The following is a 57126-nucleotide window of genomic DNA, read 5'->3' as shown; positions in this document are numbered from 1 at the left end:
GCCCAATCCGAACTGGACACGGCTGTACCCGCTGCAGCCCGAGATAGAGCAGTACCTCGACGACTGCACCGACCGGTTCGGAATCCGTGATCGAATCCGGTTCGATCACGACGTGCTCGACGCAACGTGGGAGAACGAGCGAGCGCAGTGGGTGATACGCACGAGCGGCGGGACATGGACTTCTCGGATCCTGATCGGAGCTCTCGGCCCGTTCAGTGAACCGGCGACTCCCACTATCACAGGACTGGATTCTTTCTCGGGCACAGTGTTTCATTCCGCGAACTGGGACCACGATTTTTCGGTGCAGGGGCGACGCCTCGCCGTCATCGGCACCGGTGCATCGGCGGTGCAGTTCGTCCCGCGGCTGGCCCCCGAGGCCGGGCACCTCACGCTGTTTCAGCGGACACCGACGTGGATTCTTCCGCACCCCGACCGGCCCATCTCCGAATCCGGCAGATCCCTGTTCGAGAACTTCCCACCGGCTCAGCGCGCCCTGCGTCGCATGTTCGATCTGTTCCAGGAAGCGTTGGTACCGGGATTGATTCGGCATCGTTCTCTGTTGGCCCCACTGACCGCACTCGGGCGCGCGCACCTGCGCCGTCAGGTGAAGGATCCGGTTCTTCGAGAGAAGCTCACGCCTTCCTATGCATTCGGCTGTAAACGGCCCACGTTCTCCAACAAGTTCTACCCGGCTCTGTGCCGAAAGAACGTCACGGTCGAGACCAGCGGCATCCAAGCGATCGTGCCCGAGGGAATCGTCACGACCGACGGCACGGTGCACGAGGTGGATGCCATCGTGCTCGGAACCGGATTCACCGTCGCCGGCCACTCGGGCTTTCGACGCATCGTCGGGCGAGGCGGAATCTCGCTGGCGGACACGTGGCCGGGCGGCGAGATGTCGTCGTATCGAGGGACCACGGTGCACGGCTTTCCGAACTTCTTCATGGTGCTCGGCCCCAATTCAGTGGTGTACACCTCGCAGGTCGTCACCATCGAAGCACAGGTGAACTACGTGCTCGCTGCGCTGCGCGCGATGGACGACAAGTCCCTGGCTGCAATCGAAGTCACTCGCACTGCACAAACCCAATTCGCGGACTACACGGACGAACGCTTGGCCGGTTCGGTGTGGAACTCGGGCGGGTGCAGCAGCTACTACCTGAGCCCGTCGGGCCGCAACGTGACCTACTGGCCGGGCTCGGTCCGCAATTTCACTCGTCGCATGGCCACCATCGAGCTCGACCATTATCACTGCCGCAGTGCGACGGTAGACTCCACGAAGGAGCTCGTATGAACAACCGCAGGGACCTCACCGGCAAGGTCGCATTGGTCACGGGTGGCGCACGCGGCATCGGAGCTGCAACCGTAGCGGCGCTGGTGACCGCGGGGGCGTCCGTGGCCGTGGTGGATCGAGACTTTCCGACCGAAGCAGGAGAGTCGGCACGAGTGTTGATGCTGACCGGGGACGTCACCGACCCCGACGCCATGGCGGAGTGCGTACAAGCCGCTGTGCGAGCCTTCGGCGGTCTCGACATCGTGATCGCCAATGCCGGTATCACCCCGCCGCCCGGCACGATTCGGTCGATCGACCGCGCCGTCTTCGACTCGGTGATGGCAGTGAACTTCGGCGGCGTGCTCAACATCGTGCGGGCTGCAGCCGACGAGATCGTCGCGAGCGGTGGCCATATTCTGCTCGTATCGTCCTGTGCTGCATTCACTCCCGGCATGGGCGGGTCTGCATATATGGTGAGCAAGGCGGCGGTGGAACAGCTGGGACGTGCTCTGCGTATCGAACTCGCAGCCGTCGGCGCATCGGCCGGTCTTGCGTACTTCGGAGTGGTGGACACCGACCTGGCGCGTCACACCCTCGACGACGACCCGATCGGTCAGCGAATCGGCGGATTGCTTCCGTGGCCACTGAGCCGACGTCTGCCATCTCGGCGCGCCGCGGAGTTGCTCGTACGCGCGGTCCGCACCCGCCGGGCACGAGTCATCGCCCCTGCTGTGTGGATGCCGTACTTCTGGTTCCGCGGGGTATTGAACCCGATCGTGGAACGTCGACTCGTCCACGACCGCGCGATCGCTCGGATCATTCGCGATCTGGAAGAGGTTCGTGCACTGTGACATTCGTGCGATCGTGAGCTACTCGGTCTCGTTACCCACGCTGGGAACGTCACTCATCGGCGGCAGCGGCAGCGCACACAGGTCCTGGGCGTCGCCGTCGGACACTCCCAGTGCGAGCAGCACTGTGTACGCCATCCGGTCCACGGCCTCGGCGTCGTCACGATCGGGTTGCTCGAGCAGAAGCTGGCCCAAACCGAGCAAAGCCCCCGCCACCAACGCCAGGGCCAGCTGGATGTCCTCGACACGGAAATAACCTGCACCGATTCCGGCCACGATATCTCTCGCCGCACGTGGACCCAGGCCGTGCTGCGACGTGATCAACTCGGGACCGGAGTGGATGAGCACCTGGCTCAGTTCCGGTTGCAAACGAAAAATTCTTCCGGAAATGCGGAACGACCGAGTGAACGCTTCGGCAGGATCCGCGTCTTCGTCGGTCAACGAGTCCAGGTATCGCCCCAGCTGTTCCAAGGCACCGTCGACCGCCGACTGGAACAACTGCTCGCGGCTGACGAAGTGGTTGTAGAAAGAACCCATCCCCACGTCGGCTGCCTGAGTGATCTCCGCGATCGGAGCATTCAGCTCGCCCCGAGCGATGAAGCCTTGCGCGGCCGCAATCAGTGCGCCACGGGTGCGAGCCTTCCGTCGCTCGAGGCGATTCTGCGTCTCCACCATGTTCCACACCTCTGTCTACGCCGGTCTATTCACTGACCCTTCCTCACCGCTGACGAATTTGTCAATACCCTTGACTGACTTAGTAGTCATAGGTGACGATAGTGTCAACAACAAGGGAGGGCTGATGGGACACGACGTCGACGGCCACAAGAACATGCATGTGGATCAGGGCGCGCTACCAGGCGAACACCCGGGGAAAGCCACCGACCCGATCATCAAGGTGCGCGACATCGCCTGGCTCGAGTTCCGCAAACCCGATCTGGCCAAGGCCGAGGCGTTCGCCGTGGCGTTCGGATTCACCGTCGCACTGCGCACGTCCGAGGAGATTCACCTTCGCGGTACTCACGTCGGCTCACCGTGCGTGATCATCCGACGCGGAAAGCGAACACGTTTCGTCGGTGCAGCGTTCGCCGCCGCCGAGGATGCAGACGTCGTCCGACTCGCCGAGGCCACCGGGCAGCGCGTCCACCGACTGCCCGACACCCTCGGCGGTATCGCCGTCACTCTGACCGATCCGGGCGGCCAGCCCGTTCAGGTCGTCTCGGGATACACCGAGCACCCGGAGCTTCCGGGCCAGGACACACACACCTACAACTTCGGCGATCCCCGCAACCGAGTGAACGCCACACAGCGTCCACCGCATCAGCCGGCACGAGTGCAACGACTCGGGCACGTAGTGCTGCAGCGCGTCGACTACCTGGAGAACCTCAACTGGTATCTGCATCATCTGGGACTGATCGTCAGCGATTTCCTCTACTACGACGGCCAACGCGACCGAGGACCGGTGATGAGCTTCATCCGATGCGACCGCGGCAGCATCCCGTCCGATCATCACACGCTCGCCATGACTCTCGGCCCGTCAGATCGGTACGTGCACTCGGCGTATCAGGTGACCGACATCGACGCCATCGCCGCCGGTGGCGAATTCCTCACCGCGCATGGGTACAAGCATTCCTGGGGTATCGGCAGGCATATTCAGGGCAGCCAGATCTTCGACTACTGGCGCGATCCCGACGGCTTCCTAGTGGAACATTTCAGCGACGGCGACATGTTCGACAGTTCACTCGAACCCGGCTGGGCACCGATGACGGCGTCGGGCCTGGCCCAGTGGGGGCCGCCCGCGTCCAAGGACTTTCTCGGAATCGCGCCGAGCAAATCGTCTCTGCACGAGCTCAAATCGATCCTCTCCTCGCTCCGCAACGACAACGAATTCGACACCGAACGCCTTCGCGGCCTGATGAAAGTGGCTTCCTCATGAGCATCGCTGTACTACGCACCGCCGACGCCTGGTGGGTCGAGACCCCGGCCGGAGCGTCCCGCATCGACACGACGGCAACCACCACCGCCGAGCTTCTCGCCGATCGCGCGGCCGTGGACGCAGCGCGCACCGGTACCGATGTCGTTGCGGTGGAGACACTCTCGCTCGTTTCCCCGGTCACCGCACCGTGCCGCGTGATGGCGAACATGACCAATTTCGTCTCCCACGTCAAGGATTCGGGCATGAACCCCGAGACGGTGCCGCTGACGTTCTTCCGGAAGACCTCGGGTTCGATCAGCGGCCCTACCGACGACGTCGTCAAGCCGCCGCACGTGAAACTGCTCGACTACGAGATCGAGATCGGGCTGGTGTTCGGCAAGACGCTGACCGTCGGCACCAAGATCGATGCCACCAACGTGGCCGAGTACGTTGCCGGACTCGTGCTCACCAACGACGTCTCCGCGCGCGATGTCCAGCTGCCCAAAACTCAGTTCTACGAGGGTAAGTCGTACCCCACCTTCACGCCGGTCGGACCCCGTCTCGTACTGCTCGAAGCTGGTGAGTTCGATCGATTCGGCGATTTGGCCATGACGCTCCGAGTGAACGGCACTGTCCGACAGGACAGTACGGTCGCAGACATGATCTTCCGGCCGGTCGAATCACTGAAGGCGCTGAGCAAGTTCCAGCGGATCGATCCCGGCGACCTGCTGCTCACCGGCACACCCGGCGGTACCGCCCTCAAGGCTCCCGCCAAGCCGATCGAGATGATCGGATCGCTGATCCCGCCGGCGCTCAAGTGGAAGGTCTTCTTCAAGAAGCAGGCCAAGAATCCCGACTTCCTGCAGGACGGCGACGTGCTCGAACTGACGAGCTCGACTCCCGACGGAGCCCTGGATCTGGGGGTTCAGCGCACCCGGGTCTCCTACCGATGAGCGAACACGAGCCCGATGGCACGCACCATCGGGTAGTGATCGTCGGTGCAGGCCCGACCGGAATGACCGCCGCGTTGCTGCTAGCGCAGTACGGCGTCCCCTGCCTCGTCCTGGACAGGTGGGAAGACGTCTACCCCCAACCGCGCGCGGTCCACCTCGACGACGAGGTGTACCGCATTCTCGGCGACCTGGGACTGGGCGAGGACTTTGCAGCCATATCCCGTCCCGGACGCGGATTGCGGTTGTGCACCAAGGACATCAGGACCCTTGCCGAGTTCGAGCGCGATCCGGATGCTCGACCACACGGCTATCCGCAGGCGAACATGTTCGATCAACCCGAACTCGAACGTCTGATGCGTTCTCATGTCGCTCGCTACGACGGCATTGCGATGCGCGGCGGCTGCGAGATCACCGATGTGCAGAATCTGAGGGACAGCGTCCGGGTCTCGTACACGTCCACCGAGGACGGAACGCCGCATTGGGTGACCGCGGACTACGTTCTCGGGTGCGACGGTGCCAACAGTGTGGTGCGCAGGTCCATCGGCTCGAAGATGGAGGATCTCGGTTTCGAGCAGCGCTGGCTGGTCGTCGATATCGAGGCCGATGTCGACCTCGATCAGTGGGACGGTGTGCACCAGGTGTGCGATTCCGTGAGATCGGCGACGTACATGCGCATCGGAACCACGCGCTACCGCTGGGAGTTCCAGATGCTCGATGGCGAAACCCTCGACGAGTTCACCGATCTCTCGGCCATTCACCCACTGATCGCACCGTGGTTCGTTGCGGCGGAGATCCCTGAGATGAAGCTGATTCGCAGCGCCGAGTACACCTTCAAGGCACAGATTGCCGATCAGTGGCGTGATCGCCGGGTCTTCGTCCTGGGCGACGCCGCGCATCTGACGCCGCCGTTCATCGGTCAGGGAATGGGAGCGGGCTTGCGCGACGCCCGCAACCTGGTGTGGAAGGTGGTCGGCGCACTCGACGGACACGTGGTCCAGTCCGCGCTGGACAGCTACGAGATCGAACGAAAGACGCACGCCAAGGCCATGATCAGGCTGGCCGTGACGATGGGGCGGGCCATGACCGGCGGGAGCAAGCTCACCGGCATCATGCGGGCCAACATCGCGCCCGTCCTCGGACATCTTCCGATCATCGGCGAGAAGGTCACCGCGAGCACCACGCCCTCGCTCGTCGGATCGCAGTACGTCCTGCGATCGCCGATGCAGCCTCGCTCACTCGCCGGACAACTCTGCCCGAACAGCCTGTTGGACAATGGGATGCGACTCGATGATCGGGCACCTGGGCAGTTCCTGTTTCTCGCATCGACACCCCTGACCGTCGAGCAGCGACGCGAGGTCCAACGGCGTGGTGCCGCAGTGGTGGAGGTGGCGGCCTCGTCCGATCTCGGCCTGTGGCTGAAGCGCGGTCGCGCTGTTGCAGCGATCGTTCGTCCGGACCGCACCGTCATGGCAGCGGGCAAGTCGGTACCGGCCTTGCACACCCGAGTTCCGACCACGACGCTCCGACGCGCCGACCGACCGACACCCACGGCTCAGGTCACTGCACCGAAGACCAGAAGCACTGCATCGAAGAGGCGTAGATGAAAACTGCAATTGTCACCGGAGCGACGTCGGGAATCGGCGAGGCCATCGCCGAAACTCTCATCGCCCGCGGCTTTCGCGTTATCGGGACGAGCCGCAACAGCTCTGCGGTGGTCGACCCGATTCCAGGCGTCGACTACCGCGATCTGGACCTGACGGATCCGGCTTCCATCCGGGCCTTCGTCGATGGGCTCGGCGACGTGGAGGTCGATGTACTGATCAACAACGCAGGCGAGAGCCAGTGCGGACCGATCGAAGAACTCCCTATCGAGGCGATCACCCGACTGTTCCAGCTCAACGTCTTCGGCGCGATCGAGCTGACCCAGGCCGTAGTACCGGCCATGCGTGAGCGTGGTCGCGGACGAATCATCAACATCGGGTCGATGCTCGCCAGCTTCCCCCTCGCCTACCGTTCCTCGTATGCCGCGACCAAAGCGGCGATCAAGGGGTTCGCGACCGCGGCGCGGTACGAGCTCGAGCCGTACGGAATCGATATCACCACAGTCGAACCCGGGTCGATCGCCACCGGACTCTCCGCTCGCCGAACCAAGTACTGCGGACCGCATTCACCGTATCTGCGCGATTTCACCACGGTCATCTCACGGCTCGACGCCAAAGAGGCACAAGGCATTTCGGCCGAGACGGTCGCCAAGACCGTGCTTCGAGCGGTCGAGGACAAGAAGACCCTGCCGATCTACGCCGTCGGCAGCAATGCGCCTGCCGTGTTCCTCGCCCAACGATTGCTGCCACGCACCGTGCTCGAGAAGTTCACGGCTCGGGCATACGGACTGCCCAGCAAGCGACCGGTGACCTAACGGAAGAGCGCTGCGACGAACGGAATCGTGTCGGCCTGTGATTGAACGAGCGCTCCGCTGTGGTCGGCGTCGTACGTCCGAAACGTCAACGGCTGACCGTTCGCGGTGAGTGCGGCGACGTACGCGGCGGTGGTCGGGAACGGGACATCGGTGTCGCGCAGACCGTGGCCCATGAAGAACGGCTTGTCGAAACCTGACTCGGGCATGGCCATGTAGTCGTCGAGCACTGCGGTAAAATTCGGCAGGCTGGTCAGCGGCGCGGTGAAGAAGTCGCCGATCTTCACTCCGTCGAGTTGTTCCTCGAGGTCCGCTACGCACGCCGTCTCGGCCAGAGCTGCGTACTTCTGTCCGGTGGGGGTGAGGATGCCGTCCAAGCCCAGCTCGGGATGCGAATAGCGAAGAGCAGCACCGATGTACGCAACGTATGCGGTCAGACCGGCCGGCAGTGCAATCGGCGGCATGCCCGGTCCACCGATCGAGACGAGCTTCTCGATGTACGCGGGGGTTCCGGTGCCGACAGCGCCCCTGTAGTCGAGATCCGGTCCACCGAATTCGGTTGCATACCGAGCGGTGTAGATCGCTGCGCCGCCGCCCTGCGATTGACCTACCGTCACCCACTTGCGCGAGAGTTGATCACTGTAGTTGCGGCCGGCTTTCACCATGTCGACCACGTTGTGTGCCGTGGTCCTGCCGTCCAGATATGCCTGCAGACCGGGCGTTCCGAGGCCGGCGTAGTCGCTGGCCACAACGGCGTATCCCTGCGCCAGCCAGTTACCGAGGTACGGCAGATCTCGTTCGGCCAACGCCGGCCCCGCGACCGACGGCGCGCACGAGTCACCGAGTCCGGAGGTGCCGTGGGCCCACGAGATCACCGGCCAACCGCCATCGGGGGCCGTGCCCTGCGGGAGAAAAACCGTGCCGGTGCTGAGTGCCTTCTCACCGAACGTATCGGTGGTGACATAGGTGAGCACTTCGGCCGAGGACGAACCGGGAATCCAGAAGTCTTGTGGCAGCGGACGACTGGAGACAACGTCACCGATGTTCTGAGTGATCACCGGCGCCGCGGAGGCCGGGGCGGCCAGCAGGCCGGAAGCCATGCTCGACGCCAGCGCTGCGACTACTGCAAGGGCACCGATCCGACGACGAGCGATCACTGGGTCTCCGTTGCATTCGAGTGGCCGAGCGCGCCACCGCGTTCGTCGATGCGCGCCACCTTGTAATACACGACCGCACCGATCCAGACAACGAAGAACGTGCCGACGACGAGCTGGCCGGCGAGGTTCAGATCGATGACGGCCACTGCGTCCCACAGTCCACCGGTCAGCTCGAACTGCTCGGCGAGCAGCGTCAGCAGCTGCACCGTCCCGATCACCAGGGCCACGAAGACCGACAGACCCGTCATCGTCATGTTGTAGTAGATCTTGCGGACCGGGGTGACGAACGCCCAGCCGTATGCCTTCGACATGAAGATGCCGTCGATCGTGTCCATCGTGGTCATACCCGCGGCGAACAGGACCGGCAACGCGATGATCGCCATCGGTGGGAGTCCGCCGGCGATCGCGGTCGTGCCGGCGATGGCGAGCAGACCGACCTGTGTGGCGGTATCGAAACCGAGACCGAACAGAAGTCCCAGCGGGTACATCTGCCACGAGTGGTTGATCATCTTGTCGTAGCGGCCCCGGAACAGTCGATTCATCAGGCCGCGCTTGGCCAGCAACTCGTCGAGCCCGGCCTCGGTGAACTCACCGCGCTTCGCCCGCCGCCAGACCCCGACGATGCCTGCGAGTACCGCGATGTTCAGCGCGGCAATGAGATACAGGAACGTTCCGGACACCAGCGTGCCGATGATGCCGCCGACCCCGGCGAAGGCATCTTGGAACGCCGTCGCCTGCGACGCGACGAAGGCAATCGCGGCAACGAACACGAATACGACGGTCGAGTGACCGAGAGAGAAGAACAGCCCGACGGCCAACGGCCGCTTGCCCTTCTGCAACAGGAAGCGGGTGGTGTCGTCGATGGCGGCGATGTGATCCGCGTCGAACGCGTGCCGCAGACCGAGGGTGTACGCCAGCACGCCGGCTCCGGCGTAGACGAGGGTGCCGTCGGCTCCGGTGAGGCCATGAATACTCGGAATGGAGTCGTAGTGGGTGAACAGCCCCCACCCGATCACATGCAACGCGGCAATGAAGCCGGCCATCGCGAGCAGCCGAGGAACCTCGTCGAGAGTGAATCGACTCTGCCGTCTGCCGAGTTCGACACGCGATAGTTGGGTCGTCATGTCGATCATTGTCTCCGATAACGACGGTTTGCTCTTCCTATGGAGCGCAGGTGCGCTGAGTGTCCACTATTTGCGTCCGCAGACGGGATCGCGATCCTCGACTCGAATTGTGGGCGCTCAGGTCAGTGCTTTCAACGCCCCCAGTGCCATTGCCCGCAGCACCGGCCGAGCGCTGCGTGACGGCGTGCGCCCTGCGCTGTAGGGCGTCGAGTTGATCAGGCCGAAGACCGCATGCGCCGTGGTGCGCGCATCGGACTCGTTCAATTCCGAGTCGACGGCGCACAGCACCTCGACCCACAGTTCCACGTATTCGCGCTGCATCCGGCGCACCTTGCGTCGCGCACCCTCGGGGAGGCTCTGCAGGTCGCGATCCTGAATGCGAATGAATGCCGGGGTCTCGAAGGCGAAATCGAGGTGGAAGTCGACCAGAGCCGACACCGTGTCTGCATCGACCTTCCGCGAACCGATCACCTCGCGGCCGCCGTCGAGCAGATACTCCGAGATTCCGACCATCAGCTCGACGAGCACCGCCTCCTTGTTCGGGAAGTGGCGGTAGACGGCGGGACCACTGATGCCGACTGCCGCACCCAAGTCCTCCAGCCGCACGGAGGTGAACCCACGATCGGCGAACAACGATGCGGCGGCGTCGAGCAATTGCTGTCGACGCTCGGCCTTACGTTGCTCGCGCACGGTCGTCGGCTTTGCTTTCAACTCTCACACCCCCTCGACCCTGGACACTCAGTTAATCGTAGTTTACTATCATGTCAGTTATCAACCATTAACTGAACTTCTTCGACACCGACGTCCGACCCCTAAGGCGTGCATCTCATGGCGATCGATACCGCGGCCAACCGCGCAGATCACGAGCATCTCACCAGCGAACTCTCCGAACGGCTCGCCGTCGCCGCTCGCGGCGGTAGCGAGAAGTCACGGGAGCGGCACATCGCCCGCGGCAAACTGCTCCCCCGCGATCGCGTCGACGAGCTCCTGGATCCCGGCAGCCCCTTCCTCGAAATCGCACCGCTGGCCGCCAACGGTCTGTACGACGACGAATGCCCCGGCGCCGGTGTCATCGCCGGCATCGGCCGAGTCTCCGGACGCGAGTGCGTGATCATCGCCAACGACGCCACCGTCAAGGGCGGCACCTACTACCCGATGACGGTGAAGAAGCACCTCCGCGCTCAAGAGATCGCCCTGCAGAACACCCTGCCGTGCATCTACCTCGTCGACTCGGGCGGCGCATTCCTGCCGCGTCAGGACGAGGTGTTCCCCGACCGTGACCACTTCGGGCGCATCTTCTTCAACCAGGCCACCATGAGCGCCAAAGGAATTGCTCAGATCGCTGCCGTCATGGGCTCCTGCACCGCGGGCGGTGCCTACGTACCTGCGATGAGCGACGAGGCGATCATCGTCAAGAACCAGGGCACGATCTTCCTCGGTGGCCCGCCACTGGTGAAGGCCGCGACCGGCGAGGTCGTCACGGCCGAAGAACTCGGCGGCGGTGATCTGCACTCGAAGATCTCCGGTGTCACCGACCATCTCGCCGACGACGATCGAGACGCATTGCGACGAGTGCGCCGCATCGTCTCCACCCTCGGGCCCCGCACCACGCGGCCGTGGGACGTCGTCACCACCCGTGCACCGATCGCCGATCAGAGCGAAATCTACGACGTCGTCCCCACCGATCCGCGCACCCCGTACGACGTGCGTGAAGTGATCACTCGCGTGGTCGACGCAGGCGAATTCGACGAGTTCAAAGCCGAATACGGCAAGACACTCGTCACCGGATTCGCCCACCTCCACGGCCACCCCGTCGGAATCATCGCCAACAACGGCGTCCTGTTCGCCGAATCTGCCATGAAGGGCGCACATTTCATCGAACTGTGCGACAAGCGCAGCATCCCATTGGTCTTCCTGCAGAACATCACCGGCTTCATGGTCGGCCGAGACTACGAGGCAGGCGGCATCGCCAAGCACGGCGCGAAGATGGTGACGGCAGTGGCCTGCGCCCGCGTCCCGAAGATCACCGTTGTCATCGGCGGCTCGTACGGTGCGGGCAACTACTCCATGTGCGGCAGAGCGTATTCGCCTCGCTTCCTGTTCATGTGGCCGAACGCGCGTATCTCGGTGATGGGCGGTGAACAGGCCGCATCGGTGCTCGCTACGGTGCGGAGCGACCAACTCGACGCCGCAGGCAAACCGTGGGGTGAGCAAGACCAGGAGGCGTTCAAAGCTCCGATTCGTGACCAGTACGAAAGCCAGGGCAACCCGTACTACTCGACGGCCCGCCTGTGGGACGACGGCATCATCGACCCGGCCGATACCAGGCAGGTACTCGGACTGGCCCTCGCGGCGTGCGCCAATGCACCGCTCGAGCCGGTCTCCTACGGCGTTTTCAGGATGTGAGAGAGATGACCACGATGTTGGACACCATTCTGATCGCCAACCGCGGCGAGATCGCCGTCCGAGTCGCGCGCACATTGCGCCGCATGGGAATTCGGACCGTCGCCGTCTACAGTGATGCCGACGCCGATACCCGGCACGTCCACGAAGCCGACACCGCCGTGCGGCTCGGCCCCGCCAACGCTCGCGAGAGCTACCTCGACATCGGCAAGGTGATCGCGGCCGCGCAGGCCACCGGCGCACAGGGAATTCATCCCGGCTACGGGTTCCTGTCCGAGAACTCGGAGTTCGCAACCGCCTGTGCTGCAGCGGGAATCGCATTCCTCGGACCACCGGCCAAGGCCATCGAAGTGATGGGCGACAAGATCGCCGCCAAGGCCGCCGTCAGCGCCTTCGGCGTCCCCGTCGTACCCGGAATCTCCCGACCGGGCCTGACCGACGACGACCTCATCGCCGGCGCACCCGACGTCGGCTTCCCAGTCCTGGTCAAGCCGTCCGCAGGTGGCGGCGGAAAGGGAATGCGCCTGGTCGAGCATGCCGAGGACCTTCCCGCGGCACTGACCAGCGCTCGCCGTGAAGCGGCCTCCTCGTTCGGTGACGACACCCTCTTTCTCGAACGATTCGTGTTGCGGCCCCGGCACATCGAGGTACAGATCCTCGCCGACGGACACGGCAACGTCATCCATCTCGGCGAACGCGAATGCAGTCTGCAGCGACGCCATCAGAAGGTCATCGAGGAAGCACCGTCGCCCTTGCTGGACGAAGCAACCCGGGCCCGCATCGGCGAGGCCGCATGCAACACCGCCCGCAGCGTCGACTACTCCGGTGCCGGCACAGTCGAATTCATCGTCTCGGCCGACAGCCCGGACGAGTTCTTCTTCATGGAGATGAACACCCGCCTGCAGGTGGAGCACCCGGTCACCGAGATGGTCACCGGACTCGACCTCGTCGAATGGCAGGTCCGGGTAGCTTCCGGTGAAGAGCTCACTTTGAGCCAGAACGACATTCAGCTGACCGGACACGCCATCGAGGCCCGCGTGTACGCCGAGGATCCCGGCCGCGGATTCCTCCCCACCGGCGGCACCGTCGTCGGACTACGCGAACCCACCGGACCGGGCATCCGCGTCGACTCCGGCCTCGCCGTGGGCACCGAGGTCGGCAGCAACTACGACCCCATGCTCTCCAAAGTCATTGCCTACGGCCCCGATCGCAGCACCGCGCTGCGTAGCCTGGACCGCGCACTGGCCGACACCGCCGTACTCGGAGTCGTCACGAACATCGAGTTCGCGCGATTCCTACTCGCCGACGACGACGTCCGCGCCGGCAATCTCGACACCGGACTGCTCGACCGCCGGGTCGAAGATTTCGCAGCCGCCGAGGTTACCGACGAGGCACTGATCGCCGCAGCAGCCATCGCCTGGCTCGATGTGTGGCACTCGGCCGGCCAGGACATCTGGGGTACGCCGTCGGGATGGCGGGTGGGAACCCACGCACCGTTCCACTGCCGTCTTGCATCCGGAGGGCGCACCGCTCACGTGTCCATCACCGGGACCCTCGATGCGGCCACGGTCGTCGTCGACGACGCAGTGCCGCGCGCTCTCCGAGCAACCGCCACGAAGGATTCCGTGAATCTGGTGCTCGAGGATCGACGCGAGACGATGACGTTCGCCCGAAGTGACTCCTCCACTTGGGTTTCCAGCTCTCGCGGCACGTGGCGAATCGATCGAATCGCCGAGCCCAGCGTCCGCGAGAACGAAGCGCACTCCGGTGACGCCGAGATCCTCTCACCGATGCCGGGTTCGATCATCGCGATCGGAACCACCACTGGCAGCGCCGTCACCGCAGGCTCGGCCATCGTCGTCGTCGAGGCGATGAAGATGGAACACACCCTGACCACACCCATCGACGGCACCGTCGAACTCACTGTTGCAGTGGGGGATCAGGTCCGCGTGGACCAGATCCTCGCCCGCATCGTTCCCACCGACACAGAACAGGACCAGCCATGACCGATCACCTGTCATCCGCGAATCTGCCCGACGAGTACCAGCAACTGGTCAAGTCCGTTGCCGACTTCACCCGGACGGTCGTCGCACCGGTCTCGGCGAAACACGATGCCGAGCACTCGTTTCCGTACGAAGTCGTCGCCGGAATGGCCGAGATGGGACTGTTCGGTCTGCCGTTCCCCGAGGAGTACGGCGGTATGGGCGGCGACTACTTCGCTCTGTGCCTGGCGCTCGAGGAGCTCGGCAAGGTCGACCAGAGTGTCGCGATGACACTCGAAGCCGGCGTCTCCCTCGGTGCCATGCCCGTCTATCGATTCGGCAACGACGCACAGAAGCAGCAGTGGTTACCCAAGCTCACCGCAGGCAAAGCCTTGGCCGCGTTCGGTCTGACCGAGCCCGGTGCCGGTAGCGACGCGGGCGGCACCAAGACCACTGCCAAGCGCGACGGCGGCGACTGGATCATCAACGGCAGCAAGCAGTTCATCACCAACTCCGGCACCGACATCACCGAACTCGTCACCGTGACCGCGGTCACCGGTGTCGACGAGGCAACCGGCCGTAAGCAGATTTCCTCGATCCTCGTCCCCACCGACACCCCCGGCTTTGTTGCCGAGCCGGCCTACAACAAGGTCGGCTGGAACGCGTCGGACACCCACCCGCTCAGCTTCACCGACGTCCGCGTACCCCAGGAGAACCTGCTCGGGCAGGAGGGCCGCGGGTACGCGAACTTCCTGCACATTCTCGACGAGGGCCGCATCGCGATCGCGGCGGTGTCTGTCGGTGCCGCGCAGGGCTGCGTCGACGAGAGCGTCAAATACGCCAAAGAGCGCGAGGCCTTCGGCACTCCGATCGGTCGGAACCAAGCGATCTCGTTCAAGATCGCGCGGATGGAAGCCCGCGCCCACACCGCGCGGACGGCCTACTACGACGCGGCGGCATTGATGTTGGCGGGCAAGCCGTTCAAGAAGGCAGCCTCGATCGCCAAGCTCGTCGCCTCCGAAGCGGCAATGGACAACGCGCGCGATGCCACGCAGATCCACGGCGGCTACGGTTTCATGAACGAGTACGTCGTCGCGCGTCACTACCGCGACAGCAAGATCCTCGAAATCGGTGAGGGTACAACCGAGGTTCAGCTGATGCTCATCGCCCGGAGCCTGGGACTGTGAGCGACAAGCGCATTCGGCAACGCGGTCTGTGGTTCGAGGAGATGGAGCTGGGCACCGTCTACGAACACCGCCCGGGACGGACCATCACCGAGGCCGACAACACACTGTTCACCACGCAGACGATGAACACCCAAGCCTTACACCTCGACGCCGCCTACAGCGAGACAACACCTTTCGGCCAGCGCCTGGTGAACTCGATGTTCACCGTGTCCACGCTCGTCGGGTTGTCGGTGACGCAGTTGACCCAGGGCACCATCGTCGCGAACCTGGGCTTCTCCGAGGTCTCCTTTCCCAAACCGCTGTTCCACGGCGACACGCTGTACGCGGAGACCGTGATCTCGGACAAGCGAGAATCCAAGTCTCGCCCCGGTGAGGGCATCGTGACGTTCACCCATACCGGTCGGAATCAGCACGGAGACATTGTCGCGGTCGCCGTCCGCAAGACGCTGGTCCGAATGCGACCCGAGGACGACGCGTCGTGAGCTGGGTCCCGCCCGGTCCGGCATGGCTGTTCTGCCCGGCAGACCGGCCCGAGCGTTACGAAAAAGCCGCCGCGCGAGCCGATGTGGTCATCCTCGATCTCGAAGACGCTGTCGGTGCCGCGGACAAAGCCGGAGCTCGCGAGTCCGTGGTGTCCACCGCTCTGGACCCGTCGCGCACCATCGTCCGCATCAATGCGCACGGTACCGACGATCAGGCCGCCGACCTCGAGGCGTTGCAGCGCACCGAGTACACGACCGTCATGCTGCCCAAGTGTGAATCTGCCGCTGAGATCGAGGCTCTGGCTCCGCTGAATGTCGTCGCGCTGATCGAGTCCCCGCTCGGCGCGATGACGGTGTTCGACGCGCTCGCGGCCGACAACGCCGTCGGGGCCATGTGGGGTGCCGAGGACCTGGTGGCCGCCATGGGCGGCAATTCGAGTAGGCACGCCGGCGGCTCGTACCGCGATGTGGCACAGCATGTTCGATCGCAGACGCTACTGGCGGCGAAGGCGCGCGGAGTGTTCGCGCTCGATTCGGTGTTCCTCGACATCCCCGATCTCGACGGGGTGCGTGCCGAGGCCGATGACGCCGTGGCCGTCGGTTTCGATGGCAAAGTGGCCATTCACCCGAGCCACATCCCCGTCATTCGCGAGGCCTACGCGCCGACCCCCGAGGCGATCGAGTGGGCCACCGCAGTGCTCGACGCAGTGGCCCACAACCGCGGCGTCTTCACCTTCCGCGGTCAGATGGTCGACGCACCCGTTCTCGCGCATGCTCGACGCATCATCGCGCGTCGACCCTCGTAGTTCTCTCGCGCTCGGTCAGCCCGCCCCAGATTCCGTACGGCTCGTCGCATCGCTCGGCGTGGGCCAGGCAGGACTCGACTACCGGACATTGCCGACAGATGGCCTTTGCCTCGGCCTCGAGGCGACGGAGGGTGGGGCCACGCAATCCTCTGTCCGGGTAGAACATCGAGATCGGCATCGTTCTGCACCGGGCTCGGAGTTGCCATTCCCACACGCCGGCGATGGGCGCGGGCAGCTGCACGTCGAGTGACTTGTACTTCATGGTGTTCCGTCCTGGGGTTCTCAGTGCATGTGGCTTCCACCGTTGATGTCGATCGTGGTGCCGGTGAGGTACGCGGCGTCTTCGGACGACAGGAACGTGATGACGGAGGCGACTTCTCTGGTGGTGGCGGTGCGTCCGAGCGGAATGCCCTGGGCGATGGCCTTTTCCTGTTCGTCGGTGCTGCCGACGCGGATGTTGGTGTCCACAGCTCCCGGGGTGACCGCGTTGATCGTCACGCCCGTATCTTCCAGCTCACGGGCAAGGGATTTGGTGAAGCCGAGCAGAGCGGCCTTGGCCGAGGAGTAGGGGACTTTGCCGAACACTCCGCCGCCGCGTTGCGCCGAGACCGAGGACATGGTGATGATGCGACCCCACCGCTGCTCGATCATGTCCGGCAGGAATGCTTTGGTGACCAGGTAGGTTCCGGTGGCGTTGACCGCAAAGACCTTGTTCCACAGCTCGACCGTGGTCTCGAGGAACGGGACCGGGGACGTGATGCCGGCGATGTTCGCCACGGCTCCGACCGGTGGCAAGTTCCCTGCGTCGACCTCTGATTTCGTTGCTGCATAAGCTTTCTGGACGGAGTCCTCGTCCGATACGTCGATGGCGTGCCCGAACGCAGCGACGTTGTAGGCCGCGGCGATCTCGGCGGCGACCTTTTCGGACTTCTCGCCGTCGAGGTCGAGAATGACGACGCCCCAACCGTCCTCGGCGTAGCGCTCCGCGGTGGCGCGGCCGATTCCCTTGTCGGAGGTAGCCCCGGTGATCACTGCGGTGCGGGTGGTGGTGGTCATGATGTCTCCTGGTGTGTGTCGAGTAGCAGTTCGGTGATCAGGTCACCGGCGGCAGTGGTCGCCGCCGGACGTTGTTCGTCGGAGATGTCTCTCGTTTCGAGTTCGAGCGCGAAATGGCCGTTGAATCCCACGTATCGGAGCGCATCGATGCCGCCGCGGAAGTCGACCTCGCCGCGACCCACGCTGATGTTGATGTTGCCCGGGTCGTCGACGGCGTGGGCTCCATCGAGCCGGACGTCGCCGCGGGTCGCATCGCGAACATGGACGTGCGAGATTCGGGTGCCCGTCGACCGCGCGAAGTGAATCGGGTCGCTTCCGGACGCGACGATATGGCTGAAGTCCATGACGATGCCGATCGCCGGATCGATGCGCTCGGCCAACGCGGCTGCACGGTCGGTGGTGCAGCAGAGCCGGAACACATGCAGCGACTCGGTCCAGACGTTCACGCCGTGCCGATGGGCCCGTGTCGACGCATAGTTCAGGTTGGCCGCGACCCGATCGAGATCGGCGTCGAGCGACTCGATGGGCTCATGCCCGAGGGCACCGTTCGGTAGCACGAGCGCGTGCGCCCCCACCCGGGAGGCCAACTCCAGCAGTCGTTCGAGATGCGCGGACGCCTCGAGGTCGGTAGCAGGGTCGTTCAGATCGCCGACATCGCAATTGATCGACCGGACGGCCAGGCCTGAGCGCTGCACGACCTCCACAACCTCGCTGACGCCACGATCGTCCAGGTCGAGGGGTACGTGGTCGCACACCCCCGGTAGCGATCCCAGGTCGATTTCCGCGAATCCGAGCTCGCCGATCACGTCGAGTGTGCTGCGCAGGGGTAGGTGCCGAAACGAGATCGTCGAGCAACCGAGCCGTGAATCGAACATCCGAGCTTCCCTCCCGTCGTCGTGATGCGGACCACAGTAAGCACCTCTAGACCTCTTCGTCAACCGTCGCCGGTTGACTGTTGACAGTAACAGTGGAATGGGTCACACTCGTGGTGTTGACAGTCGACGGTCACTTGGACGAGTTTGAAACCAACACCTCAGCAGGAGAGTCCCCATGAGCACAGATGCTCTGCAGATGCGCGGACCGGTCCACGGCACAAAAGACGCCAAACGCGTCGCCGTCGGATCTTCGGTCGGTGCCGTCATCGAAACGTACGACTTCATCGGCTTCGGTACCGCCGCCGCCCTGTACTTCGGAACCGCATTCTTCCCCGGCTCCAACTCCGTCACCGGCACACTGGCCGCCTTCGCCACACTCGGTGTCGGCTTCGCAGCACGACCCATCGGCGGCATCGTCGGAGGACATCTCGGCGATCGCGTCGGCCGCAAGCCGGTACTGGTCGGCTCCCTGATCCTCATGGGTATCGCCACCTTCGCCATCGGCTTGCTGCCCACCTACGCCCAAGCCGGCATCATCGCGCCGATGCTGCTCGTGGTGGTGCGCATCATCCAGGGCCTCGCCTTCGGCGCGGAATGGGGAGGCGCGATCCTGATGAGCTACGAGCACGCTCCGTGGCGCAAGAAAGGCAAATTCACCGGCATCGTGCAAGCCGGCTTCCCCGTCGGGCTACTGCTCGCCAACCTCGTCTTCCTCGGAAGCGTGCACCTCGGCGGCGACTGGGCGTGGCGGGTTCCCTTCTTGTTCAGCATCGTCCTGGTCGCAGTGGGCCTGATAATCCGCTCGAAGGTTCCCGAGTCGCCGGTCTTCGACGACGTCAAGGAAGCGGGTGTCTCCAAGTCTCCGATCAAGGAGGCCATCAAGCACGACTGGCGAAACATTCTGCGCGGCATCGGTCTTCGCATCGCCGAGACGGCAGGATACGCAGTGTCCGTCACCTACATGATCTCCTACCTGCACACGCAGGAGTTGGCGACCACGTCCGAGACCATCACCGCACTCTGCATCGCCTCGTTCATCGGCATCTTCGCCACTACCGGCTGGGCCGCTCTCACCGACAGGATCGGGCGACGCCCCCTCTACATCGCGGTGTGCTCCTTCGCCGCACTGTTCGGAATACCGATGTTCCTGCTCGTCAACACCGGTCTGTTCCTGTTCGTCATCGCGACCATCGTGCTCGCCTACGCCGTCTGCCAGAATGCCCTCGCCGGCTCACAGGGTGCCTGGTTCCCCGAACTGTTCGACGCCTCCCGCCGCGCCTCGGGAGCTTCACTGGCGTACCAGATCTCGGCCATGGTCTCCGGCTTCACTCCGTTCATCACGACGTTGCTGTTCGTGTGGCTCGGGTGGCTCGGACCGGCCCTGCTGTTCATCGCCTACGCCCTGATCGGGCTCGGCTCCGCTCTCGCCACCAAAGGAAACCTGGGGCCCCACCGAGCGACGCCTCGCGGCACAGGCAGAACTCGACACCCCGGCGGATTTTCCGGCCTCCACTCGCGCAAAGGAACTACTGTGAGCACGATAACCGAAGCAGCACAGCATGACTCGAAGAGCAGCATCGAACGCGCAGCCGAGTTCGCGTACGCCATGCGCCACCACGTCATCGATATGGGCGAGGCTCAGGGACAGGGCTACGTAGGGCAGGCCCTGGGCGCGGCAGACATCTTCGCCGCTGTCTACGCCGACCGGTTGAAGTACCGCGCAGACGACCCGGAATGGGCCGAACGTGATCGCTTTCTACTCTCTACGGGCCATTACGCCATCGGCCTCTACGCTGCCCTCGCCGCGGCAGACATCGTGCCGGTCGCCGAGCTCGAGACGTACGGCTCGGATGAGTCCCGACTGCCCATGTCCGGAATGGCTACCTACACACCGGGAATGGAGATCTCCGGCGGATCGCTCGGCCACGGTCTCACAGTCGCAGTGGGGATGGCCCTCGGACTCCGTCATCAGAATTCCGCGTCGCGAGTATTCAACTTTCTCTCCGACGGCGAACTGGACGAAGGTTCCACCTGGGAGGCCGCGATGGGTGCCCATCACCACCGACTCGGCAACCTCATCGCCATGGTCGACATGAACGCGCTCCAAGCGGACGGCCCGACAGCCGGTGTGCTCGGTATCGAGCCCGTCCACGAGAAGTGGGCGGCGATGGGGTGGAACGTCTACCGCGTCAACGGCAACGATCCCGCTGCTCTCTCGGAAGCCTTCGATTCTGCCTGTGCCGCAGCCGAGCCCGTCGGAACTCCGTCGATCGTCATCTGCGACACCAAGATCGGCTACGGAGTCACCTTGCTCGAAAATCGAGAGAAGGCGCACTTCATGCGCATCGACGAGAGCGAGTGGAGCATCTGCCGCGACCAGCTGACCGAGCGTTTCACCGACCCGACCTACCTGCAGGAAAACGAGGTTCAGGCATGACCACCACCACCACTCCGAAACTCAAGACATCGGCGATGATCGCCTCGTTCGTCGACCCCGGCCAACGCACCGCCGACGCACCGTTCGGTCACGCTCTCGTCGAAGCCGCGCAGAACAACGACAAGATAGTCGGTCTCAGCGCCGACCTTGCCAAGTACACCGACATGCACATCTTCGCTCAGGCGTTTCCCGATCGCTTCTTCCAGATGGGCATGGCCGAGCAGCTACTCCTCGGGGCCTCGGCCGGCATGGCCGAGACCGGACTGATCCCGTTCGCATCGACGTACTCGGTGTTCGCAGCCCGTCGGGCATACGACTTCCTGTGCCTCGATATCGCCGAGCCCAATCTGAACGTCAACATCATCGGCGGCCTGCCCGGCCTCACCACGGGATACGGACCGAGCCATCAGGCCACCGAGGACATCGCCATCTTTCGTGGGATGCCGAACCTGACGATCGTCGATCCGTGCGACTCGGTCGACATCAGCCAGGCCGTGCCCCAACTCGCTGCCTCCGACGGGCCGACGTACCTGCGCTTGCTTCGTGGCAAGGTGGCGACCGTGCTCGACGAGTACGACTACACCTTCGAGCTCGGTAAGGCCAAGGTCATCCGTCCGGGTAACGACGTGGTGCTGGTGTCGAGCGGACTGATGACGATGCGCGCGCTGCAGGCAGCGAAGAATCTGGAGAAACACAACATCGACGTCTCGGTGGTGCACACCCCCACGATCAAGCCGTTCGACGCCGATACTGTTCTCGCAGAATTGGCTACACCTCGGTTGGCGTTCACCTGCGAGAACCACACCAAGATCGGCGGGCTGTTCGAGACCGTCGCCTCCGCCGTCGTCGAGCGCGGACTCGGTAAGAAGATGGGTGCCATCTCCTTGCCCGACGAGTTTCTTGCGGCAGGTGCCCTGCCGACGTTGCACGATCGCTACGGACTGTCGACGTCGAGTATCGAAGCTCGGATCATGGCAGAACTCTGACTCGATGCGGCTTTGCAGTCCGAGGGGTCGTCGACGCCGGACGTACACTTACTGTCGACAGCTGTCAGTCGACTGTTTGCAGTGAGATGTACTCGACGAAAGGAGCCCCCGCCATGGGGCAACCCGGCGCACTCCTCGGACTGCAGAAAACCAACCTGCGTCAGCAGGCGGTCACCGCTCTGCGATCTGCCATCACCAGCGGTGAGCTTCGTCCCCGCAGTGCCCTGGTCGAGACCGAACTGTCCGAGCGGCTGCAGATCAGTCGCGGAACTCTGCGGGAGGCCCTGCGCCAGTTGCAGCAGGAAGGCCTCGTGGTCACCGGCGCTCGCGGACGACTGCACGTACGCCACCTCGACACCAAGGAGATTCAGGACATCTTCTCGGTGCGAGGCGCACTCGAAGGCTTGGCCGCGGCCGAGATCGCTAGGCATCCCGAACGGCCCCGCATCGTCGCGGAGCTGCGGGCTGCGCTCGAGCTGCTGAACCAGGCACCGAAAGACGAGACCCTCGACGACCGCATCGAGGCAGACCTCGACTTTCATCGCCTGCTGTGTCGATCCGCCGACAACGAAACCCTGCTGCACTCGTGGACCAGTCTCGAAGGTTCGATCCGTATGTCGATCATGTACGCCGGGCGCGATCGCGCCCTCGGCAACATGGACGCCGACCGTCACCACGACATGGTCGACGCCATCGAGGCTGGTATTGCCGACGATGCAACCGCTGCGGTGCGTGAGCACATGATGTGGGCCGTCGGCAATCTCGTCGCGTAACTGCTGACGGGCTCAGCCGCGGACGGGACCGTTCAGTAGGCGATCCATCGCGGCGAGATCGCTGGCTCGGGTGCGACGAGACAGTGCCGTGTCGAACATAGTGAAGCCATGGAATGCGCCGGGCCAGCAATGGAATTCGACTCTGTTTCCCGCTGCCAGAAGTCTGCGGGCGTAATCGATACCCTGATCGCGCAAGGGATCCAGCTCGTTCACCGTGAGATAAGTCGGCGGCAACCCCGAAAGGTCTTGTCGACGCGCCGGGGACGTGTGTTCGTCCGGAACTCGCCCTCCGAGATAGTGCTGCCAGCTCAGGACCGCATTGTCGGTGTTCCAGAACACGGCGTCGACGCCTTGTTCCATCGACGGCGAGTCGGCTCTGTCGTCGAGTGCGGGTTCGATCAGTGCCTGCATCACCAGTCTCGGACCGCCGCTGTCACGAAGTTCCAAGGCAGTGCACGCGGCCAGACACGCTCCGGCACTGGTTCCCAAGAGACCGATCCGCCCCGGGTCACCGCCGATGCTGTCGGCAGCATCGACCGCCCACTGCACCGCGGTGACACAGTCGTCAACGGCTGCGGGATAGGGGAATTCGGGGGCCAACCGGTAGTCGACGGCAACGACGACGCACTGCAGCGCAGCCGCGAGACCAGCGTTTCCTTCATCGTTCGAGGCAGCCGAGCCCAATACGAAACCGCCGCCGTGCATTTCGACCACGATGGGCACAGGGCCACGCGTCGCTCCCGTCGGACCAGTGATGCGAACACCGACACTGTGCCCGTCGAACTCGGCAACCGATTCCGTGACAACAACATCCGCGGACATCCTGACCGGACCGTTCGTCCTCGCAGCCCGAGCAGCAGCGACATTGCGAAAATCAACGGCCGGAACGTCGGAGACCACAGCCTGCAGTTCGGGATCGAGGTCGTCGATGCGCATACATTCCACAGTAGGTGTTCTGCCCGCCATTGATTGCAGACGCCGTTAATTGTCGGCGCGGTATGGTGGGTGGCGACTGGTACAGGTATCGAGAGGCACGACCATGAGCGCACACGACCCCGCCCTGACTGCCCTTGCGGAGAATTGGCTTGCGCTTGCCGTCTTGCACGGACGTATCGAAAGCCGCATCGAGCGTGCGCTGCAGACCAACCACAACCTCAGTGCGCGTGAGTACTGGCTACTCGACGTCCTGGGCAGACAGCACGACGGGGTCGGCGGGCACCTGCAGATGAAGCAGGTGGCCGACGCCGTCGTGCTGAGCCAGAGCGCCACGACCCGCCTGGTCACTCGCCTCGAGGATCGGGGGCTGCTCACGCGGTACCTGTGCCCCACCGATCGACGAGGTATCTACACGGACGTCAGCGAAGAAGGCCTGGCCCTGCTCGAGGCGGCGCGGCCCACCAACGACGCGGCGCTGCGCGAGGCTCTCGACGACGCATCCGACGAGCCGGATCTCGTTCCCTTGGTCGACGCCGTTCGTCGCGCCGAAGACTGAATCACTGCACCTGTTCCACGGCTGTTCTGGTCGCGTCTGCCACCAACGGGTTCATTGCTGACGAATCTTCCACTCCCGACGTAGTCGCACTGAGCACGACCAGCAGGATTCTCTGCCCGTCCGGTCCGAGCAACAGCCCGGCATCGTTGGAGACGCCGTAGCTTCCGGTGCCGGTCTTGTCGGCCGAAGTCCATTGCGGCGCAATGCCCGCCCGGAACCGGGCGGTGGACGTCTCAGTGTCGCCCATCCACTCCAGTAGCTGTGCGCGCGAGGCCTGAGTCAGAACGTCGCCGTCGAGCAGGGTCCGATAGCCGGCGGCCAGCGAGTTCGGTGTCGTCGTGTCCCGCGGATCGCCGGGGATTGCCGTGTTCAATTCCGGCTCGGTGCGATCGAGTCTGAATTCGGTGTCCCCGAGCGACCGGGCGAAGTCGGTGAGCGCCGCAGTGCCACCCGCTTCGCGAATCAGCAGATTGCCGGATGTGTTGTCGCTCTTGGTCAATGCGGCCGCTGCTAAATCTGCAATCGTGACAACAGATCCTGGTTCCCAGTCGACCGCAGACTCGGGCACCTTGTCTTCCGCTGCGATCGTTCTGGTGTCGCTCAGCTGTAGCCTGCCTGCATCAACGGCGGCGAGAACGGCACCGACGGCATACACCTTGAAGGTGGAGCAGAATGCGAAACGTTCGTCGCCGCGGTAACTCTGGGTGGAACCGGTCGCGAGATCGAGCGCACTGACTCCGAGCCGTGCACTATCCCTGGCCTCGAGCTCGAGATACGCCTGCTCGGCACTGGGCTGTTCGCCCGTGGACTGGGTGCTGTTCGTGTCGGATCGCGGCGGTTCGGTGGTGGCTGTCGAGGAACAGGCGACGCCCGCGGTCAGCGTCGCCGCTGCAATCACGGTGAGTAGTCGGGTGGATGTCGAGGTACGCATGGGCTCATGCGATCACACCCGCTCGCCTCCGGGCCAAGTCCTGAGACGTGGAAGCGTCATTCCTCTTCGGTATCGCGGCAGGTGAACGTGTTTCAATAGGTCGGTGGATCTTGTTCGCCATCTCGAGTATTTCGTCGCCGTCGCCGAGGAACGCCACTTCGGTCGCGCAGCGGCCACTCTCGGCGTGACGCAGCCGCCCGTGTCTCGGGCGATCAAGACCCTGGAGAAGCACCTCGGCCTCACACTGGTGGAGCGGACTCCCGACGGTGCGGCCGTCACCGCACACGGGGCTGCGCTGTTGCCCCGGGCTCGCTTGATCGTCGACGACGCGCGCCGATTGACCACGACGGCAGAGTCACTGACCGCGTCCAAGACGGTCCGCATCGGCCTCATCCCTCAACTGGACGATGCATTGGCCGCACGCATCGCTGCGTCCGTCGGAGTCCGAGCGCGAGTGGAGACAGCCGGAGCCGTGTCATTGCTGGACAGCGTGCGCTCACACGAGCTCGACGTGGCGGTGGTCGACCACCCGGTTGTGCTCGATCGACTGACGGCCGGACCGGTCATCACGTTGCCCCGACGAGTCTGCGTTCCGACAACTCACAGGTCGGCCCAAGCAGAGCGGCCACGGTTGACCATGTTGTCCGACCTGACCTTCGCCACCACGCCGAGGACTGCGAATCCACCCGCGCACGATCTGTTGCTCGACGTATTCAGACGCCACGCTCTCGACCCAGAACTGTTCATCGCGAACACCTTTCGCGACGTCTCCATCGGTGTCGCATCGGGTCGTTGTTTCGGTCTCGTTCCGGCCGCGAGCCCGGTCCTACCCGGCACAGAGCATCTCGACCTCGCTTCCGAGGACGTTGCCCTACGAGTGCGGATAGTGCGCCGCGTCGACGAAGCAGACTCTCTCGCGAACCTCGTCGACCGAATACTGTTGCAGGCCAACAAGTGAGCACGACGGACGAGCAACTCCGCGCAGCATTCGCCGACGCCGGCTGCCGCGGTTGGGTACGCGCCGAACGAATCGACGGCACCGGCACGGTCGTCGACTACGAGGGCGACGATCCCGTCGTCGCTGCGTCGGTCTGGAAAATCGTGCTGCTGGTTGCCGCGGCACGGGCGTTCGACGACGGATCACTGACTGCCACCGATTCGGTACGCCTCGTTCCGGCCCAGTGCAGTCCCGGTCCGACGGGCATCGCAAGTCTCGCGGATCCGGTGACCATGAGTTGGCGGGACATCGCACGGTCGATGATCACCGTCTCCGACAACGCCGCTGCCGACGCGCTTCTCGGCGCCCTCGGGCTCGATGCACTCACCGCTGTGATCGAGGATCTCCGGCTGGATCAGACTCGCATCGTCGGTGGCACGAAAACTCTGGGTGAGCAGATCGTCCGCGATACGGGCCGGTTGAGCGCGAACGAAGCACTGGGCTTGCTGGCCAGCAACTACACGGTGGTGGACAGCTCGGGCTTCGATCCGGCGTACACCTCGTGCACGACGCCCCGTGACAGCAATACCGTCCTGCGTTCCATTTGGCTGGGCACCGCGGCATCACCGACACAGTGCCGGTACATGAAACAGGTTCTGTCTCAGCAGGTGTGGCCGCACAGGATTCGAAGCGGGATCCCGTACCCGGATGTGCAGGTCGCGGGGAAGACGGGCACCATCGGTCCCATTCGCAACGAGGTTGCCGTGGTGTCGTTTCCAGGCGAGGAGCCGGTCGCGGTGTCGGTGTTCACCAGGGCGGCGCGGATGGACCTGTATCTCCCCTTGGTCGATCGAGCCATCGGTCATGCGGCCAGAATCGCGGTGACTGCGGTACGTCAGGCACCGCATTCGGGAACGCCGTGACCGGATCGACACCACGTGTTCACCCCGGGAGCATCGCCCAGATCGTAGGTCATCAACACGCGGGTGTCGTTGTATCCCAGGCTCGGCGAGGCCTCGAATCGCTTGCCCTCGTACAGAACTCCACCCAACCCGTCACCGGCCACGAATGTGCGCTGTAGCAGCGTGACGACAACGCCGTCTTCCTTGTCGTCCCCGATCGGCGTGTACGTGGCCGTCCAGGTCTCGACGTCGCAACAACTCGATCCGGTGGTGAACGTGCTGCTCGCCGGGTCGGGATCGAGATGCAGGATGCTCGCGTGCCGTTGCCAGTCGCCCATGATGGTCGACGCGAGGTCGTCGCCATCAGGGTTCGAGGCAGGGGGAACCTCCGGCTGCACCGGATCCTGAACGGGCGGATCGACCACCACAGGCCGATCAGTGGTCGGCGGCGTTACCGACGCCTCGACAGGCCCCGATCCATCGCCGGTATCCGGCTCATCCACCACCGGACTCTCCGATGGCGCGTTCTCGACCGGAGCAGCTGGTAGAGCACCGGCCACCTGGGTGGACGTCGCAGCTGCCTGCGGCGCGGGCCGAGGGTCATCAGTGCCGCATCCCGTCAGCGCGGCGATGGCCGTCACTGTCAACAGGGCGGATCCGATCGAAGAACGCACTCTCATGACGACTCCCCACTCGCGACGAATATCGTGCCCGGTCTATCGCCCCGGGCACGACTCCGTTACTTGCGCTAAGCAGGTCACGCTTCGGTAACAGCGGTTCTCACTAATGAGCGCTCACTGTGCGGTCCATATCGGATCGCGTTTCTGCAGAAATGCGGTGATTCCTTCGACGACGTCCTTCGTCGTGGTGAGTCGATCCAATTCCTGACGGTTCTGCTGCCACGAATCTTCCTCGTGCGCGATGGTGCCGTCGGTGATGCGTCGGGCGAGTCGCTTGGATGCGCGCACCGCGAGTGGCGCACCCTCCGCACACAGATGAGCGAGACCGAGTGCCGTATCGAAAAGGTCGTTGGGCGCGACCACCCTGTTGACCAACCCCCATCGTGCGGCTTCCTGCGCGGAGATCGGCTGACCCGTCAGGATCATCTCCAACGCAATGTGTTCCGGCACCGCAGTCATGAGTCTGAAGGCTCCCCCAGCACCGGCGATGAGTCCGCGACGAATCTCGGGCAGGCCGAATACAGCCGTGTCCGAGGCGACGACCATATCCGAGACCAGAGCAATCTCGGTTCCACCTCCCATCGCCGACCCGTTCACGGCCGCGATGATCGGAACCGAAATCGGGTGTTGGACAATCCCGGCGAACCCCCAATGCTCGGTCTCGGACGGGGTCACCGCTGCGGGGCCTCCGGTGCCGAGGGCTTTCAGATCGGCACCCCCGCAGAAGGTCGCGGACCCGGCGCCGGTCAGGACGATGGCCCGGATGTCTCGATCTGCCTCGGCCGACTCCCAGGCCTCCCCGAGCAATGTGTGTACGCGAGCGTCGATGCTGTTGGCCGCTTTCGGCCGATTGATCGTGACGACGAGTACATGACCTTCCCGTCTCGTCAGGACGACAGGTTCGGAACTAGCTGCTTCGGACACGGATGTTCCCCTCGATGATGTCGACAGTGACTGTGCTGCCGATGATGTCGCGTGCAGACTTGCTTCGATAGAGGGACAACGCATGCGCACTGGCAGTATCGCCGGAGGCCGTCTGTGCGGCGACCCGTCGTCCGCGCTCGTCTCTGCCGACGAGAAAAGCCTGGTTCGGTTCCTGCTGCCGGGAATGCTCGACCGACACGGCCTCCACCACGAGATCCCCGTCCTCGACAGGTGCTCGAGGCGGCGGATCCGACGTCAGCACTGCGGGTTCAGGATTTCCGATGTAGCCGAGCGGATGCCGATTTCCGCCCAACAGCACGGAGTGGTGGTACGTCAGATAGCCACCGTTCGCGTGCACCAGCGCACAGCTCTTGCCGCCGCGAATCTCCCGAACCGATGCGGTGATCGAGTGCAGCGAATGACTACTGAGAGGTCCACCGAAAGAAGAGTGCCCGCCGGTCACGCTGGGAATCAACGACTTAGGCGTTCCGAGGTGATGTGTGGCCAGGGTCGGGACGATCGGAAAGCAGCTGTAGACATCCAACACGTCCAAATGCTCGACCCCGATTTCGGCTCCGTGCAGCGCTCGATCCATCGCATCTTCCATCGCTGGGGACCGGCCGAAACTGGTGCGGTCGAGAATATCCACCGTGTCCTCGGCACCCGCACCGCCCCAGACGTACACGATGTCGCTCTCGGGCACGCCGCGTTCGCGGGCTTCGGCCAAGCTGGTGACCACGATGCATGCCGCCTGGTCGACGAACGGCATGGCGTTCATCGACAGCGGATACGGCTCGCACACGATGCGGTTCTTCGGCGAGGGCGTGCCGATGTCTGCAGCCGTCCTCGCTCGCCCGTTCCACGAGTACGGATTCTTCTCGGCAACAACGGAGAAGGACGCATACAGCTCGCTGCACTCGGCCTGCCGTGCTTCCGGATCCATGCTGGCCTCGAAGCGATAGCGGCTCTCGAACAACGGATAGATCCGGACCGGTGAGATCAGACCGGCTTCTTGCATTGCGGCACTGCCGAGTTGGTCGAGGTCGAAGGTGGGCGGGCCGCCCGGATCCGTGCTCCACCCGCCGTCGTCGACGGGGTCTCGACCGGCCTTGACCAGTGCGCTCATCGAGGCCTGGGCTTCACCGCCCGCTATCACCGCCACCGTCGATTCTCCGGAGGCGATGCGCGCAGCCGCGCGATCGAGAAGCCGTGCAGGCCACTGCCCGCCTATCGGAGCGTCGAACAGATCTGCGGGTGTGGAACCGAATCTGCGGGCCAGCGCAGAGGCAGGACTGGTGTAGGCCCAGCTGGCGATGTGGCAGAACGCGATGCTGTCCGCGCGGCGAATCCACGGCTCCGACGTCGGCGAGTCCCGGAGTGCCGCAGTCGCAGCGAGCGTGATCAATTCCATGGGTTCGACGCCCATGGGTTCACCGCGGCCGCTTGTTTCACCGATGGCCACGATCACCGGGACACGGGTCGGATCGACCGTCGACGCCTCGTGGCGTGCAGAACTCATGACCGGAACCTATTACAGACAAGGATTGTCCGCAATGCCGGGCAGATGCAACAATCCGAGGGTGACCGACGAAGCCAAGAGCAGACGGGGCCGGCCGCGTGATCCCGATCTGGAAGACCGCGTCTACGACGCAGTGCTCGAGGTGTACTGGGAAAAGGGGTGGTCCGGCTTCACACTCGACGCCGTTGCCCGTCGCGCATCGGTCGGGAGGGCCGCACTTTATCGACGCTGGGAATCGAAGGGGGCCTTGGTCGTCGACGCACTGGAAGCCCGGAGTCCACTCGCTACGCCGATCGACCTCGGCACGCTGCGGGCGGATCTCGTCGAACTCGCGGTGCAGCTTCTGCAGGGATACCGAGGGACGGCCGGCTTGGTCAGTCTGAGGGTTGCCCTCGATGCGCGGGTGCACCCCGACCTACTCGGACACATGATCGACACGCTCAACCGAAGCCGCTTGGTCGCAGCGAGACTCATCGTGCATCGAGCTCAGAGGCGAGGTGAATTGCCCGAGTCCGTTGATACCACCCGAATTCTCGAACTGGTGACCGGAGCGGTATTCAGCCACGTCATCTTCTCGCACCGCGACGATGCCGATCGAGACGATGCCGACCACGTCTACGCCGAGAATCTGGTCGATGCTGTGCTCGGTGGGGTCGGCGCAACCTGACGCACGTTCGCTACTCGTCCGCCGACTACCGTGATCGCCGCCTGTACAGACTCCATCCCGCTGCACCACCTGCGACCGCGGCGATTACAACGATCCCGATCAAGATCATCGGAGCGGTCGGAATACCGTCGTCGACGAACACCTCCCGGGGCTGCCCGAACTGCGTCACCGTCGCGACACGGGTTTCCGAATCATTGGAATACGTTGTTGCCGAGCACGAATCGACTGCCCATGGCGCATCCTGGGTGTCATAGGTCGTCGCGAAAACCAGGTACTCCTGTTTCAGGTCGAAGGTGGTGCCACACGCGGCGCTGTCACCCGCAGTGGAGACGGTCGTTGTTGCGCCGACCTCGCCTCGGAAGACTTCACGGACCTCGAAGTCGTAGAAGACGGTGAAATCTTCTCGCCGCTCGGCGACGGGCGTGCCGGTGAAGACGGCATTCTCTCCCTGGGCGAAGTCGGCGAGCTGCTGATCCAACTGTGGACCGCCCGGGTAATAGGCACAGCTGCATGCGTGCGCAACCCCCGGGCGCGCGAACATCAGAACCACCGTCAGTGGCATGACCACAGTAAGAACGAGAACACAGCGTAGAAACTGCTTCATGGCGATCAGTGTCACACGGGACATGAGGTGCCGCGCCAGGATCGGCGGACCCCTGTGGCCGAGCACCACCGGATATCGTCTCGGTGCAAACAAATTCGCGGCCGCCGAGTCCGATGGACTCGACGGCCGCCGATGAGCTGGTGTTCTATTCGTTGTATCCGAAGATCGCGTTCCAGGCCTCTTGATCGTTGGCGGAGTTCTCGATCGACTCCGACTGCGTGATTCGATTGACCTTGGGATCGGTGAACTCCGGTAGCTCGATTCCGCGGATCACCGGCGGATCGATGTCGTTGCGCACCGAGTACTCACCGAGATCGCTGAAGACCTGCTGTCCCCTCTTGGAGAGGTTCCAGTTCATGAATACCTGCGCGGCTGCAATGTTTTTCGCTGTGGACGCGACACCCGTGTAGTAGTCGTAGGCGGTCAGTCCCTCCTCCGGCACCACGAAGTTGACCGGCGCATTCTCGTTGTTGGCGATGTTGACGCTGCTCACCACCACGGTCCCCGCTTCGATCTCACCTCGGGCGAGCGCATCGAGCTGGGCTCCGATGGAGTCGAACACTCGTGCCTCCGAGGAGTATTCGCGTAGGTAGTCGTCGCCGAGAACGTTACGCTGGAACCGTGTCAGCGCCAATGCACTACCGCCGGCTCCGGCCTGAGCGATCCCCAGATTGCCCTTCCACCGATCGTCGAGAAGGTCCGCCCAGGACGCCGGCCTGTCGTCGCCCTCGATGAGCGCGCTGTTGTAGCCCATCGTGTAGATCGGGTCGAAGGTGCGGTAGTAATTGCCGCCGTCGAACACCACGTCGTCCTGTAGCTCGCCGGCCGTGGGCGGTGTGTAGGGCTGGAACACACCGCGCTCGCTGAGTCCGCTGACGAATCCGGCGTCGGAGATTCGCACGACGTCCGCGTCGAGACGGCCCGCGCCGTACTCGGCCACCAGTCGCTCGTACAGCCGGTTCGGGGTGAGCCGCACGAGCTTGACGTCGAGTCCGGTGTCCTTCTCGAAGTTCTTCAACACCGTGGCCTCGGTGACCGCGGTGTAGCCGCTGTAGAGGGTGATGCCGCCCTCGGCCTGAGCCTGCGTCCAGAGATCCGGATCGGCGATCTGTTCGCCGTCGATGACGAGGCCGTTGTCGGTGATGATCTCTTCTGCCGCCCGAGCCAGAGCGGGGCGTTCCGGGGGCGGCGAGCAGGCCGTGGCCGTTGCCACTGCGACACCCAGCGCGATTGCTGTGACCAATTTTCTCATCAGACAGTTTCCTTGGATCCGAAGCGACGCGACAGGATGGCGAGCACACCGATCACAACGCAGTACAGCAAGCTCAACTCGGCAGCCGACTGGAACGAGCCGTTGTCGTAAGCGTCGAAAATTGCGATCGACAGCAACCGGGTGTCGGAGGTGAACAGGAACAGCGCGGCCGTGAGCTCACGCATGGACAGCATCAGCAGCAACAGGAACGTCGAGGACAGACCTACCTTGAGCAACGGAGCCGTGACGAACGAGATAGCCCGGTGCCGACGTGCACCCAGCATGACGGCGCTGTCTTCCAAGTCTTTGTCCAACTGGATGATCGACGCCGATACACCGCGGTAGCCCTGCGGAATGGTGACTGCGACGAACGCGATCACCAGCACCGCGAGTGTTCCGTACACCGGCAATGGGAGCGCCAGCCACGTCCACAGCAGACCCAGGCCGAGCACGATGGCCGGAACGGCCAGCGGCAGCATGGCCAAGTACTCCAACAGCTTTCGACCCGGAGCGTTCGTGCGGTATCTCGTGTACGCCAGAGCGAAGCAGAACGCGGTACCGATCGCGGCTGTGGCAACACCGACGATGACGCTGTTTGTCATCACGCTGCGGAAGTCTGCACTGCGCAACGTTTCTCCCAGTCCCCAGAACGACAGGGCACCGGAGTCGAAGAGCTGGCCGATGTTCGCGACGTAGGGGCTGGTCTGCAATGCAGCTAACACCAGGGCGATGAGCGGCAAGAGAACGGCCAGCGCGAAGTACACCCATGCGAACACGGCAGCCGGGATGCGCCACGCTCGCAGCGGAACCTGCCGCGCCCGAACACCTTTACCGCTGACGGTGGTGTATTCCTTACTGCTCATCGCGCGCTGCTGGAACGCGACGACGGCGACCAGCAGAACCGTGAGTACGACGGCGACAGCAGCTGCGTCGTTGCCGCGGGCCGGCGATGCATTCATGAGTCGGTAGATCAGAGTCGGCAGAGTGTCTACTCCACCGGGAACACCGATCACCTGTGCAACCGGGAAGTTCTCTACGGTGAGCGCGAAAACCAGAATGCCCGAGCCGATCACGGCAGGCATGACGAGCGGGAAGGTGATCTTGCTGAGCATTTTGGTCAGCTTGGCACCGTGCAGACTGGCGGCGTCTTCGAGGTCGGGGTTCATCAGCGACAGCGCGGAGTGGACCATCAGGAACGGGTACGGCGCGTAGTAGATGCCGAGGATGAAGATCATTCCGCCGAAGCTGTAGATGTCGATGAATCCAGGAAGACCGATCGCGGTCAGAACCAGGTTGATGTAACCGGTGGCCGGGCCGGCCAGCAATGCCCAGGCCAGTGCCCCGACGAGCGCCGGAAGGAACAGCGGCGCAATACCGATGCCGTAGATCATCTTTCGACCCGGAACGTTGGTACGTGCTGCGAGGAAGGCGAGCGTGCACCCGATCGCCAGCGCGACGATCGAAGACCCGATGCCGACCAGTGCCGAATTCCACAGGGCAGTCTGCGCGGTCGAGGATCCGAGCAGTGAGAAGTTGTCGAGGGTGAAGTTACCGAAGTCGAACAGCGACGTGCGCTCGGCGTTGTCAGTGAATGCGCCCATCACGATGAAGAACATCGGGAACAGCACGATCACGGTGAGCAGAGCCAACTGCAACAGCGTCGGAATCCACTTCTTCAGACCGGGTCTGCGTTGGGGGGTCGGAGTGTCGACCGGCGGCTTCGTCGTGGTGACCGGCCGATCGTCTGTGGGAGCGCTCATACCGGCACCGCCTCGGAGGCGACGCGATCGTCGACGAGGACCTGGGCTCCGCCGGCTACTGCGGTGACCCGTGCGCGTTCTCCCATTCCCAGGATTCGGCTGGCGTGCCCGGTGGCGACGGCTTCGATCTCGGGGCCGTCGTCCAGGGTGACGCGGTACCGGATCGATGCCCCCTGGTAGCTGGCGACATCGACTGTGCCCATCCAGGACTGGCCCTCGGGCTCGGCCTCGTCCAGCGGGGTGACCAACAGATCCTCGGGCCGCAGGCACACCACAACCGGACCGTCACCCGCCGGTGCTGTATCGATCGACACTGCCGTCCGTCCGAAGTCCGTCAGCTCCATCATCGAGCGCGGTCCCGACGCAGGCGTCGCGCGGAAAATGTTGCCTACGCCGAGGAACTCGGCCACCGAGGCGGACATCGGCGAGGTGTAGATGTCTTCGGGGGTGCCGATCTGCACGATTCGGCCGTTCTGCATCAACGCGATTCGGTCGGCGAGGGCGAACGCCTCGACCTGATCGTGCGTGACGTAGACGGTGGTCAATCCGAGTCGGAGCTGAAGCTCTCGCAATTCCATCCGAAGTCGTTCGCGCAGTCGGGCGTCGAGGTTCGACAGCGGCTCGTCGAGGAGGAGCACGCTGGGGCGCATCACCAACGACCGAGCCAGCGCCACCCGCTGCATCTGACCACCACTGAGCAAGCTCGCTCCGCGGTGGGCCATTTCACCCAACCCGACGAGGTCGAGGGCTTCGAGGACCCGCTGGTTGATCTCGGTCTTGTTGACCTTCTGCATCTTCAACGAGAACGAGACGTTGTCGAACACAGTCCGGTGCGGCCACACCGCGTAGGACTGAAAGACCATGCCTACGTTGCGTTTGTGCGGCGGGATCGTCTTGTTCGTCTTCGAGTCGTGGACGACGCGATCACCGATGGTGATTCGGCCGGCGCTGGGAGTCTCCAATCCTGCGACGCAGCGCATCGTGCTCGTCTTACCGCAGCCGGACTGCCCCAACAACACCAGGGATTCGCCGTCGGCGATCTCCAGATCGAGGTCGCGGACAACAGTGTTTCCCGAGTACGCCAGGCTCAGATTCTCGATGCTAACCTTCATGATCTTCCTTTTCTTCAGTCGTCGATGCCGTGTTCACAGGTCGGTCTATCCGATCGAAAGTGCTGTCGCCGCAGCGGAAACGAACAATTCTGCCGTCGCGATGCGTCGTGCAGCGCGGTGCAGGGTGACGCTGGTGAGATTGCCGTCCGCGTCGATGTCGACATCGACGGCCAAGACACCGGCCGGTGTTCCCAGCCGTAGTGTCGAGGTTGCGGCACCGTCGACGACTCGGTCGACCACACCGCCGCGCACGGTTGCGGCAGCGGCCACCGCTACCGCCGACGTCAGACCGATCGACGGATGCGGTGCCATCATCGAGAGCATCCGCACGCAGACGTCGTACTCACCGGCCGTGACGAGTGTTCCGTCTTCGAGGCGGTAGTCCACCGGCGGAGCAATGATGCCCACCTTCGGCACCGCGTGCGTGATGGCATCCTCCGGACGCGACAGGCCCATGAGCAGAGCCGTTGCGCGCCTGAGTTCGACCAGCAGCGGAACCCGTTCCATCAGTTCGGTATTCGACCCTGCCCCGGTCATACCCAGATCGGATGCATCGAACAGTGCAGCGGGCGCGCCGGCGACCACCATGGTGCCGCGGTACTGCGACCCGTGTAGCTCCACGGTGTCCTCCACAGACCCGGTAGGGAGCAGCCGAGTGCGATCGGCACCGAGGTCGATGAACGTCAGACCGACCGGAACTCCGAGGGCGGACGTGCCGGCAACCTGAGCCGACCCCTCGGACGGAACGACGCCGCCCGGTGTATCGATCTCGGTGAGCAGGACCGCACCGGTGTTGCGGTTGCGCAGCCGCACGATGGTGGTGACCGGATCGATCGCCACCAATCCCTGCTGAAGCGCGTACAGGCCGATCGCGGTGGCGCAGTTGCCACAGTTGCTTCCCCACTCCACCTTTCGGTCACCGATAGCGACCTGCGCGAAGAGGTAGTCCACGTCGATTCCGTCCTCGGACGACCTACTGACGATGGCTGCCTTCGAGGTGGTCGAGCTACCACCGCCGACGCCGTCGAGCTGGCGGGGGTCGCCGGATCCGAACGCCGAGACCAGGATTTCGTCCAGCGATCCGGCCTGTTCGATCAACGGCTCGACGTCGACGGAGCTGAAGAGCCAGCATTTGCTGGTCCCGCCCCTCATCCACGTGCCACGCAATGAATACATTGTCGGATACCTTCCGATCGTTGCTCTCGAAAACGTTCTTGGAGTTGCACATTCGAGGGAGCGTTGCGGTTGTGTGACGCAGATCTCGTGCGGTTGCTGTACATAGCCTGCATCACACAGCCGTCGAGTACAATTACGAAAAAGTCGAGATCCCTTAACTTTCACTTAAAGGTGGTTCGATCATGTTCGACACCCGACGCCTACTACTGCTGGTCGAGGTGGTGCGAACCGGGTCCATCACGGCGGCCGCAACTCGGTTGAGCTTCACCACATCTGCGGTGTCTCAGCAGTTGAGCAAACTCGAGCTCGAAGCCGGCCAACCGTTACTGGAACGACACGCTCGCGGGGTGCGACTGACCGAGGCCGGCGAAGTCCTGGTCCGACACGCGGAACGAATCGAGACTCAATTACTTGCTGCGCGTAACGAACTCGAAGATCTGTCAGGGCTACGCGCCGGTACATTGAGAATCGGCACCTTCCCGACGGCCGGTGCCAGCCTGCTGCCGCCGGTGGTGAAGCTGTTCAAGTCGCGCCACCCAGCCGTCGCGCTGACGGTGCGCAGCTCACGGTTTGCGGGACTGCGTGGAATGCTCGACACCCGCGAGGTGGAGCTGTCTCTGCTCTGGGATTACGAGTGGGCCCGGATCACGGAGTCGGATCTGACGGTGCACCAGCTCATCGTCGACCCACCGATGCTGGTTGTCGCGGTCAATCACCATCTGGCCGAACGTGATTCGGTGGACATGACAGAGCTCGAGCACGAGCAGTGGATCACCCGGGAAGACACCCATCCGGTCGGTACAGCACTCGAGCGCGCGTGCCACGTTGCAGGCTTCTCCCCTACCGTGTCGTTCGCCGCGAACGACTACCAGGAGGCACAGGCAATGGTGGCCGTGGATCTGGGTGTCTCGTTCGCACCGCGCATGGCGCTGTCGAATATTCGTGACGATGTGCGATTGGTCCCGTTGACGGGCGCACCGTCACGTCGAATCCTGTTGGCACACTTGGCAGAAAACAGACTGTCCCCCAGCGCAACGGTACTACTGAAGATATTCCAGGATGTCGCCGCGCGGTTCTGAAAGGACGGCTTCAGGCCGAGTGTGCACCGACAAGAGCGGGCATCGGCACCACGAAGAGGTCTGCGGTGGCGATACGCCGGACTGCGCGATGCAGGGTGACCGACTGCAGCAGCCCATTGCCGTCCACCGTGTAGTCGACCTCGAGCACTCCCGCGGCGGTGCCGATCCGAATGGTTCCGGGACGGCCGACCCCCGCGTTGGCGGTGACGACTCCTCCGATGACGGTTGCTGCTGCGGCCACCGCTACAGCCGAGGTCAGTCCGATTGCCGGATGCGGTGCCATCATCGACAGCATGCGCACCGAGATGTCGTAGTCGGCGGCTGCGACATGCTCACCCGTGGTGGTCGTGTAATCCCGCGGCGCTCCAACGATCCCGACCTTCGGAATGGCCTGCGAGACAGGTTCTTCGGGCTTGCTCAGCCCCATCCGCAGAGCGGCCTGTCGGCGTAGGGCGATGAGGGTGGGGACGTGAGCGGCGACAACATCGTTGGTCTCCGACCCGGTCAGCCCGAATTCGGCGGCGTCGAACAATGCGGCGGGCGCGCCCGCTCGAACGAACGTTCCGCGGAACTCGTTGTCGCCGAATGCGACTCGATCGACCTCTGCACCGGTGGGAAGCATCGTCACTCGATCCGAGGCCGGATCGGTGAAGGTCAATCCCACCGGGACGCCGAGAGCGGTGGTGCCGGGGACGGACGCGTCACCCTCGGCAGGAATGCGTCCGCCGGGGGTCGCGATCTCCGCCGCCAGAATTGCGCCGGTGTTCTCGTTGCGCATCCGGACCACGGTGACGTGGTCGTCCACGGCGACGAGACCCGTCTGCACTGCATAGAGGCCGATTGCCGTCGCACAGTTTCCACAGTTGCTGCCCCACTCCACGGTGCGGTTCTCTATGGCGACTTGAGCGAAGAGATAGTCGACGTCGATACCGGGTGCACTCGAGCGTCGCACGATGGCGGCCTTGGAGGTGGTGGAACTGCCGCCACCCACCCCGTCGAGCTGACGCGGGTCACCGGAACCGAAGGCCGCGGTGAGGATGTTGTCGAGACCGCCGGCGTCGGCGATGTACGGGTCGATGTCGACCGCGTTGAAGAGCCAGCACTTGCTGGTGCCTCCACGCATCCACGTTCCACGAAGAGTGAACATCTGGTGTGCCTTCCGATCAGGATCCGATGCTTCCACCCTGCGACAGAGGATGCTCAAGCACAATTACGAAATATGTTCATGCCGTGCAGCAATGCTTAACGCGTCTGCTCGATCAGAACAGGGCGGGAACGACGACCAGGATCAGCCAGCACAGGGCAGGCGCGATGGCCACGACGATTCCTGCATTGACCAACAGCTGGCGGTAGAAGCGCGGGCGCTCGATGTTCTGGGCGTTGGCCAGCACGAGCGCACCGTTGGTCGAGAAGGGCGAGACGTCGACGACGGTGGCCGAGATGGCCAGAGCAGCGACTACACCGACGACCGGCAGTGCACCGGTACCCAGCAGCGGCATGGCCAGCGGGATGACGGCGGCCAGCAGCGCAGTGGAGGACGCGAACGCCGAGGTGACGCCGATGACGTAGCAGAGCACGATGGCCACGATGATCGGAGCGCCGATGGTGATCGCCATTTCGGCCAGGTGATCGATGGTGCCCACTTCTTGCAGGATCGAGATGTAGGTGACCATGCCGGCGACCAGCAGAACCGTCGACCAGCTGATGTCTGCAATAGCTTCGTTCTGCTTCTTCAGATCCGTGAACGCCAGGACTGCGCCGGCTCCGATGGCGATGAAGCTGATCGGCAGGTGCAGTACGAGAACGAGCACCAGGAGTGCGCCGATAAGGAACAGTGTGAGCTTCTGTACGAACGTGACCGGGGCCGGTGCGTCGACCAGCGTGGTTGTTTTCGGACGAGTGAGAACCTGGGTGCTGCCGCCTGCTGAGCTACCACCTGCGGTGCCGCCGCCGGTGGGGACGGACGTCGAGATCGGCGATCCGCCGACCGGGCCACTGCCGGGCGCGGGGTTGGTGGAGCCGGTCGCGGTGTACTCGAAGCCTTTCATGCGGGCCAGGGCTGCGTAGCCGACAACCGTCAGCACCGAGAGCAGCAGGTTGATGCCGTAGCTGGCGAAGAACAGGGTCCATGGGTCGAGGGCGAGTCCGTTGTTCTCGACGATGTCGCGGACCAGAACGCCGGAGACCGAGATCGGGGAGAAGGCTCCTGCGTGGGCACCGTTGATCACCATGATGCCCATGACCAGCGGGCTCATGCCGGTGCGTGCTGCGAAGGCCATGGCTGCCGGGACGATCAGTGCGACTGCGGCGGGGCTGAAGGTGCCGAGCGCCGTCAGGACCGAGGCGACGAAGAAGAACACCCACGGCACCACCGTCACTCGGCCGTTGACAGCTCTGATGCAGCTGTTCACCAGCAGATCGATGGTGCCGTTGCGTTTGGCCATACCGAAGAAGTAGGTGACGCCGACGATGGTCAACACGATCGAGCTGGGGAACTCGTTCAGAATTTCCTTGTCGTCGAATCCGAGCGCGAAGTACCCGACCACGAAGGCACCGATGAAGCCGAGGATGCCGATGTTGATCGGAAAGAAGGTTGCGATCACGAACATCGCAACCAATGCGATGAGCGGGAGGATCTCGATGGAAGTCATGGGCGTCTTTCAGGTGGCTGGTAAGTGCTCGGTTACATCCGCACTCGAACGTTGTCCCTGTCACATTATTGACGCCTGCCTTTTAGGACAATATCGTTTTGCTACCTAGTCGTTTAGCTCAGCTGAAAGATATTCGCATGAACCACACGTTCGACGTCGTGACGCTGTTCCTTCTGCTCGATATCGCCGAGGCCGGCTCCCTGACCGCAGGTGCCGAACGGGCGAACATGACCCCGTCCGCGGCGTCCCAGCGCATCAGCAAACTCGAACACGGCATCAAACAGCCGGTCTTGACGCGACTGCCACGCGGCGTGCAACTCACCGAAGCCGGCGAAATCCTCACCAGCCGCGCTCGCCTGTTCAGACGGGAGATGCGGGCGGCGAGCGGCGACCTCGAAGCAATCCGAGGGCTCGAACGCGGTTCGGTTCGGCTCGGCTCGTTTCCCACGGTCAGTGCGTCTCTACTCTCCGACGCACTGAAGGACTACCACTCGCGGTGGCCCGGCGTCGACGTCCGGGTTCGATCGGCGGTACGTCCGCAGCTGCTGGACATGCTGCATTCGAGCGAGATCGACCTGGCGCTGCTGTGGAGCTATGCCTGGACGGAGGAGGCAGAACGCTCACTGTCACTCGAGCCGCTGATGGAGGACCCGACCGTGCTGCTACTGCCGATCGACGACGATCGATTGCAGCACGACGTCTCGCTGCACGATCTTCGTGACGCGCGATGGATCATCCGCAGCAACGATCACCCGGCCGCCGAAGTTCTCTATCGCAGTTGTCGCGTAGCAGGATTCGACCCCGACGTCGTGTACGAGGCCCACGACTATCAGGAAATCGAGGCCATGGTGGCTGCCGGTGTCGGCATCGCGATGGTTCCTGGGTTGTCGGTGATTCACCACCGACCCGACGTCACCACCATCGATTTCCCCGAAACGGATCGGGTACCGACGCGCGTCATCTACATCGCGTCCCTCGCTCGGCGCCAATACACACCGGCGATGTACGCGATCTCGACCGCGCTGAGAGGTGCTGCGGAGCGAATTTCGGCTGCAGTTACAGCAATTCCCTGATGGCGTTCTCGAACCCGGTGACGTGTTCGAGCGTCAATTCCGCTGCGGTGTCGGCATCGCCGTCGATGATGGCCTGCAGCAGCACGACGTGTTCACGAACGTGGCCGGCGACGTTCGGCAGTCGGTCGAGGAACATGCACCAGATGCGGGTGGCATGTGCGTCGAGGCTGACCAGGATGTCTTCGAGGTGGGGATTCCCCGAGGCCCGATAGATTTCCCGATGCACGGCAACATCTTTGCGCAGCACCTCACGTGAATCGTCGGTGTCCTCGATACTCGCGATGGAGGCTGCGAGTTCCGCCAGCCGGTCTCGCGCTGCCCGGGTGGCCGTGCGCGCCGCTCGGGCCGAGGCCGCAGGCTCGAGTTGCTTGCGAATCTCCGAGATGTTGGCCAGATCGGTCATGTCGACGGCGGTGGCGAAGGTTCCGCGGCGAGGGTAAGCAACGACGAGTCGCTCGCGCTCGAGTCGTTTGAGACCCTCACGAATCGGGGTTCGTCCCAGTCCCAATTGCTCGGCCAGGCGATCGTCGTTGATCGGTTCACCCGGACGAATTTCCAGCATGATCAGCTGCTCACGCACTATTTCGTAGGCTCGATCGGCATTGGTTCCGACAAACTGCGTTGCATCGATCACCGGCTGAACTTCGATCGTCATCTTGTCTACTCACTCCCGGTCGATGCCCCGCCCTTGACGGCTCTGGTTTGTGATCTTACTCTATTGGCATCTTGATATATCAGTTCCAGACCATTGATCTTCCAGAAGGGCGGCCATCTTGACGCAGGACTTCGCACCGACGGCGACGGCACCGCACCCGAGGGGCGTGACGAACCGTGTTCTCGCCGATCTCGATCCCGAGGTGCACCGCGCGATCAGTGCCGAGCTCGGCCGCCAGCAGAACACCCTGGAGATGATCGCGAGCGAGAACTTCGCACCACTGGCCGTCATGCAGGCGCAGGGTTCGGTACTGACGAACAAGTATGCCGAGGGCTACCCCGGCCGGCGCTACTACGGCGGTTGCGAAAACGTCGACGTCATCGAGCAACTCGCGATCGACCGCCTCAATTCCTTGTTCGGGTCGTCGTTCGCCAACGTGCAGCCGCACTCCGGTGCACAGGCCAATGCCGCTGCAATGGCGGCACTGCTGCAGCCCGGCGATTCGATTCTCGGTCTCGCACTCGCCCACGGCGGACACCTGACGCACGGTATGAAACTGAACTTCTCGGGCAAGCTCTACGACGTCTCCGCCTACCACGTCCGTGAACACGACCATCTCGTCGATATGGCCGAGGTGGAGCGCCTCGCCCACGAGCACCGCCCCAAGCTGATCATGGCCGGCTGGTCCGCTTACCCTCGTCACCTCGACTTCGCCGAATTCCGCCGCATCGCAGACGAAGTCGGGGCCTATCTGATGGTGGACATGGCGCACTTCGCCGGTCTGGTCGCCGCCGGGCTCCACCCGTCACCCGTACCGCACGCACACGTGGTCACCTCCACCACGCACAAGACTCTCGGCGGCCCACGCGGTGGTGTCATCATCACCAACGACGCCGCTCTGGCAAAGAAGTTCAACTCGTCGGTCTTTCCCGGCCAGCAGGGTGGCCCGCTGGAGCACGTGATCGCGGCAAAGGCAGTGTCGTTCAAACTCGCTGCCGAAGAGGACTTTCGGGAACGTCAGCAGCGCACCCTCGAAGGCGCGAAAATTCTGGCCGATCGACTGCTGACCGACGACGCAGCGGCCGCAGGCATCGACGTGGTCTCGGGCGGCACCGACGTCCATCTCGTTCTGGTGGACCTGCGCACGTCCGAACTGGACGGAAAACAGGCCGAGGACAGACTGCATCACGTCGGAATCACCGTGAACCGCAATGCAGTTCCGTTCGATCCACGGCCACCCATGGTGAGCTCCGGCGTCCGCATCGGCACCCCGGCTCTCGCGACGCGCGGCCTGGACGCCACGGCGTTCGCCGAGGTATCCGACGTCATCGCCCACGCGTTGCGCCCCGACACCGACGACCGCGGCCTCGATGCCCTGCGCACCCGGGTCGAATCCGTTGCCGCGCAGTTCCCCCTCTACTCCGACCTGACGGAAGGCTACCGATGACCGCCCCCGCAACCCCACCGGGCGCACATCTGCCCGACCACCCGGACTTCCTGTGGCGCAACCCCGAGCCGAAGAAGTCCTACGACGTCGTGATCATCGGCGGCGGCGGACACGGCCTGGCCACCGCGCACTACCTCGCCAAGAACCACGGCATCACCAATGTGGCTGTGCTGGAGAAGGGATGGCTCGCCGGCGGCAACATGGCGCGCAACACCACCCTGATCCGCTCGAACTACCTGTGGGACGAGAGCGCGCGCATCTACGAGCATTCGCTCAAGCTCTGGGAGGGGCTCGCCGACGACCTCGACTACCCCATCCTGTTCAGCCAGCGCGGCGTCCTGAACCTCGCGCACAGCCTGCAGGACGTCCGCGACAGCGTGCGACGCGTCGAGGCCAACCGTCTCAACGGCATCGACGCTCAATGGGTCGATCCCGACGAGGTCAAGAAGCTGTGCCCAATCGTCAATATCTCCAGCGACATTCGCTACCCGGTGCTCGGTGCGACGTACCAGCCGCGCGCCGGTATCGCCAAGCACGACTACGTCGCCTGGGGATTTGCCCGACGCGCCGACGCGGCCGGTATCGACATCATCCAAAACTGTGAGGTCACCGGCTTCACCACCGACGGCAATCGCGTCACCGGGGTCAAGACCACGCGCGGCGACATCGCCACCGGCCAGGTGGCTCTGTGCGCGGCCGGGCACACCTCGACGCTCACGGACATGCTCGGCATCAAGACTCCACTGCAGAGCCACCCGCTGCAGGCGCTGGTCTCGGAACTGCTCGAGCCGGTGCATCCCACAGTCGTCATGTCGAATGCCGTGCACGTGTACGTCTCCCAGGCGCACAAGGGTGAACTGGTGATGGGCGCGGGCGTCGACTCCTACAACGGCTACGGCCAGCGCGGTGCCTTCCACATCATCGAACGGCAGATGGCAGCCGCGGTCGAGTTGTTCCCCGTGTTCGCTCGTGCGCACCTGCTGCGCACGTGGGCCGGCATCGTCGACGTCTGTCCCGACGCCTCCCCCATCGTCGGACGCACGCCGTTCGACAACGTGTTCCTCAATTGCGGTTGGGGCACGGGCGGATTCAAGGCGACCCCCGGTGCCGGCTGGTGCCTGGCCGACACCATCGCCAACGACGAAGTGCACGAGTACATCGCGCCCTTCAGTCTGGACCGATTCGTCACCGGTGCGCTGGTGGACGAGCACGGTGCCGCAGGCGTGGCTCACTAGTCTCTCCGCCCGACCCACGCAGCACCCGAACGAGAAATCTTGGAGTGGCAATGCAATTGATCGAATGCCCGTGGTGCGGGAGTCGAGAAGAGACCGAGTTCCACTACGGCGGCCAGGCGCACATCGCCTACCCCGAGGAGCCCTCGGCTCTGACCGACGAACAGTGGGCGCACTTCGTGTTCTTCCGCGACAACCCCAAGGGGCTCTTCGCGGAACGGTGGAGCCACAGCGCAGGGTGCAGGCGTTGGTTCAATGCCGTACGGGACACCGCTACCTACCGAATCCACAGTGTCTATCGCCTCGACGACCCGAAGCCGGTGAACCCATGACCGCATTCCGCACCGCATCCCGCGGCCGCATCGACCGCACGAGCACCTTCGACTTCACGTTCGGCGGCTCTGCCCTGCAGGGCCACCCGGGTGACACGCTGGCATCTGCGTTGCTCGCCAACGGCATTCATCAGGTCACCACCAGCATCAAGCTCGGCAGGCCCCGTGGATTCACCGCAGCATGGGCCGAGGACACCGGCGGACTCGTACAGATCGAGGAGCCGTTTCCCGAGCCGATGCTGCTCGCCACGACCATCGAGCTGTACGACGGCCTGGTCGCCCGCGGCATCCCCGGGCAGGGGCGTCTCGCCGAGATCTCCGACTCCGCCAAGTACGACGCGATGCACGCCCACGCGGACCTGTTGGTCGTCGGGGCAGGACCGGCCGGTCTGACGGCTGCTCTGGTCGCTGCCCGCAGTGGCGCTCGCGTGGTCGTCGTCGACGATCAGAGCGAGTTCGGCGGCTCCCTGCTCGGCTCCGACGACGTCATCGACGGACGGCCGGCCCTGGAATGGGTGGCCGACGCGGTGACCGAGTTGTCCACCTTCCCCGACGTGACCCTGCTGCGCCGCACCACCGCGTTCGGTTCCTACGACGACGGCTTCGTGCTCGCCCTCGAGCGCCGCACTGATCACCTGGGCTTGGAAGCGCCTGCCGCGCTGAGCCGTCAGCGAGTCTGGCGTATTCGTTCACGTCATATCCTGGTAGCCACCGGCGCCCACGAACGTCCCGTCGTCTTCACCGACAACGATCGACCCGGAATCATGTTGGCGCACAGCGCACGGACGTTCCTGCATCGCTACGGCGTGACGGTAGGAACCGAGGCCGTGGTCTTCACCACCAACGACAGCGCGTACAAGGCCGCCGTCGATCTGCACGACGCCGGGGTCCGCATCGCGCGCATCGTCGACGCCCGCGTCACTGCGCCCGAACACTGGCTCGGCCTGTGCCGCGAACGCGGCATCGAGGTGCGTACCGGCAGCGTCGTATCCGGCACCCGCGGCGACACCCGCGTCACCCATGCTTTGGTGACCGGTGCCGACGGTGCCACCGACACCGTGGCCTGCGACGTCCTTCTCGTCAGCGGTGGCTGGAACCCCGCTGTCCACCTGTTCAGCCAGGCCCGCGGAAAGCTGCGCTACGACGGCACACTCGGAGCATTCGTGCCGGCGGACGACGTCGAGGGCATCAGCGTCGCCGGGTCGGCATCGGGCGTGTTCGATCTGGCCGGCTGCATCGGAGGTGGCAGCTCGGCAGCAGCAGAAGCACTGGCCGGTCTCGGCTTCTCTGTCACCGAAACTCCCCTACCAGCAGTCGATTCCCTGCCCAGTAGCGAGTCGCTGGTGCTGTGGCGGGTGCGCGACGACTTCGGAGCCGACAGCCAGTTCGTCGACGTCCAGCGTGATGCGACGGTGGCCGATCTGGTCCGCGCCGTCGGTGCAGGCATGTCCTCGATGGAACACATCAAGCGCTACACCACAATCGGCACCGCACACGATCAGGGCAAGACCTCCGGTGTGGTGTCCTCGGGCATCGTGGCCGAACTGCTCGACAAGCCGGTGGAAAACCTCGGCACCACCACGTTCCGCCCGCCGTACACCCCGGTGGCGTTCGCGGCGTTGGCCGGTCGCAATCGCGGCATGGCTTTCGACCCGGAACGCGTTACCGCAGTCCATGATTGGCACGTCGCACGCGGTGCGGTCTTCGAGGACGTAGGACAGTGGAAGCGGCCCCGCTACTACCCCCTGCCCGGCGAAGAGATGCACGACGCCGTGCTCCGGGAATGCGCTGCGGTGCGTGCGAGCGTCGGCATGCTCGACGGTTCGACACTCGGCAAGATCGACGTGCAGGGTCCCGACGCGGGTGTGGTGCTCGACATGTTCTACACGAACATGATGAGCAACTTGAAGGTCGGCATGGTTCGGTACGGCGTGATGTGCGGTACCGACGGCATGGTCATCGACGACGGCACCGTGATGCGGCTGGCGGACGATCGATTCCAGGTGTTCACCACCACCGGCGGCGCAGCAGGAATGCTCGACTGGATGGAGGAATGGCTGCAGACCGAGTGGCCGCACCTCACGGTTCGGCTGACCTCGGTGACCGAGCAATGGGCCACGTTCCCCGTCGTCGGACCGCGTTCCCGCGATCTCGTCGGTGAATTCTTTCCCGAACTCGACGTCTCCAACGAGGCGTTCCCCTTCATGGCGTGGCGAGATGCTTCGATCGACGGTGTGCCGGTACGCGTGGCACGAATCAGCTTCTCCGGCGAACTCGCCTTCGAGGTGAACATCGATTCCTGGCACGCCCACGCACTGTGGTCGCGGCTGATCGAGGCCGGCGAGAAGTACGGCATCACCCCGTACGGCACCGAGACCATGCACGTGCTGCGGGCCGAGAAGGGTTACCCGATCGTCGGCCAGGACACCGACGGCACCGTCACCCCGCAGGATCTCGGCATGAGCTGGGCGGTATCGAAGAAGAAGCTCGACTTCATCGGAAAGCGCTCGTTCGACCGCGCCGAGAACCGGAACCCGTTGCGTAAGCAGTTCGTCGGCCTACTGCCCGTCGACCGGGAAACCGTCCTCCCCGAGGGCTCGCAGATCATCGAGCACTCCGAGAGCGGCGTCCTCCCCGAACTTCCGGTACCGATGCTCGGCCACGTCACGTCGAGTTACGCCAGCGCAGAACTGGGCCGCCCGTTCGGGCTGGCCCTGCTCGAAGCCGGACGTGACCGACTCGGCGACATCCTGCACGTCCCGGTCGGCGACACCCTCGTCGCCGTCGAAGTCACCGGCTCCGTACTCGTCGACCCGGAAGGTAACCGCCGTGATGGCTGACCGACTCGCCGCCAGAAGCCCGCTCGCAGAGACAGTCCTGCCGGATTCGCCTGCTGTCCGGATCGTGGAGGAGCCGTTCCTCGCCGGTATCGACCTGTGGGTCGATCCGAACGGACCGGGCGGTGGCGCCGCCTCGGCCGCGCTCGGCACCGAACTCCCCGGCCCCGGCCGCGTCGCCGAGGGCACGAACACCACGGCCATCTGGCTCGGCCCCGAGGAGTGGCTGGTGATCGGAGCCGGCCTCGATCCCGTCGAACTCGAACACCGTCTCGGTGCGGCTGTTCGCGAGCATCGGGGTGCGGCAACGGACGTGTCCGCGCAGCGCACCTGTCTGCGGCTCAGTGGTTCCCGAGCCCGCGAGGTGTTGGCGAAGGGATGCTCGATCGATCTGCACCCCCGCGTCTTCCCGGCAGGCTCGACGGTCCAGACGATGCTGTCGATGGCAGGCATGATCCTCATCGCCTGCGACGACACGGGAACGGACTACCGCATCCTCGTGCGCTCGTCGTTCGCACGCTATCTCGCAACCTGGCTGACCGACGCGGCCGAGGAATACACCGACGTCTGATCGTCCCGTTGGACTCGCGCGAGAAAAGGTGACCGTAGTGCTCACGACCGTCTCCACCGCAACACGGGCAGCCGATGCCCGCGATCGACTGCTGACCCGGCTGACGACCTCACATCCCGTGGTCTGCGGAATCGTCAACGTCACCCCGGATTCGTTCTCCGACGGAGGGATGTTTCTGGACACCGATCGTGCTGTGGCGCATGCACTGTCGATGGTCGACGAGGGAGCCGAGCTGCTCGACATCGGCGGCGAATCGACCCGGCCCGGGTCAATCCCACCCACCGTCGACGAGGAGATCGCCCGGGTCGTACCGGTGATCGACGCCCTGTCCAGACGCACCTCGACACCGCTGTCGGTCGACACCTCCCGGCCCGAGGTGATGCGAGAGGCGGTGCGCGCCGGGGCAAGTGTCATCAACGACGTTCGTGCCCTTCGTCTTCCGGGTGCGCTCGACGCCGCAGCCGAGCTGGACGTTGCCGTGTGCCTCACGCACATGCTGGGCGAGCCGTCGACGATGCAGCATTCCCCTCGCTACCGCGACGTCACTACTGAGGTGTGCGAGTTTCTCGAAGACCGGGCTGCCGAATGCATCCGGGCCGGGATTCCGGCGTACCGCATTCTGGTGGATCCGGGGTTCGGATTCGGCAAGACCCTCGAGCACAATCTGCAACTGCTCCATGGCCTTCGGAAGGTGCACTCGACCGGCAGGCCGATCATGGCGGGCGTGTCCCGCAAAGGCATGATCGGTGCCATCACCGGAAGAGATGTCGACGACCGGCTCGCCGGATCACTCGCTGCCGCGATCGTCGCGGCCCAGAACGGGGCGTCACTCCTCCGGGTGCATGACGTCGCCGCCACCGTCGACGCACTGGCCGTGCTGCGGGCACTGCGTTCACTCGACTCGATTTCAGGTCAATCCACGAAGAATGCCGAGGCCACCTCATGACCGCATCCCTCTCCTCCGCCCGCCGGCTCTTCAGCGCTGAGCACGGCTGGATGGCCGTCGACCCGTTCGGCTCACCCGCTCAGACTCCGAGCCGAGTGGGTGTGACGCCGGACGCCTTGGGCGGCGCGTCCGACATTCTCGGCGTCGACCTTCCGTCGGTTCGTACCGTACTCACCGCAGGTGAGGCGTGCGGCACCATCCGCACGTCCACCGGCTCGGTCACGGTGTTCGCGCCGGCGAGCGGCTTGGTCACGATCGTCAATCCCGTTGTACAAGAGGACCCCTCGATCGTGGCCGCGGATCCGCTCGGCGCCGGCTGGCTGTTCGCCGTCCTGACCCCCGCAGCCGCGTCGTTCGAGGATCTCACCGCGCGCGAGCCCACCGACGCAGTGGGGACGACCTCATGACCATCAGTGTGTTCGACCTCTTTTCGATCGGAGTCGGCCCCTCGAGTTCGCATACCGTCGGGCCGATGCGTGCGGCCGCTCGATTCGTCGACGATCTGCGCACGATGTCTGCCTTCGACGAGGTTCGAGACGTCACGGTGGACCTGTACGGCTCGTTGGCCGCGACCGGAGCCGGACACGGCACCATGACCGCTGTACTGCTGGGGCTGGAAGGTTATGCGCCCGAGAGCGTCACGACCGAGGTGATGGAAGAACGGCAGGCATCGATGGCGGCCACCCGCCGAATCGTCTTCGGTGGTCACCGCGAGATCGACCTAGCGGTCGACGACATCGTGTTGCGTCCGTTGACGGTCTTGCCGTTCCACCCCAACGGAATGAAACTGACTGCCCGCGCTGCAGATTCGACCGAACTGCACTCCGAGACCTACTTCTCCGTCGGTGGCGGATTCGTGGTGACCGAGGCCGAAAGCGTCGAGGCTGTTACACCCCTTGCCTCTGCCAACGGGTTCGCGTCGGCCAAGGAACTGCTCCAACTCTGTGAACGTCGACACTGCAGCATCAGTGACGTCATGACCGAGGTCGAACTCGAACGCCGCACGCTCGACGAGATACGAGACGGACTGCTGCACATCCGCGACGTGATGGTCGAGTGCGAGGTTCGCGGTATCTCCCGCGACGGTTATCTCCCCGGCGCGCTGGGAGTTCGGCGTCGAGCACGGGACTGGTTCCTGCGGCTCGACGCCGAGGACCCCCACCGCTCGAGCGAATTCGCCGAGGATTGGGTCAATCTCGTGGCCCTCGCGGTCAACGAGGAGAACGCGTCCGGCGGTCGTATCGTCACAGCCCCCACCAACGGTGCGGCGGGCATCATCCCGGCCGTACTGCACTACGCCACTCGCTACACCGCCGCAGGGATCGCCGATCCCGACGGCAGCACGGTGCGCTTTCTGCTCACCGCCGGCGCGATCGGGTCGCTCTACAAGGAGATGGCCTCGATCTCCGGTGCCGAAGTGGGCTGCCAGGGCGAGGTCGGTTCGGCAGCATCGATGGCTGCTGCCGGTCTGGCCGAGGTACTGGGCGGCACACCCGAACAAGTGGAGAACGCCGCCGAGATCGCGATGGAACACAGCCTCGGCCTGACGTGCGACCCCATCGGCGGGCTGGTGCAGATTCCGTGCATCGAACGCAACGCCATCTCGGCTGGCAAGGCCATCAATGCTGCACGAATGGCATTGCGCGGCAACGGTACTCATCGTGTAAGCCTGGATCAGGTGATCGAGACGATGCGCTCCACCGGTGCCGACATGCATTCGAAGTACAAGGAGACCTCGAGCGGCGGTCTCGCGATCAACGTGCCGGTCAGTTTTGTGGAGTGTTAGAGCGTGGAGTGCTAACGGGAGACCTCACACCCCTTTTGGGGGGTGCGCGCGTGTTCTCCGCACAGAGAACCAGCGCGCACCCGGCAAAAAGGGTGTGAGGTTCTCCTGGACCACCGCAACAACGAGGGGCCCGTACCGAATCGGTACGGGCCCCTCGTGTGTCGAGCTCAGCTGAAGATCACCGTCCGGTGTCCGTGCAGCAGAACGCGATTCTCGCAGTGCCAGCGCACGGCCCGCGACAGTGCGAGCGCCTCGGCGTCCTGTCCGACGGTGGCCAGACGAGACGGGTCGTGGGTGTGGTCGATGCGAATGACCTGCTGCTCGATGATCGGGCCCTCGTCGAGATCGGGAGTGACGTAGTGCGCCGTCGCTCCGACCTGCTTTACGCCCCGGTCGAAGGCCTGGTGGTACGGCTTCGCACCCTTGAAGCCGGGCAGGAAAGAGTGGTGGATGTTGATGGCTTTGCCATGCAGCGCTCGACACGTCTCGTCGGAGAGCACCTGCATGTAGCGGGCCAGCACCACCAGGTCCACCTCGTACTCGGCGACGAGGTCCAGCAGACGCTGCTCGGCTTCGGCTTTGGTACCGGGGGTGACGGGAACGTGGATGAACGGCAACCCCGCGGCCTCGGCCATCGGCCGGAGCACCTCGTGGTTGCTGACCACGGCCACAAGTTCTCCGCCGAGATTCTGGGAACGCCAACGGAAGATGAGGTCGTTGAGGCAGTGCCCCATCTTGGAGACCATGACGAGTACGCGCGGCTGACTACAGCCGTTGAAGGTGTACATCATCGCGAATCGATCGGCCACCTCCCGGAAACTCTCGGTCAGCTTCTCGATGTCGGTGCTGCGGCTGGCCACGAACGACGTGCGCAGGAAGAACGACCCGTCCGTCGAGTCGTCGAATTGTTGGTGTTCGGCGATGTCGCAGTCGTTGTCGAACAGGAACGCACTGACGGCCCGGACGATGCCCGGCCGCTGTCCGCAGCTGAGCGTGAGGGTGAAGTTCTCGGTCATCGAATCTCCTGGTACTGGTGGGTCGTCAGCTGCGGATCTTGGCCATCTCGGGATCGACGAGGGGCTCGGCCACAACGGTGGCGGACACGAGCCGGTCGAAGTATCGAATCTGTACTGCTGCACCGGGTTCTGCGCTACTGGCCGGCACCCAGGCGTACGCGATGGGTGCGCCGACGGTATGTCCGAACGAGGCGCTGGTGACGTAACCGGCGGGTTCACCGTCGACCAGGACGGGCTCGTGGCCGAGGACCACCGACGAGCCGTCGTCGACCTTCAGGCAGACGAGCTTCCTGGAGACGGTGTCGTCGGACATCTCGAGAACGGCGTCGCGGCCGCGGAACTCACCCTTGGCCGGGCGAACCGCGAAGCCGAGACCTGCCTCGTAGGGGTTGTGCTCGGTGGTCATGTCCGAGCCCCACGACCGGTAGCCCTTCTCCATACGCAAACTGTTGAACGCAGCGCGCCCACCGGCGATGATGCCGAACTCGGAACCGGCCTGCCACAACATGTCCCACAGTCGCTGGCCGTAGTCGGCGGTGGTGTACAGCTCCCAACCGAGCTCGCCCACGTACGACAACCGCATCGCCGTGACGGGGACTCCCCCGATCCGAACCTGCTGGCAGCGGAAGTACTTGAAGTTCTCGTTGGAGAAGTCGTCCTGGGTGAGCTTCTCGACGACCTTGCGGGCATGTGGACCCCACAGACCGATGCAGCACGTGGAGCCGGTGATGTCGTCGACGGTGACGCTGCCGTCGCTCGGTGCTTCGCGGCGGAGGTAGTCGAAGTCGAGGTTGCCGTTGGCACCCACCTGGAATTCGTCCGCGGACAACCGCGCGACGGTGAGGTCGCTTCGGACGCCGCCCTTCTCGTCGAGGGCCAAGGTGTACGTGACGGCCCCGACGGACTTGTCCATCTTGCCGGACGTCAATCCTTCCAACAGAGCCAGCGCGCCTGGTCCACGCACGCGCAGGCGCTTGAGCGGGGTCATGTCGTACATGGCCACGGAGGTACGGGTCTTCCAGGCCTCGGCTGCGGCGATGGGCGAATGAAACATCGAGGCCCACTCGTCGCGCTTCGGCGGCTGCCACTCGGCGGGAAGTTGTTGCACCAGATCGGCATTGGCCTCGTACCAGTGCGGCCGCTCCCAACCGCCGCCTTCGAGGAACACGGCACCGAGCTGATGCTGCCGCGCGTTGAAGGGACTGACCCGGACATCACGCGGGGACATCCGCGGCTGCGAGGGATGCAGGACGTCGTAGATCTCGACGAAGTTCTGCTGCGAGGTTTCGCTGACGTAGGCGGGATCGAGCTGGAAATCCTCGAAGCGGTTGACGTCGCATCCGTGCAATTCCACCTCGGAGCGCCCGTCGACCAGCAGCTGTGCGATGGCCCGGCCGACTCCGGCCGAGTGCGTGACCCAGACGGCCTCGGCGATCCAGAAGCCCTTGACGTCCGGGGATTCGCCGAGCAGCGGTCCACCGTCCGGTGTGAACGAGAAGACTCCGTTGAAGGCGTGGTCGATCTTCGCGGTCTCGAGGCAGGGCAACAGCAGCTTGGATTGCTCCCACGACGGGGCGAAATCCTCCTGCGTGAAGTCCAGCATGGACGGCATGGCGTCGTCGGACACACCGTCTCCGCCGGGCAGGGTCTTGGTGTCGACGGGCATCGGGCGGTGTGCGTAGCTTCCGATACCGAGACGGTCGACGTGCTCGCGGAAGTACAGGTCCTGATCCTGGTGACGAAGAATGGGCATACCGGCCTCGGCCGCTTCGGTGTTGCGTCCCACCAGTTCCGGGATCTGGTCGGTCTTGGCGTACTGGTGAGCCAGGGGCAGCAGCGGCACCTTCATGCCGACCAGTTCACCCACATCGGGGCCCCAGAAGCCGGCGCAGGACACCACGATGTCGGCCTCGATGACGCCCTGATCGGTCGCCACACCGGTCACTCGGCCGCCGGTCTGTTCGATACCGACGACCTTGGTGGAACCGCGGAAGACTGCTCCGCGCGATTCTGCGCGACGGGTCAGTGCCACCACGGCGCGCGACGCCTTGGCAAGTCCGTCCGTCTCGACGTACAGACCGCCGAGAACACGCGAACGGTCGATCAGCGGATGCAGTTTGGCACATTCGGATGGGTCGATAACCGATCCTTCGATTCCCCAGGACGTGGCCCAACCCTGCTTGCGATGCAAGTCCGCCAGTCGCTCCTCGGTGGTCGCCACTTCGAGACCGCCGAGCTGGTTGAAGCACCATTGCCCGTCCACTTCCAGGCCCATGAACTTCTCTACCGTGTACCGGGCGAGTTCGGTCATCGTCTTGGATGCATTGGTCTGGAACACCAGACCCGGTGCGTGCGAGGTGGATCCACCCGTGAGAGGGAGTGGCCCCTGATCCAGCACGGTGATGCGATCCCAACCGCGTGCGGTGAGCTCGTCGGCCACGTTGGTACCGACAATGCCGGCGCCGATGATGACAACTCTCGGTGAACCCATGGTGGTCCTTCCGTATCGGGGTGGAGAGATGGAGCTCGGCCGAGATGATCCGCAGCCTGCACGACAACTAACCAGAGATTGATATATCAAGAGTATGGGCAGGGATGGATGTGGTCAACCCCCGAAATACCGAGGGTGCGGGACGCCTGTATACGCGTCCCGCACCCTCGGCTCACTTCACCTGTCGGTCTTCACTTTCCAGCTTTTACTTTGGGCGGAGCCTTCGGGTTCTTGACGATGAACGGATCGTTGGTGACGTCCTTGTAGAGCGAGACACACGTACCGATCATCACCAGCACGAACGGTGCCGCCACGATGATCGTCATCGTCTGCAGTCCGCTCAGAGCGTCCGATCCTCCCGTCCACAGCATCAGGATCGCGATGCCTCCGGTGACCAATCCCCAGAAGGCGACGACGCCGCGTGACGGATCCAAAGTGCCGCGCTGAGACAGGGTTCCCATCACGATCGACGCCGCGTCTGCACCACTGACGAAGAAGATGCCCACCAACACCATCACCAGCACCGACGAAATGCCGGCCAACGGAAACTGATCGAGAACCGCGAACAATTGCGATTCCGGTTTACCGAGGGCCACCAAATCCTCGGTTCCTGACTGCTGCTGCCCGATTGCCGCTCCACCGAAGATCGAGAACCAGACGAGGCTCACCGACGTCGGAATGAGAATGACGCCGATGACGAACTGGCGGATGGTGCGGCCACGACTGATGCGAGCGAGGAACATACCGACGAAGGGGGTCCACGAGATCCACCACGCCCAGTAGAAGATGGTCCAGGACGAGAGCCAGGACTCCGTCTCGGGTCCACCGGACGCCGCCGAACGCGCCGACATTCCGGCGATGTGTGCCGCGTAGTCACCGAGAGTGGTGGGCAACAGGTTCAGGATCAGCACCGTGGGTCCTGCGACGAACACGAACACCGCAAGCACGAGGGCCAACACCATGTTGATGTTCGACAGCCACTGAATTCCCTTGGACACTCCGGACACTGCCGAGGCCACGAACGCGAGCGTCAGAATGGCGACGACAGCTACGAGCAGAAGCGTCCCGGCTTGGTTGACCCAGCCGAGAACCTCTATACCCGAACCGATCTGGAGTGCACCGAGTCCGAGCGAGGCAGCAGTACCGAACATGGTGGCAAAGATCGCCAGGATGTCGATGACCTTGCCGATGGGGCCCTCGGCGCGACGGCCGATCAACGGAATGAACGACGAGCTGATGAGTTGCTTGCGGCCCATCCGGTAGGTGCCGTATGCAATGGACAATCCGACCACCGCGTACATCGACCACGGGTGCAATCCCCAGTGGAAGATGGCCGTCGACAGTGCCGTTCCCACAGTCGAATCGGTGATTCCGGGCGGCGGAGTAACGAAGTGGGTGAGCGGCTCGGCCACTCCCCAGAAGATCAGGCCAATTCCCATGCCGGCGCTGAACATCATCGCGATCCAGCTGACGGTATTGAATTCGGGCTTCTCGCCGTCTTTGCCGAGCGGAATCTTTCCGTACCGACTGAGCGCGAGCCAGATCGCGAAGATCACGAACCCGGTGGCCGAGAAGATGAAGAGCCAGCCGATATTCGTCACGACCCAGTCGAGTACCGACGCATTGACGGACTTCATGTTCTCTTTGCCGAGAACACCCCACACGAGGATTGCGATCACGATCGCGGCGGTGATACCGAACACCACCTTGTCCGTGCGCGGCTTGCCCTCCTCTCCGTGGTGGTAGACCTCGAGAGGACCGTAATGATGAGGTTCGTGTTTATCGGAAGCGGCGACCCGAGTCTTGTCGCTCCGGGGTTTGCTGTTCGTTGTCACATCGTTCTCCCTCCGGCTCTCGCCGAATAGGTATGTCGCCCGTGCACGCAGCGTGGATGGTCGGAAAGATGCGCGACGCGTTGCTCTCTGCGCAACTTCGATTTGCCTGAACTCGAACAAGACTGAGCCGACCCGACGGCTATGTCAAGAGATAGCACGGCACTTCGATGGATTCGACACGGTACTTACTGTCTACAAATAGGCGTTCAGCTGCAGGTATCCGAGCGTGCGCGCGCGACCAGGCAAGAATTCGATACTCGCATTTAACATTGGATACTGTCCGGTAACTGATATATTAACTCGATTCCAACATTCGCAGCGGCACCGATTCCCGCTGCTCGATCAGATCTCAGGAGCATCAACCATGCCGCAGCAGGTCCGCGCCGTCGTCGCCAAGAGCAAGGGCGCACCCGTCTCCATCGAGACGATCACCATTCCCGACCCCGGCCCGAACGAGGTCGTGGTGAAGATCCAGGCGTGCGGGGTGTGCCACACCGACCTGCATTACCGCGAGGGCGGCATCAACGACGAGTTCCCGTTCACGAGTTCCCGTTC

Annotated in this window: 52 protein-coding genes and 1 pseudogene (1 of these 53 only partly in view); 30 read left to right on the top strand and 23 right to left on the bottom strand. The window is 64.0% G+C overall.

Translation table 11 applies throughout. From position 1 onward, the window contains the following. Positions 1-1291, top strand: the 3' portion of a protein-coding gene (locus ASG84_RS10480; protein WP_057476972.1) for a flavin-containing monooxygenase. 215 nt of this gene lie to the left of the window's left edge; the window shows 1291 of its 1506 coding nt (coding positions 216-1506); its start codon lies off the left edge, out of view; the stop codon is at positions 1289-1291. Continuing rightward, positions 1288-2121 carry an SDR family NAD(P)-dependent oxidoreductase gene (locus ASG84_RS10475; RefSeq protein ID WP_057476971.1) on the top strand — a complete coding sequence of 278 codons (834 nt, stop codon included), beginning with the start codon at positions 1288-1290 and terminating at the stop codon, positions 2119-2121. The genes ASG84_RS10480 and ASG84_RS10475 overlap by 4 nt, the downstream gene beginning before the upstream one ends. A gap of 18 nt (positions 2122-2139) precedes the next feature. Here ASG84_RS10475 and ASG84_RS10470 read toward each other — a convergent pair whose 3' ends face one another. Continuing rightward, entirely contained in the window at positions 2140-2793 is a 654-nt protein-coding gene (locus tag ASG84_RS10470) for a TetR/AcrR family transcriptional regulator (protein WP_057476970.1), read from the bottom strand. A gap of 124 nt (positions 2794-2917) precedes the next feature. On the opposite strand from ASG84_RS10470, the gene ASG84_RS10465 reads away from it, so the two are divergent. The 4 genes from ASG84_RS10465 to ASG84_RS10450 are packed head-to-tail and all read left to right on the top strand — an operon-like array spanning position 2918 to position 7399. Then, on the top strand, positions 2918-4051 hold the full coding sequence (locus ASG84_RS10465; protein WP_057476969.1) for a VOC family protein: 1134 nt from the start codon (positions 2918-2920) through the stop codon (positions 4049-4051). Continuing rightward, complete coding sequence (locus ASG84_RS10460) at positions 4048-4983, top strand: fumarylacetoacetate hydrolase family protein (RefSeq protein ID WP_057476968.1); 936 nt, start codon at positions 4048-4050, stop codon at positions 4981-4983. The genes ASG84_RS10465 and ASG84_RS10460 overlap by 4 nt, the downstream gene beginning before the upstream one ends. Continuing rightward, positions 4980-6587 carry a bifunctional 3-(3-hydroxy-phenyl)propionate/3-hydroxycinnamic acid hydroxylase MhpA gene (mhpA, locus tag ASG84_RS10455; protein ID WP_057476967.1) on the top strand — a complete coding sequence of 536 codons (1608 nt, stop codon included), beginning with the start codon at positions 4980-4982 and terminating at the stop codon, positions 6585-6587. Before ASG84_RS10460 ends, mhpA begins: the two co-directional genes overlap by 4 nt. Continuing rightward, positions 6584-7399 carry an SDR family oxidoreductase gene (locus ASG84_RS10450; RefSeq protein ID WP_057476966.1) on the top strand — a complete coding sequence of 272 codons (816 nt, stop codon included), beginning with the start codon at positions 6584-6586 and terminating at the stop codon, positions 7397-7399. Before mhpA ends, ASG84_RS10450 begins: the two co-directional genes overlap by 4 nt. Here ASG84_RS10450 and ASG84_RS10445 read toward each other — a convergent pair. The 3 genes from ASG84_RS10445 to ASG84_RS10435 form a co-directional block, all read right to left on the bottom strand. Next, complete coding sequence (locus tag ASG84_RS10445) at positions 7396-8496, bottom strand: alpha/beta hydrolase family protein (protein WP_156399470.1); 1101 nt, start codon at positions 8494-8496, stop codon at positions 7396-7398. The two genes, ASG84_RS10450 and ASG84_RS10445, sit on opposite strands and share 4 nt — an antisense overlap. A 53-nt stretch (positions 8497-8549) precedes the next feature. Further along, positions 8550-9677: a HoxN/HupN/NixA family nickel/cobalt transporter gene (locus ASG84_RS10440; RefSeq protein WP_082520924.1), complete on the bottom strand. Its 1128-nt coding sequence runs from the start codon at positions 9675-9677 to the stop codon at positions 8550-8552. 117 nt (positions 9678-9794) lie between these two features. Continuing rightward, a complete protein-coding gene (locus tag ASG84_RS10435; protein WP_057476964.1) occupies positions 9795-10388 on the bottom strand; it encodes an SACE_7040 family transcriptional regulator in 594 nt (197 codons plus the stop codon). Between the two features lie 117 nt (positions 10389-10505). On the opposite strand from ASG84_RS10435, the gene ASG84_RS10430 reads away from it, so the two are divergent. Genes ASG84_RS10430 through ASG84_RS10410 form a run of 5 tightly spaced genes read left to right on the top strand, consistent with a single transcriptional unit; the run spans position 10506 to position 16537 of the window. Continuing rightward, on the top strand, positions 10506-12083 hold the full coding sequence (locus ASG84_RS10430) for a carboxyl transferase domain-containing protein (protein WP_057476963.1): 1578 nt from the start codon (positions 10506-10508) through the stop codon (positions 12081-12083). Between the two features lie 5 nt (positions 12084-12088). Continuing rightward, positions 12089-14086: an acetyl/propionyl/methylcrotonyl-CoA carboxylase subunit alpha gene (locus tag ASG84_RS10425; protein ID WP_057477096.1), complete on the top strand. Its 1998-nt coding sequence runs from the start codon at positions 12089-12091 to the stop codon at positions 14084-14086. After that, a complete protein-coding gene (locus ASG84_RS10420; RefSeq protein WP_057476962.1) occupies positions 14083-15249 on the top strand; it encodes an acyl-CoA dehydrogenase family protein in 1167 nt (388 codons plus the stop codon). Before ASG84_RS10425 ends, ASG84_RS10420 begins: the two co-directional genes overlap by 4 nt. Beyond that, positions 15246-15731, top strand: coding sequence for a MaoC family dehydratase (locus tag ASG84_RS10415; protein WP_327213068.1), 486 nt, complete (start codon positions 15246-15248; stop codon positions 15729-15731). Before ASG84_RS10420 ends, ASG84_RS10415 begins: the two co-directional genes overlap by 4 nt. Then, entirely contained in the window at positions 15728-16537 is an 810-nt protein-coding gene (locus ASG84_RS10410) for an HpcH/HpaI aldolase/citrate lyase family protein (protein ID WP_057476961.1), read from the top strand. Before ASG84_RS10415 ends, ASG84_RS10410 begins: the two co-directional genes overlap by 4 nt. On the opposite strand, the gene ASG84_RS10405 is transcribed toward ASG84_RS10410, so the two are convergent. Genes ASG84_RS10405 through ASG84_RS10395 form a run of 3 tightly spaced genes read right to left on the bottom strand, consistent with a single transcriptional unit; the run spans position 16515 to position 18468 of the window. Beyond that, on the bottom strand, positions 16515-16799 hold the full coding sequence (locus ASG84_RS10405; RefSeq protein WP_057476960.1) for a WhiB family transcriptional regulator: 285 nt from the start codon (positions 16797-16799) through the stop codon (positions 16515-16517). The genes ASG84_RS10410 and ASG84_RS10405 overlap by 23 nt on opposite strands. Before the next feature lie 20 nt (positions 16800-16819). Continuing rightward, on the bottom strand, positions 16820-17593 hold the full coding sequence (locus ASG84_RS10400) for an SDR family NAD(P)-dependent oxidoreductase (protein ID WP_057476959.1): 774 nt from the start codon (positions 17591-17593) through the stop codon (positions 16820-16822). Next, positions 17590-18468 (bottom strand): sugar phosphate isomerase/epimerase family protein, encoded by an 879-nt coding sequence (locus ASG84_RS10395; protein ID WP_057476958.1) that lies wholly within the window; start codon positions 18466-18468, stop codon positions 17590-17592. The genes ASG84_RS10400 and ASG84_RS10395 overlap by 4 nt, the downstream gene beginning before the upstream one ends. Positions 18469-18643: 175 nt before the next feature. Here ASG84_RS10395 and ASG84_RS10390 point away from each other — a divergent pair. The 4 genes and pseudogenes from ASG84_RS10390 to ASG84_RS10375 all read left to right on the top strand — a co-directional run bounded on the left by ASG84_RS10390 (position 18644) and on the right by ASG84_RS10375 (position 22664). Further along, positions 18644-20003, top strand: a pseudogene (locus tag ASG84_RS10390) (MFS transporter). 71 nt (positions 20004-20074) lie between these two features. Further along, positions 20075-20905, top strand: a complete 831-nt coding sequence (locus ASG84_RS10385) for a transketolase (protein ID WP_200936551.1) — start codon at positions 20075-20077, stop codon at positions 20903-20905. Beyond that, complete coding sequence (locus ASG84_RS10380) at positions 20902-21891, top strand: transketolase family protein (protein ID WP_057476956.1); 990 nt, start codon at positions 20902-20904, stop codon at positions 21889-21891. The genes ASG84_RS10385 and ASG84_RS10380 overlap by 4 nt, the downstream gene beginning before the upstream one ends. Positions 21892-22004: 113 nt before the next feature. Continuing rightward, positions 22005-22664: a GntR family transcriptional regulator gene (locus tag ASG84_RS10375; protein ID WP_057476955.1), complete on the top strand. Its 660-nt coding sequence runs from the start codon at positions 22005-22007 to the stop codon at positions 22662-22664. 12 nt (positions 22665-22676) lie between these two features. On the opposite strand, the gene ASG84_RS10370 is transcribed toward ASG84_RS10375, so the two are convergent. Continuing rightward, on the bottom strand, positions 22677-23600 hold the full coding sequence (locus tag ASG84_RS10370) for an alpha/beta hydrolase (RefSeq protein WP_057476954.1): 924 nt from the start codon (positions 23598-23600) through the stop codon (positions 22677-22679). Positions 23601-23703: 103 nt separating this feature from the next. On the opposite strand from ASG84_RS10370, the gene ASG84_RS10365 reads away from it, so the two are divergent. Then, complete coding sequence (locus ASG84_RS10365) at positions 23704-24156, top strand: MarR family winged helix-turn-helix transcriptional regulator (RefSeq protein WP_057476953.1); 453 nt, start codon at positions 23704-23706, stop codon at positions 24154-24156. A gap of 1 nt (position 24157) precedes the next feature. Here the strand turns inward: ASG84_RS10365 and bla are convergent, their stop codons facing one another. Beyond that, entirely contained in the window at positions 24158-25087 is a 930-nt protein-coding gene (gene bla, locus ASG84_RS10360) for a class A beta-lactamase (RefSeq protein WP_057476952.1), read from the bottom strand. A 103-nt stretch (positions 25088-25190) separates the two neighbouring features. On the opposite strand from bla, the gene ASG84_RS28525 reads away from it, so the two are divergent. Both ASG84_RS28525 and ASG84_RS10350 read left to right on the top strand, forming a co-directional pair. Beyond that, positions 25191-26045 (top strand): LysR family transcriptional regulator, encoded by an 855-nt coding sequence (locus tag ASG84_RS28525; protein ID WP_057476951.1) that lies wholly within the window; start codon positions 25191-25193, stop codon positions 26043-26045. Continuing rightward, positions 26042-26947, top strand: a complete 906-nt coding sequence (locus ASG84_RS10350) for a serine hydrolase (RefSeq protein WP_057476950.1) — start codon at positions 26042-26044, stop codon at positions 26945-26947. The genes ASG84_RS28525 and ASG84_RS10350 overlap by 4 nt, the downstream gene beginning before the upstream one ends. Here ASG84_RS10350 and ASG84_RS10345 read toward each other — a convergent pair. The 3 genes from ASG84_RS10345 to ASG84_RS10335 all read right to left on the bottom strand — a co-directional run bounded on the left by ASG84_RS10345 (position 26920) and on the right by ASG84_RS10335 (position 30049). Beyond that, a complete protein-coding gene (locus ASG84_RS10345; protein ID WP_057476949.1) occupies positions 26920-27606 on the bottom strand; it encodes a hypothetical protein in 687 nt (228 codons plus the stop codon). The two genes, ASG84_RS10350 and ASG84_RS10345, sit on opposite strands and share 28 nt — an antisense overlap. A 114-nt stretch (positions 27607-27720) precedes the next feature. After that, entirely contained in the window at positions 27721-28530 is an 810-nt protein-coding gene (locus tag ASG84_RS10340; RefSeq protein WP_057476948.1) for an enoyl-CoA hydratase/isomerase family protein, read from the bottom strand. Beyond that, positions 28514-30049 carry a hypothetical protein gene (locus tag ASG84_RS10335; RefSeq protein ID WP_057476947.1) on the bottom strand — a complete coding sequence of 512 codons (1536 nt, stop codon included), beginning with the start codon at positions 30047-30049 and terminating at the stop codon, positions 28514-28516. Before ASG84_RS10335 ends, ASG84_RS10340 begins: the two co-directional genes overlap by 17 nt. Positions 30050-30110: 61 nt before the next feature. Here ASG84_RS10335 and ASG84_RS10330 point away from each other — a divergent pair, with 61 nt between their 5' ends. Then, entirely contained in the window at positions 30111-30716 is a 606-nt protein-coding gene (locus tag ASG84_RS10330; RefSeq protein WP_057477094.1) for a TetR/AcrR family transcriptional regulator, read from the top strand. 25 nt (positions 30717-30741) lie between these two features. Here ASG84_RS10330 and ASG84_RS10325 read toward each other — a convergent pair whose 3' ends face one another. From ASG84_RS10325 to ASG84_RS10305, 5 genes are all read right to left on the bottom strand, one after another. Continuing rightward, on the bottom strand, positions 30742-31320 hold the full coding sequence (locus ASG84_RS10325; RefSeq protein ID WP_156399456.1) for a hypothetical protein: 579 nt from the start codon (positions 31318-31320) through the stop codon (positions 30742-30744). 145 nt (positions 31321-31465) lie between these two features. Further along, a complete protein-coding gene (locus ASG84_RS10320; protein WP_057476945.1) occupies positions 31466-32572 on the bottom strand; it encodes an ABC transporter substrate-binding protein in 1107 nt (368 codons plus the stop codon). Continuing rightward, positions 32572-34332, bottom strand: a complete 1761-nt coding sequence (locus ASG84_RS10315) for an ABC transporter permease (RefSeq protein WP_082520911.1) — start codon at positions 34330-34332, stop codon at positions 32572-32574. Before ASG84_RS10315 ends, ASG84_RS10320 begins: the two co-directional genes overlap by 1 nt. Continuing rightward, positions 34329-35444 (bottom strand): ABC transporter ATP-binding protein, encoded by a 1116-nt coding sequence (locus tag ASG84_RS10310; protein WP_057476944.1) that lies wholly within the window; start codon positions 35442-35444, stop codon positions 34329-34331. The genes ASG84_RS10315 and ASG84_RS10310 overlap by 4 nt, the downstream gene beginning before the upstream one ends. Before the next feature lie 45 nt (positions 35445-35489). After that, on the bottom strand, positions 35490-36620 hold the full coding sequence (locus ASG84_RS10305) for a PrpF domain-containing protein (RefSeq protein ID WP_057476943.1): 1131 nt from the start codon (positions 36618-36620) through the stop codon (positions 35490-35492). Between the two features lie 182 nt (positions 36621-36802). On the opposite strand from ASG84_RS10305, the gene ASG84_RS10300 reads away from it, so the two are divergent. Beyond that, positions 36803-37699, top strand: a complete 897-nt coding sequence (locus ASG84_RS10300) for a LysR family transcriptional regulator (protein ID WP_057476942.1) — start codon at positions 36803-36805, stop codon at positions 37697-37699. Positions 37700-37709: 10 nt separating this feature from the next. On the opposite strand, the gene ASG84_RS10295 is transcribed toward ASG84_RS10300, so the two are convergent. Continuing rightward, positions 37710-38846: a PrpF domain-containing protein gene (locus tag ASG84_RS10295; protein ID WP_057477092.1), complete on the bottom strand. Its 1137-nt coding sequence runs from the start codon at positions 38844-38846 to the stop codon at positions 37710-37712. A 112-nt stretch (positions 38847-38958) separates the two neighbouring features. Next, entirely contained in the window at positions 38959-40350 is a 1392-nt protein-coding gene (locus ASG84_RS10290) for an SLC13 family permease (protein ID WP_057476941.1), read from the bottom strand. A 137-nt stretch (positions 40351-40487) separates the two neighbouring features. Here ASG84_RS10290 and ASG84_RS10285 point away from each other — a divergent pair, with 137 nt between their 5' ends. After that, complete coding sequence (locus ASG84_RS10285; RefSeq protein ID WP_057476940.1) at positions 40488-41423, top strand: LysR family transcriptional regulator; 936 nt, start codon at positions 40488-40490, stop codon at positions 41421-41423. Here ASG84_RS10285 and ASG84_RS10280 read toward each other — a convergent pair. Further along, positions 41407-42078 carry a GntR family transcriptional regulator gene (locus ASG84_RS10280; RefSeq protein WP_057476939.1) on the bottom strand — a complete coding sequence of 224 codons (672 nt, stop codon included), beginning with the start codon at positions 42076-42078 and terminating at the stop codon, positions 41407-41409. The genes ASG84_RS10285 and ASG84_RS10280 overlap by 17 nt on opposite strands. Before the next feature lie 166 nt (positions 42079-42244). Here ASG84_RS10280 and glyA point away from each other — a divergent pair, with 166 nt between their 5' ends. The 8 genes from glyA to ASG84_RS10240 are packed head-to-tail and all read left to right on the top strand — an operon-like array spanning position 42245 to position 51229. Continuing rightward, positions 42245-43525: a serine hydroxymethyltransferase gene (glyA, locus tag ASG84_RS10275; RefSeq protein ID WP_057476938.1), complete on the top strand. Its 1281-nt coding sequence runs from the start codon at positions 42245-42247 to the stop codon at positions 43523-43525. Then, on the top strand, positions 43522-44760 hold the full coding sequence (locus ASG84_RS10270; RefSeq protein ID WP_032367894.1) for a sarcosine oxidase subunit beta family protein: 1239 nt from the start codon (positions 43522-43524) through the stop codon (positions 44758-44760). Before glyA ends, ASG84_RS10270 begins: the two co-directional genes overlap by 4 nt. Before the next feature lie 50 nt (positions 44761-44810). Continuing rightward, positions 44811-45089 carry a sarcosine oxidase subunit delta gene (locus ASG84_RS10265; protein WP_032377699.1) on the top strand — a complete coding sequence of 93 codons (279 nt, stop codon included), beginning with the start codon at positions 44811-44813 and terminating at the stop codon, positions 45087-45089. Further along, the gene (locus ASG84_RS10260) at positions 45086-47929 is read left to right on the top strand and encodes a 2Fe-2S iron-sulfur cluster-binding protein (protein WP_057476937.1); all 2844 of its coding nucleotides are present in this window, start codon (positions 45086-45088) and stop codon (positions 47927-47929) included. Before ASG84_RS10265 ends, ASG84_RS10260 begins: the two co-directional genes overlap by 4 nt. Further along, positions 47922-48497, top strand: coding sequence for a sarcosine oxidase subunit gamma (locus ASG84_RS10255; RefSeq protein WP_057476936.1), 576 nt, complete (start codon positions 47922-47924; stop codon positions 48495-48497). The genes ASG84_RS10260 and ASG84_RS10255 overlap by 8 nt, the downstream gene beginning before the upstream one ends. A gap of 37 nt (positions 48498-48534) precedes the next feature. Then, positions 48535-49443 (top strand): dihydropteroate synthase, encoded by a 909-nt coding sequence (folP, locus tag ASG84_RS10250; protein WP_057477091.1) that lies wholly within the window; start codon positions 48535-48537, stop codon positions 49441-49443. After that, positions 49440-49850 carry a glycine cleavage system protein H gene (locus tag ASG84_RS10245; protein ID WP_057476935.1) on the top strand — a complete coding sequence of 137 codons (411 nt, stop codon included), beginning with the start codon at positions 49440-49442 and terminating at the stop codon, positions 49848-49850. Before folP ends, ASG84_RS10245 begins: the two co-directional genes overlap by 4 nt. Then, on the top strand, positions 49847-51229 hold the full coding sequence (locus tag ASG84_RS10240) for an L-serine ammonia-lyase (protein ID WP_057476934.1): 1383 nt from the start codon (positions 49847-49849) through the stop codon (positions 51227-51229). The genes ASG84_RS10245 and ASG84_RS10240 overlap by 4 nt, the downstream gene beginning before the upstream one ends. A gap of 167 nt (positions 51230-51396) precedes the next feature. Here ASG84_RS10240 and purU read toward each other — a convergent pair whose 3' ends face one another. From purU to ASG84_RS10225, 3 genes are all read right to left on the bottom strand, one after another. Further along, positions 51397-52245, bottom strand: a complete 849-nt coding sequence (gene purU / locus ASG84_RS10235) for a formyltetrahydrofolate deformylase (RefSeq protein ID WP_057476933.1) — start codon at positions 52243-52245, stop codon at positions 51397-51399. A gap of 25 nt (positions 52246-52270) precedes the next feature. Further along, positions 52271-54736, bottom strand: coding sequence for a GcvT family protein (locus ASG84_RS10230; RefSeq protein ID WP_057476932.1), 2466 nt, complete (start codon positions 54734-54736; stop codon positions 52271-52273). A 191-nt stretch (positions 54737-54927) separates the two neighbouring features. Then, positions 54928-56571: a BCCT family transporter gene (locus tag ASG84_RS10225; RefSeq protein WP_082520910.1), complete on the bottom strand. Its 1644-nt coding sequence runs from the start codon at positions 56569-56571 to the stop codon at positions 54928-54930. A 364-nt stretch (positions 56572-56935) separates the two neighbouring features. Here ASG84_RS10225 and ASG84_RS10220 point away from each other — a divergent pair. Further along, positions 56936-57126 (top strand): alcohol dehydrogenase catalytic domain-containing protein (locus ASG84_RS10220; protein ID WP_156399455.1); only part of this gene is annotated, 191 nt, incomplete at its 3' end.

Origin of the sequence: Rhodococcus sp. Leaf278 (assembly GCF_001426085.1) — a bacterium.
In the GTDB taxonomy this organism is placed as follows: domain Bacteria; phylum Actinomycetota; class Actinomycetes; order Mycobacteriales; family Mycobacteriaceae; genus Rhodococcoides.
Note: the sequence above shows the minus strand (reverse complement) of the source record. Positions and strands in the feature narration are given on the sequence as shown.

Excerpts from the sequence above, each read along its gene's own strand:
- ASG84_RS10465 (WP_057476969.1), top strand. The coding sequence starts at position 2,918 with ATGGGACACGACGTCGACGGCCACAAGAACATGCATGTGGATCAGGGC.
- ASG84_RS10450 (WP_057476966.1), top strand. The coding sequence starts at position 6,584 with ATGAAAACTGCAATTGTCACCGGAGCGACGTCGGGAATCGGCGAGGCC.
- ASG84_RS10475 (WP_057476971.1), top strand. The coding sequence starts at position 1,288 with ATGAACAACCGCAGGGACCTCACCGGCAAGGTCGCATTGGTCACGGGT.
- ASG84_RS10405 (WP_057476960.1), bottom strand. The coding sequence starts at position 16,799 with ATGAAGTACAAGTCACTCGACGTGCAGCTGCCCGCGCCCATCGCCGGC.
- ASG84_RS10325 (WP_156399456.1), bottom strand. The coding sequence starts at position 31,320 with ATGAAGCAGTTTCTACGCTGTGTTCTCGTTCTTACTGTGGTCATGCCA.
- ASG84_RS10310 (WP_057476944.1), bottom strand. The coding sequence starts at position 35,444 with ATGAAGGTTAGCATCGAGAATCTGAGCCTGGCGTACTCGGGAAACACT.
- ASG84_RS10240 (WP_057476934.1), top strand. The coding sequence starts at position 49,847 with ATGACCATCAGTGTGTTCGACCTCTTTTCGATCGGAGTCGGCCCCTCG.
- ASG84_RS10460 (WP_057476968.1), top strand. The coding sequence starts at position 4,048 with ATGAGCATCGCTGTACTACGCACCGCCGACGCCTGGTGGGTCGAGACC.
- ASG84_RS10305 (WP_057476943.1), bottom strand. The coding sequence starts at position 36,620 with ATGTATTCATTGCGTGGCACGTGGATGAGGGGCGGGACCAGCAAATGC.
- ASG84_RS10335 (WP_057476947.1), bottom strand. The coding sequence starts at position 30,049 with ATGAGTTCTGCACGCCACGAGGCGTCGACGGTCGATCCGACCCGTGTC.
- ASG84_RS10385 (WP_200936551.1), top strand. The coding sequence starts at position 20,075 with ATGCGCCACCACGTCATCGATATGGGCGAGGCTCAGGGACAGGGCTAC.
- ASG84_RS10280 (WP_057476939.1), bottom strand. The coding sequence starts at position 42,078 with ATGACGATCGAAGTTCAGCCGGTGATCGATGCAACGCAGTTTGTCGGA.
- ASG84_RS10375 (WP_057476955.1), top strand. The coding sequence starts at position 22,005 with ATGGGGCAACCCGGCGCACTCCTCGGACTGCAGAAAACCAACCTGCGT.
- ASG84_RS10400 (WP_057476959.1), bottom strand. The coding sequence starts at position 17,593 with ATGACCACCACCACCCGCACCGCAGTGATCACCGGGGCTACCTCCGAC.
- ASG84_RS10300 (WP_057476942.1), top strand. The coding sequence starts at position 36,803 with ATGTTCGACACCCGACGCCTACTACTGCTGGTCGAGGTGGTGCGAACC.
- ASG84_RS10370 (WP_057476954.1), bottom strand. The coding sequence starts at position 23,600 with ATGCGCATCGACGACCTCGATCCCGAACTGCAGGCTGTGGTCTCCGAC.
- ASG84_RS10295 (WP_057477092.1), bottom strand. The coding sequence starts at position 38,846 with ATGTTCACTCTTCGTGGAACGTGGATGCGTGGAGGCACCAGCAAGTGC.
- ASG84_RS10230 (WP_057476932.1), bottom strand. The coding sequence starts at position 54,736 with ATGGGTTCACCGAGAGTTGTCATCATCGGCGCCGGCATTGTCGGTACC.
- ASG84_RS10380 (WP_057476956.1), top strand. The coding sequence starts at position 20,902 with ATGACCACCACCACCACTCCGAAACTCAAGACATCGGCGATGATCGCC.
- ASG84_RS10345 (WP_057476949.1), bottom strand. The coding sequence starts at position 27,606 with ATGAGAGTGCGTTCTTCGATCGGATCCGCCCTGTTGACAGTGACGGCC.
- ASG84_RS10320 (WP_057476945.1), bottom strand. The coding sequence starts at position 32,572 with ATGAGAAAATTGGTCACAGCAATCGCGCTGGGTGTCGCAGTGGCAACG.
- ASG84_RS10290 (WP_057476941.1), bottom strand. The coding sequence starts at position 40,350 with ATGACTTCCATCGAGATCCTCCCGCTCATCGCATTGGTTGCGATGTTC.
- ASG84_RS10425 (WP_057477096.1), top strand. The coding sequence starts at position 12,089 with ATGACCACGATGTTGGACACCATTCTGATCGCCAACCGCGGCGAGATC.
- bla (WP_057476952.1), bottom strand. The coding sequence starts at position 25,087 with ATGCGTACCTCGACATCCACCCGACTACTCACCGTGATTGCAGCGGCG.
- ASG84_RS10420 (WP_057476962.1), top strand. The coding sequence starts at position 14,083 with ATGACCGATCACCTGTCATCCGCGAATCTGCCCGACGAGTACCAGCAA.
- ASG84_RS10315 (WP_082520911.1), bottom strand. The coding sequence starts at position 34,332 with ATGAGCGCTCCCACAGACGATCGGCCGGTCACCACGACGAAGCCGCCG.
- ASG84_RS10260 (WP_057476937.1), top strand. The coding sequence starts at position 45,086 with ATGACCGCATTCCGCACCGCATCCCGCGGCCGCATCGACCGCACGAGC.
- ASG84_RS10265 (WP_032377699.1), top strand. The coding sequence starts at position 44,811 with ATGCAATTGATCGAATGCCCGTGGTGCGGGAGTCGAGAAGAGACCGAG.
- purU (WP_057476933.1), bottom strand. The coding sequence starts at position 52,245 with ATGACCGAGAACTTCACCCTCACGCTCAGCTGCGGACAGCGGCCGGGC.
- ASG84_RS10445 (WP_156399470.1), bottom strand. The coding sequence starts at position 8,496 with ATGGCTTCCGGCCTGCTGGCCGCCCCGGCCTCCGCGGCGCCGGTGATC.
- ASG84_RS10365 (WP_057476953.1), top strand. The coding sequence starts at position 23,704 with ATGAGCGCACACGACCCCGCCCTGACTGCCCTTGCGGAGAATTGGCTT.
- ASG84_RS10440 (WP_082520924.1), bottom strand. The coding sequence starts at position 9,677 with ATGACGACCCAACTATCGCGTGTCGAACTCGGCAGACGGCAGAGTCGA.
- ASG84_RS10245 (WP_057476935.1), top strand. The coding sequence starts at position 49,440 with ATGACCGCATCCCTCTCCTCCGCCCGCCGGCTCTTCAGCGCTGAGCAC.
- ASG84_RS10395 (WP_057476958.1), bottom strand. The coding sequence starts at position 18,468 with ATGTTCGATTCACGGCTCGGTTGCTCGACGATCTCGTTTCGGCACCTA.
- ASG84_RS10255 (WP_057476936.1), top strand. The coding sequence starts at position 47,922 with ATGGCTGACCGACTCGCCGCCAGAAGCCCGCTCGCAGAGACAGTCCTG.
- mhpA (WP_057476967.1), top strand. The coding sequence starts at position 4,980 with ATGAGCGAACACGAGCCCGATGGCACGCACCATCGGGTAGTGATCGTC.
- ASG84_RS10470 (WP_057476970.1), bottom strand. The coding sequence starts at position 2,793 with ATGGTGGAGACGCAGAATCGCCTCGAGCGACGGAAGGCTCGCACCCGT.
- ASG84_RS10430 (WP_057476963.1), top strand. The coding sequence starts at position 10,506 with ATGGCGATCGATACCGCGGCCAACCGCGCAGATCACGAGCATCTCACC.
- ASG84_RS10285 (WP_057476940.1), top strand. The coding sequence starts at position 40,488 with ATGAACCACACGTTCGACGTCGTGACGCTGTTCCTTCTGCTCGATATC.
- ASG84_RS10270 (WP_032367894.1), top strand. The coding sequence starts at position 43,522 with ATGACCGCCCCCGCAACCCCACCGGGCGCACATCTGCCCGACCACCCG.